This is a genomic window from Nocardioides okcheonensis (assembly GCF_020991065.1).
Classification (GTDB): domain Bacteria; phylum Actinomycetota; class Actinomycetes; order Propionibacteriales; family Nocardioidaceae; genus Nocardioides; species Nocardioides okcheonensis.
The window spans coordinates 2,995,736-3,050,577 of record NZ_CP087710.1 but is presented as its reverse complement, the minus strand read 5'-3'; the positions used below and the strand labels follow the sequence as shown (position 1 = coordinate 3,050,577).

The 54,842-nt window shown below is 71.8% G+C and carries 57 protein-coding genes and 1 tRNA gene (1 of these 58 cut by a window edge); 26 read left to right on the top strand and 32 right to left on the bottom strand.

Going from position 1 to position 54,842, the window contains the following annotated elements:
• A protein-coding gene (locus tag LN652_RS14855; protein ID WP_230441386.1) for a WD40 repeat domain-containing protein crosses the window boundary here: on the top strand, positions 1-1,243 show its 3' portion. Its footprint begins 44 nt before the window's first position; only the last 1,243 of its 1,287 coding nucleotides appear in the window; the start codon falls outside the window, past its left edge; its stop codon occupies positions 1,241-1,243.
• A gap of 53 nt (positions 1,244-1,296) precedes the next feature.
• Here the strand turns inward: LN652_RS14855 and LN652_RS14850 are convergent, their stop codons facing one another.
• A complete protein-coding gene (locus LN652_RS14850; RefSeq protein ID WP_230441385.1) occupies positions 1,297-1,905 on the bottom strand; it encodes a class I SAM-dependent methyltransferase in 609 nt (202 codons plus the stop codon).
• 52 nt (positions 1,906-1,957) lie between these two features.
• Between LN652_RS14850 and LN652_RS14845 the strand changes: the two genes are divergently transcribed.
• A complete protein-coding gene (locus tag LN652_RS14845; RefSeq protein WP_230441384.1) occupies positions 1,958-2,608 on the top strand; it encodes a TetR/AcrR family transcriptional regulator in 651 nt (216 codons plus the stop codon).
• A 12-nt stretch (positions 2,609-2,620) separates the two neighbouring features.
• Here LN652_RS14845 and LN652_RS14840 read toward each other — a convergent pair whose 3' ends face one another.
• The 3 genes from LN652_RS14840 to LN652_RS14830 are packed head-to-tail and all read right to left on the bottom strand — an operon-like array spanning position 2,621 to position 4,557.
• Positions 2,621-3,151: a TIGR03086 family metal-binding protein gene (locus LN652_RS14840; protein ID WP_230441383.1), complete on the bottom strand. Its 531-nt coding sequence runs from the start codon at positions 3,149-3,151 to the stop codon at positions 2,621-2,623.
• Positions 3,152-3,160: 9 nt separating this feature from the next.
• Positions 3,161-3,865: a helix-turn-helix transcriptional regulator gene (locus LN652_RS14835; RefSeq protein WP_230441382.1), complete on the bottom strand. Its 705-nt coding sequence runs from the start codon at positions 3,863-3,865 to the stop codon at positions 3,161-3,163.
• Positions 3,763-4,557 (bottom strand): hypothetical protein, encoded by a 795-nt coding sequence (locus tag LN652_RS14830; protein ID WP_230441381.1) that lies wholly within the window; start codon positions 4,555-4,557, stop codon positions 3,763-3,765. Before LN652_RS14830 ends, LN652_RS14835 begins: the two co-directional genes overlap by 103 nt.
• 109 nt (positions 4,558-4,666) lie before the next feature.
• On the opposite strand from LN652_RS14830, the gene LN652_RS14825 reads away from it, so the two are divergent.
• Entirely contained in the window at positions 4,667-5,263 is a 597-nt protein-coding gene (locus tag LN652_RS14825) for a hypothetical protein (protein ID WP_230441380.1), read from the top strand.
• Here the strand turns inward: LN652_RS14825 and LN652_RS14820 are convergent.
• Genes LN652_RS14820 through LN652_RS14805 form a run of 4 tightly spaced genes read right to left on the bottom strand, consistent with a single transcriptional unit; the run spans position 5,245 to position 7,555 of the window.
• Complete coding sequence (locus tag LN652_RS14820; RefSeq protein WP_230441379.1) at positions 5,245-6,054, bottom strand: MBL fold metallo-hydrolase; 810 nt, start codon at positions 6,052-6,054, stop codon at positions 5,245-5,247. The genes LN652_RS14825 and LN652_RS14820 overlap by 19 nt on opposite strands.
• Positions 6,051-6,926 carry an NUDIX hydrolase gene (locus tag LN652_RS14815; protein WP_230441378.1) on the bottom strand — a complete coding sequence of 292 codons (876 nt, stop codon included), beginning with the start codon at positions 6,924-6,926 and terminating at the stop codon, positions 6,051-6,053. Before LN652_RS14815 ends, LN652_RS14820 begins: the two co-directional genes overlap by 4 nt.
• Before the next feature lie 16 nt (positions 6,927-6,942).
• The gene (locus tag LN652_RS14810; protein WP_211733907.1) at positions 6,943-7,398 is read right to left on the bottom strand and encodes a RidA family protein; all 456 of its coding nucleotides are present in this window, start codon (positions 7,396-7,398) and stop codon (positions 6,943-6,945) included.
• 1 nt (position 7,399) lies between these two features.
• Entirely contained in the window at positions 7,400-7,555 is a 156-nt protein-coding gene (locus LN652_RS14805; RefSeq protein ID WP_230441377.1) for a DUF4177 domain-containing protein, read from the bottom strand.
• An 81-nt stretch (positions 7,556-7,636) separates the two neighbouring features.
• On the opposite strand from LN652_RS14805, the gene LN652_RS14800 reads away from it, so the two are divergent.
• The 4 genes from LN652_RS14800 to LN652_RS14785 all read left to right on the top strand — a co-directional run bounded on the left by LN652_RS14800 (position 7,637) and on the right by LN652_RS14785 (position 11,261).
• The gene (locus LN652_RS14800) at positions 7,637-8,806 is read left to right on the top strand and encodes a sensor histidine kinase (protein ID WP_230441376.1); all 1,170 of its coding nucleotides are present in this window, start codon (positions 7,637-7,639) and stop codon (positions 8,804-8,806) included.
• Complete coding sequence (locus tag LN652_RS14795) at positions 8,803-9,480, top strand: response regulator (RefSeq protein WP_268932187.1); 678 nt, start codon at positions 8,803-8,805, stop codon at positions 9,478-9,480. Before LN652_RS14800 ends, LN652_RS14795 begins: the two co-directional genes overlap by 4 nt.
• 366 nt (positions 9,481-9,846) lie before the next feature.
• Entirely contained in the window at positions 9,847-10,836 is a 990-nt protein-coding gene (locus LN652_RS14790; RefSeq protein WP_230441375.1) for a tyrosine-type recombinase/integrase, read from the top strand.
• A gap of 59 nt (positions 10,837-10,895) precedes the next feature.
• Positions 10,896-11,261, top strand: a complete 366-nt coding sequence (locus LN652_RS14785) for a hypothetical protein (protein WP_230441374.1) — start codon at positions 10,896-10,898, stop codon at positions 11,259-11,261.
• A 689-nt stretch (positions 11,262-11,950) separates the two neighbouring features.
• Here the strand turns inward: LN652_RS14785 and LN652_RS14780 are convergent.
• The gene (locus LN652_RS14780; RefSeq protein ID WP_230441373.1) at positions 11,951-12,331 is read right to left on the bottom strand and encodes a hypothetical protein; all 381 of its coding nucleotides are present in this window, start codon (positions 12,329-12,331) and stop codon (positions 11,951-11,953) included.
• A gap of 120 nt (positions 12,332-12,451) precedes the next feature.
• Between LN652_RS14780 and LN652_RS14775 the strand changes: the two genes are divergently transcribed.
• The 5 genes from LN652_RS14775 (at position 12,452) to LN652_RS14755 (ending at position 18,285) form a co-directional block, all read left to right on the top strand.
• Positions 12,452-12,925, top strand: coding sequence for a hypothetical protein (locus LN652_RS14775; RefSeq protein ID WP_230441372.1), 474 nt, complete (start codon positions 12,452-12,454; stop codon positions 12,923-12,925).
• 249 nt (positions 12,926-13,174) lie between these two features.
• Positions 13,175-14,395: an IS30 family transposase gene (locus tag LN652_RS14770; protein ID WP_230441371.1), complete on the top strand. Its 1,221-nt coding sequence runs from the start codon at positions 13,175-13,177 to the stop codon at positions 14,393-14,395.
• Positions 14,396-14,663: 268 nt separating this feature from the next.
• Entirely contained in the window at positions 14,664-15,410 is a 747-nt protein-coding gene (locus tag LN652_RS14765) for an ABC transporter ATP-binding protein (RefSeq protein ID WP_230441370.1), read from the top strand.
• On the top strand, positions 15,410-17,824 hold the full coding sequence (locus tag LN652_RS14760) for an FtsX-like permease family protein (protein ID WP_230441369.1): 2,415 nt from the start codon (positions 15,410-15,412) through the stop codon (positions 17,822-17,824). The genes LN652_RS14765 and LN652_RS14760 overlap by 1 nt, the downstream gene beginning before the upstream one ends.
• Before the next feature lie 65 nt (positions 17,825-17,889).
• Positions 17,890-18,285, top strand: a complete 396-nt coding sequence (locus LN652_RS14755) for a low affinity iron permease family protein (RefSeq protein WP_230441368.1) — start codon at positions 17,890-17,892, stop codon at positions 18,283-18,285.
• Positions 18,286-18,310: 25 nt separating this feature from the next.
• Here LN652_RS14755 and LN652_RS14750 read toward each other — a convergent pair whose 3' ends face one another.
• Positions 18,311-19,369 (bottom strand): LLM class flavin-dependent oxidoreductase, encoded by a 1,059-nt coding sequence (locus LN652_RS14750; protein ID WP_230441367.1) that lies wholly within the window; start codon positions 19,367-19,369, stop codon positions 18,311-18,313.
• An 85-nt stretch (positions 19,370-19,454) separates the two neighbouring features.
• On the opposite strand from LN652_RS14750, the gene LN652_RS14745 reads away from it, so the two are divergent.
• Positions 19,455-20,816 (top strand): MFS transporter, encoded by a 1,362-nt coding sequence (locus tag LN652_RS14745; protein ID WP_230441366.1) that lies wholly within the window; start codon positions 19,455-19,457, stop codon positions 20,814-20,816.
• A 6-nt stretch (positions 20,817-20,822) separates the two neighbouring features.
• Here the strand turns inward: LN652_RS14745 and LN652_RS14740 are convergent, their stop codons facing one another.
• The 7 genes from LN652_RS14740 to LN652_RS14710 all read right to left on the bottom strand — a co-directional run bounded on the left by LN652_RS14740 (position 20,823) and on the right by LN652_RS14710 (position 28,284).
• Positions 20,823-21,911 carry an alkene reductase gene (locus tag LN652_RS14740; protein WP_230441365.1) on the bottom strand — a complete coding sequence of 363 codons (1,089 nt, stop codon included), beginning with the start codon at positions 21,909-21,911 and terminating at the stop codon, positions 20,823-20,825.
• A 140-nt stretch (positions 21,912-22,051) separates the two neighbouring features.
• Positions 22,052-23,098 (bottom strand): aldo/keto reductase, encoded by a 1,047-nt coding sequence (locus LN652_RS14735; protein ID WP_230441364.1) that lies wholly within the window; start codon positions 23,096-23,098, stop codon positions 22,052-22,054.
• On the bottom strand, positions 23,095-24,438 hold the full coding sequence (locus LN652_RS14730; RefSeq protein ID WP_230441363.1) for an LLM class flavin-dependent oxidoreductase: 1,344 nt from the start codon (positions 24,436-24,438) through the stop codon (positions 23,095-23,097). Before LN652_RS14730 ends, LN652_RS14735 begins: the two co-directional genes overlap by 4 nt.
• Positions 24,435-25,232, bottom strand: coding sequence for an ABC transporter ATP-binding protein (locus LN652_RS14725; RefSeq protein ID WP_230441362.1), 798 nt, complete (start codon positions 25,230-25,232; stop codon positions 24,435-24,437). The genes LN652_RS14730 and LN652_RS14725 overlap by 4 nt, the downstream gene beginning before the upstream one ends.
• On the bottom strand, positions 25,208-26,041 hold the full coding sequence (locus tag LN652_RS14720; RefSeq protein ID WP_230441361.1) for an ABC transporter permease: 834 nt from the start codon (positions 26,039-26,041) through the stop codon (positions 25,208-25,210). Before LN652_RS14720 ends, LN652_RS14725 begins: the two co-directional genes overlap by 25 nt.
• Entirely contained in the window at positions 26,038-27,117 is a 1,080-nt protein-coding gene (locus tag LN652_RS14715) for an ABC transporter substrate-binding protein (protein ID WP_230441360.1), read from the bottom strand. Before LN652_RS14715 ends, LN652_RS14720 begins: the two co-directional genes overlap by 4 nt.
• Positions 27,118-27,222: 105 nt before the next feature.
• Positions 27,223-28,284, bottom strand: a complete 1,062-nt coding sequence (locus LN652_RS14710) for an LLM class flavin-dependent oxidoreductase (protein ID WP_230441359.1) — start codon at positions 28,282-28,284, stop codon at positions 27,223-27,225.
• Between the two features lie 140 nt (positions 28,285-28,424).
• Between LN652_RS14710 and LN652_RS14705 the strand changes: the two genes are divergently transcribed.
• Both LN652_RS14705 and LN652_RS14700 read left to right on the top strand, forming a co-directional pair.
• Complete coding sequence (locus LN652_RS14705; RefSeq protein ID WP_230441358.1) at positions 28,425-29,051, top strand: hypothetical protein; 627 nt, start codon at positions 28,425-28,427, stop codon at positions 29,049-29,051.
• A gap of 164 nt (positions 29,052-29,215) precedes the next feature.
• On the top strand, positions 29,216-30,730 hold the full coding sequence (locus LN652_RS14700) for an ATP-binding cassette domain-containing protein (protein WP_230441357.1): 1,515 nt from the start codon (positions 29,216-29,218) through the stop codon (positions 30,728-30,730).
• Positions 30,731-30,735: 5 nt separating this feature from the next.
• Here LN652_RS14700 and LN652_RS14695 read toward each other — a convergent pair whose 3' ends face one another.
• Positions 30,736-30,981 carry a hypothetical protein gene (locus tag LN652_RS14695; RefSeq protein WP_230441356.1) on the bottom strand — a complete coding sequence of 82 codons (246 nt, stop codon included), beginning with the start codon at positions 30,979-30,981 and terminating at the stop codon, positions 30,736-30,738.
• A 125-nt stretch (positions 30,982-31,106) separates the two neighbouring features.
• Between LN652_RS14695 and LN652_RS14690 the strand changes: the two genes are divergently transcribed.
• Complete coding sequence (locus tag LN652_RS14690; protein ID WP_230441355.1) at positions 31,107-32,591, top strand: hypothetical protein; 1,485 nt, start codon at positions 31,107-31,109, stop codon at positions 32,589-32,591.
• Positions 32,592-32,779: 188 nt separating this feature from the next.
• On the opposite strand, the gene LN652_RS14685 is transcribed toward LN652_RS14690, so the two are convergent.
• From LN652_RS14685 to LN652_RS14670, 4 genes are all read right to left on the bottom strand, one after another.
• A complete protein-coding gene (locus tag LN652_RS14685) occupies positions 32,780-33,772 on the bottom strand; it encodes a hypothetical protein (protein ID WP_230441354.1) in 993 nt (330 codons plus the stop codon).
• 93 nt (positions 33,773-33,865) lie between these two features.
• Complete coding sequence (locus LN652_RS14680; RefSeq protein ID WP_230441353.1) at positions 33,866-34,546, bottom strand: DCL family protein; 681 nt, start codon at positions 34,544-34,546, stop codon at positions 33,866-33,868.
• A 146-nt stretch (positions 34,547-34,692) separates the two neighbouring features.
• Positions 34,693-37,254 carry a DEAD/DEAH box helicase gene (locus tag LN652_RS14675; RefSeq protein ID WP_230441352.1) on the bottom strand — a complete coding sequence of 854 codons (2,562 nt, stop codon included), beginning with the start codon at positions 37,252-37,254 and terminating at the stop codon, positions 34,693-34,695.
• Positions 37,251-38,222 carry a HamA C-terminal domain-containing protein gene (locus LN652_RS14670; RefSeq protein WP_230441351.1) on the bottom strand — a complete coding sequence of 324 codons (972 nt, stop codon included), beginning with the start codon at positions 38,220-38,222 and terminating at the stop codon, positions 37,251-37,253. Before LN652_RS14670 ends, LN652_RS14675 begins: the two co-directional genes overlap by 4 nt.
• Before the next feature lie 389 nt (positions 38,223-38,611).
• Between LN652_RS14670 and LN652_RS14665 the strand changes: the two genes are divergently transcribed.
• On the top strand, positions 38,612-39,505 hold the full coding sequence (locus tag LN652_RS14665; RefSeq protein ID WP_230441350.1) for a hypothetical protein: 894 nt from the start codon (positions 38,612-38,614) through the stop codon (positions 39,503-39,505).
• 109 nt (positions 39,506-39,614) lie between these two features.
• Here the strand turns inward: LN652_RS14665 and LN652_RS14660 are convergent, their stop codons facing one another.
• Positions 39,615-40,283 carry a 3-oxoacid CoA-transferase subunit B gene (locus LN652_RS14660; protein WP_230441349.1) on the bottom strand — a complete coding sequence of 223 codons (669 nt, stop codon included), beginning with the start codon at positions 40,281-40,283 and terminating at the stop codon, positions 39,615-39,617.
• 1 nt (position 40,284) lies between these two features.
• Positions 40,285-41,124 carry a CoA transferase subunit A gene (locus LN652_RS14655; RefSeq protein WP_230441348.1) on the bottom strand — a complete coding sequence of 280 codons (840 nt, stop codon included), beginning with the start codon at positions 41,122-41,124 and terminating at the stop codon, positions 40,285-40,287.
• 100 nt (positions 41,125-41,224) lie between these two features.
• Here LN652_RS14655 and LN652_RS14650 point away from each other — a divergent pair, with 100 nt between their 5' ends.
• The gene (locus LN652_RS14650) at positions 41,225-42,229 is read left to right on the top strand and encodes an ArsA-related P-loop ATPase (RefSeq protein WP_230441347.1); all 1,005 of its coding nucleotides are present in this window, start codon (positions 41,225-41,227) and stop codon (positions 42,227-42,229) included.
• Positions 42,226-43,380 (top strand): ArsA family ATPase, encoded by a 1,155-nt coding sequence (locus LN652_RS14645; protein ID WP_230441346.1) that lies wholly within the window; start codon positions 42,226-42,228, stop codon positions 43,378-43,380. Before LN652_RS14650 ends, LN652_RS14645 begins: the two co-directional genes overlap by 4 nt.
• Positions 43,381-43,451: 71 nt before the next feature.
• Here LN652_RS14645 and LN652_RS14640 read toward each other — a convergent pair whose 3' ends face one another.
• Positions 43,452-43,739 (bottom strand): WhiB family transcriptional regulator, encoded by a 288-nt coding sequence (locus LN652_RS14640; protein ID WP_230444752.1) that lies wholly within the window; start codon positions 43,737-43,739, stop codon positions 43,452-43,454.
• 193 nt (positions 43,740-43,932) lie between these two features.
• Between LN652_RS14640 and LN652_RS14635 the strand changes: the two genes are divergently transcribed.
• Positions 43,933-46,272: a transglycosylase domain-containing protein gene (locus tag LN652_RS14635; protein ID WP_230441345.1), complete on the top strand. Its 2,340-nt coding sequence runs from the start codon at positions 43,933-43,935 to the stop codon at positions 46,270-46,272.
• Positions 46,273-46,297: 25 nt separating this feature from the next.
• Here LN652_RS14635 and LN652_RS14630 read toward each other — a convergent pair whose 3' ends face one another.
• Positions 46,298-46,756: a GatB/YqeY domain-containing protein gene (locus LN652_RS14630; protein WP_230441344.1), complete on the bottom strand. Its 459-nt coding sequence runs from the start codon at positions 46,754-46,756 to the stop codon at positions 46,298-46,300.
• Positions 46,757-46,781: 25 nt separating this feature from the next.
• Between LN652_RS14630 and LN652_RS14625 the strand changes: the two genes are divergently transcribed.
• The 6 genes from LN652_RS14625 to LN652_RS14600 all read left to right on the top strand — a co-directional run bounded on the left by LN652_RS14625 (position 46,782) and on the right by LN652_RS14600 (position 50,568).
• Positions 46,782-47,720: a metallophosphoesterase gene (locus tag LN652_RS14625; RefSeq protein WP_230441343.1), complete on the top strand. Its 939-nt coding sequence runs from the start codon at positions 46,782-46,784 to the stop codon at positions 47,718-47,720.
• 18 nt (positions 47,721-47,738) lie between these two features.
• Positions 47,739-48,362: a dihydrofolate reductase family protein gene (locus LN652_RS14620; RefSeq protein ID WP_230441342.1), complete on the top strand. Its 624-nt coding sequence runs from the start codon at positions 47,739-47,741 to the stop codon at positions 48,360-48,362.
• Positions 48,363-48,440: 78 nt separating this feature from the next.
• Positions 48,441-48,514 (top strand) — tRNA-Pro (locus LN652_RS14615).
• A gap of 64 nt (positions 48,515-48,578) precedes the next feature.
• The gene (locus tag LN652_RS14610) at positions 48,579-49,436 is read left to right on the top strand and encodes a serine hydrolase domain-containing protein (RefSeq protein WP_230441341.1); all 858 of its coding nucleotides are present in this window, start codon (positions 48,579-48,581) and stop codon (positions 49,434-49,436) included.
• A complete protein-coding gene (locus LN652_RS14605) occupies positions 49,433-49,960 on the top strand; it encodes a hypothetical protein (RefSeq protein ID WP_230441340.1) in 528 nt (175 codons plus the stop codon). Before LN652_RS14610 ends, LN652_RS14605 begins: the two co-directional genes overlap by 4 nt.
• Before the next feature lie 44 nt (positions 49,961-50,004).
• Positions 50,005-50,568, top strand: a complete 564-nt coding sequence (locus tag LN652_RS14600) for a hypothetical protein (protein WP_230441339.1) — start codon at positions 50,005-50,007, stop codon at positions 50,566-50,568.
• Positions 50,569-50,641: 73 nt separating this feature from the next.
• Here LN652_RS14600 and LN652_RS14595 read toward each other — a convergent pair whose 3' ends face one another.
• The 6 genes from LN652_RS14595 to LN652_RS21950 form a co-directional block, all read right to left on the bottom strand.
• Complete coding sequence (locus LN652_RS14595; protein WP_230441338.1) at positions 50,642-51,685, bottom strand: aspartate-semialdehyde dehydrogenase; 1,044 nt, start codon at positions 51,683-51,685, stop codon at positions 50,642-50,644.
• The gene (locus LN652_RS14590) at positions 51,685-52,965 is read right to left on the bottom strand and encodes an aspartate kinase (RefSeq protein ID WP_230441337.1); all 1,281 of its coding nucleotides are present in this window, start codon (positions 52,963-52,965) and stop codon (positions 51,685-51,687) included. The genes LN652_RS14595 and LN652_RS14590 overlap by 1 nt, the downstream gene beginning before the upstream one ends.
• A 79-nt stretch (positions 52,966-53,044) precedes the next feature.
• Entirely contained in the window at positions 53,045-53,626 is a 582-nt protein-coding gene (locus tag LN652_RS14585; protein WP_230441336.1) for a DUF5063 domain-containing protein, read from the bottom strand.
• Positions 53,623-54,219 carry a recombination mediator RecR gene (gene recR, locus LN652_RS14580; RefSeq protein ID WP_230441335.1) on the bottom strand — a complete coding sequence of 199 codons (597 nt, stop codon included), beginning with the start codon at positions 54,217-54,219 and terminating at the stop codon, positions 53,623-53,625. Before recR ends, LN652_RS14585 begins: the two co-directional genes overlap by 4 nt.
• 7 nt (positions 54,220-54,226) lie before the next feature.
• Positions 54,227-54,613 (bottom strand): YbaB/EbfC family nucleoid-associated protein, encoded by a 387-nt coding sequence (locus LN652_RS14575; RefSeq protein ID WP_230441334.1) that lies wholly within the window; start codon positions 54,611-54,613, stop codon positions 54,227-54,229.
• Between the two features lie 39 nt (positions 54,614-54,652).
• Entirely contained in the window at positions 54,653-54,778 is a 126-nt protein-coding gene (locus LN652_RS21950) for a hypothetical protein (protein WP_268932186.1), read from the bottom strand.
• Positions 54,779-54,842 lie beyond the last annotated feature (64 nt).

The window sequence follows — 54,842 nt, the reverse complement described above, 5'->3', positions numbered from 1 at the left end:
CGCCGACGCAGGCGTGCCGCTCCCCGTCGACGACGACCTCTGGGGTCGCGCGCAGTCCGCGCGCCGTCGCGGCCAGGCTCTCGCCGTGGCCGCGGTGCTCGTCCTGGTCGTCTCCGTCGGCGGAGCCGCCGCGCTGTGGTCGCTGCCGGAACGGGAGGCGCGTACGGCGTCGTCGGAGGTCGTGGCGGGCGGGGCGATTCCCCGGGTCATCGCCGACGCGCCGGACGACATCGAGCCCACCGCGGACCTCGCGGTCGGACGAGCCTCCGCGGCCTTCGTCTCGGGGGACGGCGACCCGGTCGTCGTCACCGCCGACGACGGGGTGCCCCACGTGCTCGACCTGCCCTCGTTCGGCCCCGACCGCGCGGCGTTTGCCCTCTCCCCCGACGGCCGTCGGCTGGCCTACCAGCAGGGTGCCGAGTCCGGGACGCGACTGGCGGTGCTTGATCTCGAGTCAGGTCGGACCACCCCACTGATAGTCGAAGGGTCGACCACGCTCGAGATCGATGGCCTGTCCTGGTCCCCAGGCGGCAACTGGGTCGGGTGGGTGGCCTCAGCCGTGGCCGACACTCCCGCCTGGACCGGCGTCCACCGGGTCGACGGCGGCGAAGGTAGCCGCGCGATCCTGGCCGGCAACGCCAGCAGCATCGCTGTGGCCGACGACGGCGCCAGCGCGGTGGGCAGCGTCCAGGGGGACGTGAGGCTCATCCCGCTCCACGCAGAGGTCGGGCAGATCCGGCGAGCCGCGCCGGGCCTCGCCGCCGGGGCCTTCTCCCCGGACGGCAGCCTGCTGGCGCTGGGATCGGGCCCCGGCCGGGGGTCGTCCACCCTCGACGCCGCCAGTCGCGAGGTGCTGCGGCACCCCTTCCCCGACGGCACCCTGGGCGAATCGGTCGTCCGTCCGCTCGGGTGGGTCGACGACCGGATCCAGCTGCTGCTCGTGCAGCCGGTCGACGGCTCGGGCGCCGAGCTCGTCGTGACCACGCCCGAGGTCGACGACCAGAGCATCTGGCGGCGCCGCGTGGGGTCCGTCGAGACATCGGGCGTCGCCAACTCCCTCAGCGTCGCCGTCGACCTCGTCCCCGACCTCGACGGCACCTCGTCGCAGGAGCTCACCCACGACTTCGGCGCCACCACGCCGGAGCGCGACGTCTCGTGGCTGATCGGCCTCGGCGTGGCCGGCGCGATCGCGGCCCTGATGGCGCTGCGGTGGCTCTGGCGCCGCCTCCGGACGCCGCTGTAGTCCAGTGAGGGATGGTCGTCGCCGGGGCCGATCGTCAGCCATCCCTCACTGGACTACGCCGCCACCCGCCGCCGCAACCGGTAGAACTGCGGGGCCGTCGAGCGCAGCGGCGCCGGCATCCCGCTGACGTCGGCGGCCTCGCGGTCGACGAGCTCCCACCCGGCCAGGCACCCCGTGACCTGGTCGGCGCTCGCGCCGCGCGGCAGCGGCCCGCGCCCTCGGGTGAAGGCGAGCAGCAGGAGGGTCGCGGTGGGCGAGGCCAGCCGCGTCACGCCGTCGGCGTACGCCGTGCGCGCGGCGTCGTCGAGGCCGTGGAAGCAGCCGATGTCGAGGAACAGCTCGACGCCCGGCTCCACCCCCGCCTCGTCTAGCCGGGTGACGTCGCCCAGCACGAAGCGGGCCCGGTCGGCCCCCGGTCGCGACCGGGCCCGCTCGAGCGCGCGCGGCACGTCGTCGACGCCGAGCGCGTCCCACCCGCGCCGGGCCAGCTCGACGGTGTGGGCGCCCGACCCGCACCCGAGGTCGACGGCGCGGCCCGGCGGTGCGCCCCGCTCGTCCTGCTCCCGGTCGAGCAGCCCGACGAGCTGCTCGCTCCCTCCCTGCGCGGCGCCCTCCCAGGGCGTCAGGCCGATCCGGTAGGCCATCCGGTACCCCAGCGACATGCCGCCTCCAAATTCGATCAAGTGTTACTAGACCGAATACAGTGGACTCCTCATGGCACCTCCCGTCAAGCCCCGCCCGTACGACGCCTCGAGCCGCCGCGCCCGCGCCGAGGACAACCGGCGTGCCGTGCTGCGGTCCGCGCACGCCCTCTTCCTCGAGCACGGCTACGCCCGGACCTCGGTCGCCGCGGTGGCCGCGGGCGCCGGGGTGAGCGCCGACCTGGTCTACAAGGCGTTCGGCTCCAAGCGGCAGCTGGTCGTCGAGGTGATGAACCTCGCCGCGTCCGGTGAGGTGGACGGCCCTCCGGTGCTCGAGCAGCACGGGCCGCAGGCGGTGCGCGCGGAGACCGACCAGCGCCGCCAGCTGCGGATGTTCGCCGACGACATCGCGGGCCGGACGGCGCGGGTCCGTCCCGTCGACGACGTGGTCCGCTCGGCCGGGGAGGTCGACGCCGGGCTCGCCGCCCAGCGTGTCGAGATGCAGCAGACCCGGCTGGCCAACCTGCGCGTCCTCGTCGACTGGCTCCTGGCCAACGGACCGCTGCGCGACGGGCTCGACCCCGACGACGCGGCGGCGACCGTGTGGACGCTCACCGGCCCCGACCAGCACCGGCTGCTCGTCGACGACCTCGGCTGGAGCGACGCCCACTACCGGGCGTGGCTGGCGAGCACCCTCGAGGCGGCGCTGCTGCCGCCGGGGTGAGCGGCGGCGGGCTCAGCCGCGCGGCGTACGCCCCGAGAAGGCGGCGAGCCGCTCGTAGGCCGGGGCGTCGTCCGCGACGGGCACCTCGGCCCCGAAGGCGCCGCCGCGCCTGTCGTCGGTCAGGCCGCCCCGCATCGCGGCCAGCCCGGTCTCGGCCAGCGAGTCGTCGAGCGCGAGGTCGGCGCCCGTGCCACGCGCGAGGTCCCAGGAGTGGACGGCGTACTCGGCGACCTGGAAGCCGACGACGCCCTGCTGGTCCTCCGGGAGCCGGCGCATCGTCGCGAGCAGCTCGTCGGCGCCGGCCCTGAAGGTCGACGCCCACTCCCCGTCCGCCACGTCGGGGATCGCGCTCCAGTCGACCTCCTCGCCCCGCGCCATCCGCGCCCACGTGGCCGGGCCCGACGCGACGTGCCCGGCGAGCTGCCGCACCGTCCAGTCGGAGCAGGGGGTGGGGCGGTCGGCGTTGTCGTCACCGACGGCGTCGAGGGCGCGGGCGGCCTGGTCGAGCGCCCGGGCGAGCTGGTCCACCGGAGAATCCGTCATGGGGACACCTCACTCCTGTGGCGGCGCCGGCGCAAGCCCCGTGTCGCCGGCTCGCAGGTAGGCCAGCACGGCGAGCACCCGGCGGTTGGTGTCGGGCTGCTGGTGGAGCCGGAGCTTGGCGAAGACCGAGCCGACGACCGGCTCCACGGTCTTCACCGACAGGTGCAGCCGCTCGCAGATCGCGGCGTTGGACAGTCCGGCGGCCATCAGCTCGAGGACCTCCTGCTCGCGCGGGGTGAGGCCGTCGAGGTGCCCGGCGCGGCGCTCCCGCTCGACGAGCTCGCCGAGCGTGACGTGGCGCAGGACGAGCCCGGCCTGCGCGGCGAGGTCGTCGAGCAGCCGCGCGTCCGTCGCCGACAGCGGCCCGCTGCGGTCCACGGTCAGCGCACCCGTCCGATCCCCGTCGAGGTCGATCCGCCATGACCACGGCGGCAGCGCGCCGACCGCGAGCGGGGCAGGGTCGTCGTCGGACGGCGGCCACACGCCGACGGCCCGCACCGCGTCGCTCGTGCCGAGCCAGACCGCGGCCGGCGCGGCGAGCGCCTCGGAGGTGGCGCGCGCGAGGTCGGTGGGGAGGTCGGCCGCTCCCGCCTCGCGGCGCGACAGCCAGCTCAGCGCGGCGTACGTCGCGCGTGCCGGCCGTGCACCACGGCGAGGCCGGCCACGACCGGGACCAGCGTCGCCGCCAGCAGCCCCGGGGTCGGCGTGCGCCACCCGACGAGCCCGACCGCCAGCACCAGCGCGGCGCCGGCGGCGGCGACCAGCAGCCACGCGAGCTGGCGGCGCTCCCAGCCCGTCGACGTCCGCCAGCGCAGGGCGATCGACACCGGCCAGAGCACCTGCATCGCGAGGTAGGCCGGGTGGGCCAGCGCCGACCACACCGACCCGACGGCGGCCGGGGTGGCGCCGGCGAACGGGTGCGGGACGGTGACCCCCGCCGCGGCGTACTCCACCGGCCAGAGCAGCGACAGCGCGGCGCACGCCACCGCCACGGCGGCCACGACCGCCACGAGCGGTCGCCACCGCGGGCCGGGCAGCCGCCCGTCGGGGAAGCACACGACCGCCAGCGTCACGACCGCGACGCCGAGCGCGATCGGCCACACGCCGAGCCAGGCCGCCCACTGCACGCCGGCGCGGTCCGGGTCGCCGGCGTGGCCGACCTGACGCCCCCAGAACAGCACGCCCTGGACGGCCCCCGCCGCGAGCAGCAGCACCCCCTCGCGGTGCCCCGGCCGGTGGCGCAGGACGTGGGCGCCGACCAGCACGAAGGCCAGCGCGAGCAGGCCGTTGTGCAGGTTGGTGAGCCACACGCCCTGCGCCATCCCCCACGTGACGAGCAGGACCGTCCCGCTCACCACCAGCAGGGGCGCGAGTCCCTGCGGTGCCCGGGGTCGCCCGCCTGTCATGGCGACATCGTGGCACCGCGGGCCGCCGGACGGCACAGGGTTGTCCCTGGACCTGCCTTCCAGGGTTGTCCCCGTACCGCCCGGACGGGCCCGCGAGCAGCGTGGGGCCATGACCACGACCACCACCGCCAGCACCGCACCCGGCCTCGACGCGGGCCCCACCCCGACCAGCCGCCTGCTCGACGGCTCGCTCGCCGTGGCGCCGCTCGTCTACCTGGCCGCCGACACGACGTACGCCGTGCGCGGCTGGGACGACGCCTCCGCCGGCGTCCTCCACGTCCTCGGGGCGCTCGGCTACGCCCTCGTCGTCCTCGCCGTGGCCGCGTGGCTGCCGCGGACCTCGCGCCTGGCCGCGTGGATCGTCCTCACCGGCGTCCTCGGTGCGGGCGGCAACCTCGCCTACGGCTTCGACACCATCCACATGTCCCTCGGTGACGTGCCGCTCGTCGACCAGCCGGGTGCCGCCAACCTCATCAAGCCGCTCGGGCTGTTCTTCCCGCTGTCGCTGGTGCTGGTCGCCGTCGCGCTCGAACGCCTGGGCCACCGCTGGCAGGGGGCGCTCGTGCTGATGGCGACGCTCGCCTGGCCGGTCGCGCACATCGGCGACGTCGCCGCCGTGGCGGTGCCGGTCAACGTCGCGCTGGTGGTCGCGCTCGGGAGCCTGCTGTGGGGCCGCCGGGCGACGGGTCAGAGATCCTCGAGGTAGGCCAGCTGCGCCCGCACCGAGAGCTCGGCGGCGCCCCAGAGCACCGGGTCGACGTCGGCGTAGACGACCTCGACCACCGCGCGCGGCAGGTCGTCGGACCCGACCGGGCCGCCGTCGCGGAGGTCGCACACCGCCTGCCGGACCTGCTCGAGGCGCTGCTCGCGGTGGGCGAGGTAGACCTCGAGGGCGCCGAGCGCGTCGTCGATCACCGGCCCGTGGCCGGGCCAGACGGTCGTGATCCCCTCGGCGCCGCAGAGCGCGTGCAGCCGCTGCAGCGAGGAGAGGTAGGCCCCGAGCCGGCCGTCGGGGTGCGCGACGACCGTGGTGCCGCGGCCGAGCACGGTGTCGCCGGTGAGCACCGCGCGGTCCTGCGGCACGACGAAGGACAGCGAGTCGGCCGTGTGGCCTGGGGTGGCGACGACGTGCACCTCGAGGCCGCCGACGCTGACCACGTCGCCCTCGCCGAGGCCCTCCCCGCCGAGGCGGTGGGCCGGGTCGAGGGCGCGTACGCCGCAGCCGTGGCGCTCGGCGTACTCCCGCGCGGCCTCGCTGTGGTCGGCGTGGTGGTGGGTCAGCAGCACGACCGAGACGTCGCCGGCGGCGGCGTCGATCGCGTCGAGGTGGGCGGCGATCGACGGGCCGGGGTCGACGACGACCGAGCGCGTCGAGCCGGGGTCGCGCAGCACCCACGTGTTGGTGCCGTCGAGGGTCATCATGTTCGCGTTGGGCGCCAGCACGCACGTGCCGGTCGCGCCGAACGAGCCCCCGGCCCAGCCCCCGTCACCGCTCATCGCCGCGCCATCAGGTCGGTGTAGAACGGCGGCGTGGAGAGGATGAACTCCTCGCCGTCGGCGACCACCTCGGGCATGAACATCTCGACCGTACGCCCCTGCGCGGCGGCCAGCACCGCGTCGGGACCGGGGTGCTGGGCGACGTCGAGGCAGGTCAGCCAGGTCGGCGGCAGCATCAGGATCTCCTCCCGCTCGACCTGAGCGACGGCCTCGGCGGCCGGCAGCCACGCCACCGACGACGACTCGCTCGACACGTCACGGGTGACCTGGCCCTCGGGCAGGGCCGCGACGAAGAACCAGGTGCGGTAGCGGCGCGGCTCGAAGACCGGCGTCAGCCAGCCCGACCACGCGCCGAGCAGGTCGGTGCGCAGCACCAGGGAGCGGCGCTCGAGGAACGCGGTCAGCGACAGCTCGCGCGACTCGAGCGCGACCCGGTCCGCCTCCCAGTCGTCGCCGGTCGTGTCGGCGACCACCTCGTCGGGCCCGGCACCAGCGAGCAGGACGCCCGACTCCTCGAAGGTCTCGCGGACGGCCGCGCAGACCAGCGCCCGCGCCCTCGGCTCGTCGACGCCGAGCCGCGCCGCCCACGCGGCCGGCGACGGCCCGGCCCACAGGCCGCGGTCGACGAGCTCGTCCCCGGTCACCGCCGAGGCGTAGTCGCGCGGGTCCACGCCGCCGCCGGGGAACACGCACATGCCCCCGGCGAACGCCATCGAGGTCTGCCGGCGCAGCAGGTAGACGTCCGGCCCGGCCGCGCCGGGGCGCAGCAGGACGACCGTGGCCGCGTCGCGAGGCTCGGCCGGGGACGCCGAGCCCTCGGCGTAGGCCCTGGCCTGGGCGACGAGCCTGTCGGGCAGCGGGAGCCGCTCCATGCTGGCCACCGCCGGCTCAGACCTCGACGATGATCTCGACCTCGACGGGCACGTCGAGCGGGAGCACCGGCACGCCGACGGCGGAGCGCGCGTGCTTGCCGGCCTCGCCGAACACCTCGCCGAGCAGCTCCGAGGCGCCGTTGGCGACCTTCGGCTGGCCGGTGAAGTCGGGCGTGGAGGCGACGAAGACGACGACCTTGACCACGCGCTTGACGTCGTCGAGCGAGCCGATCTCGGCCTTGACCGCGGCGAGCGCGTTGAGCGCGCACTGGCGGGCGCACTCGTAGCCCTGCTCCTCGGTCACCTCGCCGCCGACCTTGCCGACGGCGATCATCTCGCCGTCGCGCGCGGGCAGCTGGCCGGCGGTGAAGACGAGGTTCCCGGTGCGGGCGGTGGGCTGGTAGGCGGCGACCGGCGGGACCACCTCGGGGACGGTGATGCCCAGCTCGGCCAGGCGTGCCTCCGCACCCATCTCAGGCTCCCTGGGGGCGCTTGAGGAAGGCGATCAGGCCGCCCTGCGCGTTGGTCTGGATGGTGACCAGCTCCCAGCCGTCCTGGCCGAAGTTGTTGAGCATCAGCGCCTCGTTGTGGAGCGGAATCGGCGCCACCTGGTATTCCCACTTGTTCATGGCTCGCACCCTACTCGGGGACGACGGGCGTCCTCCCCGGGGCGGACGCACCGCCGCCGCCGGCCGTCTACCGTTCGCACCATGCCGACGAGCAGGGCGCCGAGCGTGGACCAGCGACCGTGGCGGCTCGGGCCGCGCGCACGGACCTGGCTCGACCGCCTCCTGGTGCTCGCGCTGCTGCTGCTCGCGGCCGGCCACTTCCTGTCCGGGCAGCCCGCCTCGATGGTCCTCGCGGCGCTCGAGGTGCTCCCGCTCCTGTGGCGCCGCAGCCGCCCGTTCACCGTCTTCCTCGCCGTCGCCGCGCTCAGCGCGCTCCAGGCCGTCGTGGTCGAGACGCCGACCACGGGTCAGCTGGCCTTCCCCGTCGCGGTCTACTCCGCCGCCCGCTGGGCGCCGCGCTGGCAGGGCGCCACCGCGCTCCTCGTCGGCTACGCCGGGGCGGTCGTCGCCTCGAGCCGGTGGCTGACGGGCTTCGGCTCGGACCTCACGCCCGGCACCCTCGTCCCGTACGTCATCAGCATCGGCGCGATCGTCACCGCCGCGTGGGCGCTCGGGGCGGCCGCGCAGGAGCGCGAGCGCTACGTCTCCTCGCTGGTCGCCCGCGCCGAGCAGGCCGAGCGGATGGCCGAGCGCGAGATCGAGCTGGCCGCCCGCGACGAGCGCTCGCGGATCGCGCGCGAGATGCACGACGTGGTCGCCCACGGCCTGTCCGTGATCGTCGTGCAGGCCGACGGCGCGCGCTACGCCGCCGCCCGGGAGCCGGGGGTCGCCGTCGAGACGCTGGGCACCATCGCCGAGACCGGCCGCGAGTCCCTGACCGAGATGCGCAGGCTGCTGGGGCTGCTCCGCGAGGGCGACACGGGCCTGGCGCCGCAGCCCACGCTGGGCGACGTGCGCCACCTCGTCGAGGAGGCCCGGGCGTCCGGGACGCGCGTCGAGGCCGACCTGCCCGACGACCTGCCGGACGTGCCCGACGGGGTCGGGCTCGCGGCCTACCGGATCGTGCAGGAGGCGCTGACCAACGTCCGCAAGCACGCCGGGCGCGACGCCCGGGTGAGCGTCCGGCTGGCGGTGGGGCGCGACCTCGAGGTCGAGGTCCGCGACGACGGCCACGGCGCGGCGAGCAGCTCCGACGGCCGCGGGCTGGGCCTGGTCGGCATGCGCGAGCGCGCGCACGCCCACGGTGGCACGCTCGAGGCCGGCCCCGCGACCGGTGGCGGGTTCGCGGTGTCTGCGAGGCTGCCGCTGTGAGCGACTCCGCGACCGGGCCGATCCGCGTCTTCCTCGTCGACGACCAGCAGATGGTGCGCGCGGGCTTCCGGATGCTGGTCGACAGCCAGGACGACATGGTGGTCGTCGGCGAGGCCGGCGACGGCGGCGAGGCGCTCGAGCGGCTCGCCGTCACCACCGCCGACGTGGTGCTGATGGACGTTCGGATGCCGCGCCTCGACGGCGTCGAGACCACGCGCCGGCTGCTCGCGACAGACGACCCGCCGCGGGTGATCGTGCTGACCACCTTCGACCTCGACGAGTACGCCTTCGCCGCGATCCGCGCCGGCGCCTCGGCGTTCCTGCTCAAGGACGCCGCACCGCCCGACCTGCTGGGCGCGATCCGCGCCGTCCGCGCCGGCGACGCCGTGGTCGCGCCGAGCACCACCCGTCGGCTGCTCGACCACTTCGCCGCGCTCCCCGACCCCGCCGCGTCCGCTCCCCGCGACGACCGGCTCGCCGGGCTCACCGACCGCGAGGTCGAGGTGCTGACGCTGATCAGCCGCGGGCTGTCGAACACCGAGATCGCGGCCGACCTCGTCGTCGCCGAGACGACCGTCAAGACCCACGTGGGCCGGATCCTCGCCAAGACCGGCGCCCGCGACCGGGTCCAGCTCGTCGTGCTGGGCTACGAGTCCGGCCTCGTCACGCCCTAGCCGTGTTCCTTCACGACGTTGCTGACACCGTCACGCACCCATCGCGGCATGAGCGGACGTTGCGCAAACCCCAGCGTTCATCGCCGAGGCTTCTTCCTCGACGGTCGTTCAGTGGGTTCTTGCCGCCTCATCAGTCGCACGCGATCAACTCCGTCGCGACCGCACACAACGTCGATCCGGAAGTCTTCGTCGCGGTGTTCCCGCAGGTCGGGGTGCTTGTCGCGCAGGTACCTACCCCAGTCTCGGTGCCGCGCATCTGGCCCGTCGAGCCATTCGATCTCGACCCATTCGTCGCGCTCCATCCCGACAGCATCGCAGCACGGCCCGGTGAAAAGCACCGAGCCCAAGCCTTCCGCTCATCGGCAGATGAGTGCACACAAGCAACGCATCAAGCGTGTGCCCGATGCGTTTGACGGTCAGTTGTCTCAGGTGCGTCGTAGTGCGATGGACACCAATACCCTCCCAGCTCTGACGAACGTCGATGACCCGATGCTGCGCCTCGCCGTGGCCGCCCACCTCGCGCGCTACAAGGGACAGAGTCGTGCCCACACCGCCTCCGACCTCAACGCCTATCTGCGCTGGTGCCTCGAACGAGACGTCATGCCGCTCCAAGCCAAGCGCGCCCACGTCGAGCTCTACCTGCGATGGCTCCAGGAGATTCGGCACCTTCGTCCCTCGACGGTGTCGCGCCGGCTGTCGGTGCTCGCGACGTTCTACCGGACTTGCGTCATCGACCAGATCCTCGACCACTCACCCGCAGAGTTCGTGCGCCGCCCACACGTCCCCCACGAGTCACCAACCCTCGGTCTGAGCCACCTCCAGTTCGAGGCCATCCTCACCGCCGGGCGCGACTCCACCAACCCCAACGACTTTGCCCTCGTCGCGATGCTCGGGCTGCTCGGCCTCCGCGTGTTCGAGGCCACCGGCACGGACGTCCAAGCCCTCGGCGAAGCACGCGGTCACCGCGTGCTCAGAGTGCACGGCAAAGGTGACAAGACAGCCCTGGTGCCGCTACCGCCAGCAGTCGGGCGCGCCCTCGACCGAGCAATCGAAGACCGTGTCGCCGGCCCCATACTGCTCAACCGCCGCGGGCAACGCATGGACCGTCACGCCGCCACCCGACGACTCAGAGCACTCGCCCGGTCCGCGAACGTCACCACCGCCCGCATGCACCCACACATGCTCCGCCACACCTTCGTCACCACCATGCTCGACGCCGGCGTCGACCTCCGCGACGTCCAGGTCGCCGCCCGCCACGCCGACCCCCGCACCACCATGCGCTACGACCGAGCTCGCAACAACCTCGACCGCCACCCCAACTACATCCTGGCCGCCTTCATGGCCTCAGCCACCTGACGACATCCGCTCATGCCGATGTCCGGACGCGCGTCGACACCGCTGCAACACTGCCCCTCATGCGTGATGCAGCACCGACCCCTGACGAGGTGGCCTTCTTCAAGCGTCTCGCGGAACTCATCCCGGGGGCACAGGACTGGTACCACGCCGACGCTGACGGCTCGCTGTGGATGACTGTGTCGTACGACGACATCGTCGACGGCCAGATGTTGGCGACGTGGCGCGTCGATTTTGATGGAACCGAACTGGTCGCCGGGCGGAGTCCCGCCTACCTCAACTGGGATGACGGCATCCGAGGGCGCGAGACCGGGATGTCCATTGGGCCGCCCAGTGGGCTGATCGCTGAGGTGGACTCGATCGAACAAGCCGCCCGCGAGGCGGCCACATGGCTCGACCTCGTCACCGACGGCCGAGCGTCGCAGTAACGTCCGGATCTGCCGCAATGAGCTCGAGCTGATCGCGGCAGATCCGGGCGTTGGGAGTGCGTAGGGCAATCGTGGCCATCCCGGCAGGCAGGAGCAAAGGACGGGTTCCACCGCAAGGTGGGAGAAGCGCTGGGAGGCAATCCCGCCGGTGCGTCCATGCAACCCGGGAGAGATTGTTGCGTGCGCCTACCGGGAGCTTGCCTGTTCCGGCGCCACCCTTGCGCGAGCCGCTGCTCCGGTGGTGAGGGCGACCATTCCCAGAAGGATCCACGGAACGCTTGACGCGTCGAGGAACCGACCAAGAAGCAGCGCACTCCCCGTGGTTCCGACCACGAATGCGCCGGTAGACCCTGCCAGCCTACGCGCTCGGCGGCGCCTCGCAGGTCGCCTGGACTCCATGGCGCCCAGCGACGCACCGACCGCAGCACCCACCAGCGCGGAGCCGAGGAGAAGCCAACCGCTCACGGACGCGCCGCCGAACATCAACCAGGGCAGAGCGAGGTAGAAGCCGCCCATCAGACCAGCCCCGATGAGTAACCGCGTTGGTGAGATGGCGTCATGACGGACCTTCGTCTCCTCACCCACAACGGCTACCTCCCCTCACCCTCACCGCAGATGGCAGCACCGTACGCGGGCGTCCGGACATCGGCATGAGCTGGCGCACAGGTCGCGGCAGGTGCGTGCGCCCGTCACACAGCACTGGACCAGAGCGTCTGCCACTCGACGTCCCTGTCGAAGACAGACTCTGAGTACCGCAGACCAGCCTTTGCCGCGTGGGCAGAGCCTGCCCTGATGACGCCGTGGCCGGAATGACGGCCGAACGAGTCCGTGCTCACGAGGAAGAAGACACCCTGTCCCTCTGGCGTGACCCGCCGAAGGCCAAGCCGGAGTCCGGACCAACTCATCGTGGAGGTGGCAAGTCGGTACACGGGCTTGAACAGCAACTCGATGCACGGACCGCTGGCGTCGTCGTGGGGTACCCCTCGGAGATGCAGTTGGGCGTGACTGACGGTGTAGTCCCACGCCTGCCAGTTGTGGTCTGGCCATTCCCCCAGCCAGGAAGCGGTCATCCAGCCATGATGGCCCAGCCGTGGCACCAAGTAGGGAAACTCGGCATGTTCGGGCGACCTGATCGCGGCATAGGAGCGGTATCCGCGTGACGCGCCCCGTATCCGTGGAACCCTGTGGCCATGAAGCATCGAGCCCAGGTGGAAGTCCTCGATCTGGGCCTGAAGTGGGACGCCGGTGCGCCGTTGCCGATGCTCGTTGCGGGTGCTCGCAGCGCGATCGTGCTCTGCTACGAGTCTCTGGCAACGGGTGAGGGCGAGCACGTCATCGAGATCCGCTTCGAGGGCTGCTCGAACATCCGGATGGGGCATCCAAACGATGAGGTTCTGCACGGGCACCCGTTCTGGGGAAGGGGTCTCTCGTTCTACGAGGCCCACGTCGTCCACGACTCGCCATGGCTCGAAGAGCACCGTCGAATCAACTCAGTCCACGACTACCACTCTGACGCCACGTGGGACCGCCTCAACCACTACTTCCTCGCGTTCCATGACGAAGTGGTGGAGGCGCTGGCGAGGGACATCTCGGCGCGACGGGTCAGCGGCGACATGGCGGCAGAGTCCGCGCGGGTGGCCGCCGAGGTGGCCGCCGGGCGATAGTCACGTCGACGACCGCTCATCGGCATGAGCGGGCGTTCGGATCGCAGCAGGTCCGTACGTGAAGGGTCGCGTGCTGCCCGTTCGGGCACACGTGTCTGACTTGTCGCCCTTCGCCCAGCAGCTCGAGGGCAAGATCTCGGACACGTGTACGAGGCTGCTGCACCGGCGCCGCACGTGCGGCGGTTGTCGCCCTCGAAGGTGCCTTGGGTTCAGTGGGTGATCGCAACACCTGATTATCGAGGTGTTGGTATGCAGGCACGTGGAGGGCGGCCGAGACCGCCGGCCGAGACGGTTGCCCGGTTCTGGGCTGAGATTCGTCGAGGTTCGTCGCACGAAGATGCTGCGGTGGCTGTGAATGTGACGCGCAGGACGGGCAACAGGTGGTTCAACGAGCGTGGCGGCGTGATGCCCCCGATCGGCTCGGGTCGTCGCTCGAGGAGCTTGTCGTTCGCCGAGCGCGAGGAGATCGCGCTGCTACGCGTGCGCGGTGCGGGAGTGCGAGAGATCGCCCGAGAGCTCGATCGCTCGCCCTCGACGATCAGTCGCGAGCTGCGACGCGTCCAGCACCATGGCAAACGCCCCGCCCGACGTCGGCTGGAGTACCGGGCATCGACGGCACAGGCCGATGCCGATCGCCAGGCTCTGCGCCCGAAACAGGCGCGGCTGGCGACCAACGACCGGCTGCGCGACGAGGTGCAGTCCAGACTGGTCGATGACCACAGTCCCGAGCAGATCGCCCGACGACTGCGCGAGGACTTCCCCGACGATCCGGAGATGTGGGTGTCGCACGAGACGATCTACCAGTCGCTCTACGTCCAGAGCCGCGGTGCGCTCAAGCGCGAGCTGGCCAAGCACCTGCGCACCGGCAGGACCGTACGCAAGCCCCACCGCAAGAGTGACCAGCGGCGCGAACGGTTCGCCGAGATGGTGATGATCAGCGAACGCCCCGCCGAGGTCGAGGACCGCGCTGTGCCCGGGCACTGGGAAGGCGACCTGATCCTCGGCTCGGCCCAGTCGGGGTCGGCGGTGGGCACGCTGGTCGAACGGACAACCCGGTTCGTGATGCTGCTCCACCTGCCTGGTGGCCACAGCGCCGACATCGTGCAGGAAGCGATGGTCGCGAAGATGGCGACGCTGCCTGAGCAGCTGCGAGTCTCGCTGACCTGGGACCAGGGCAGCGAGATGGCCAACCACGTCCAGATCGCCGAGGCGACCGGACTCGACATCTACTTCTGCGACCCACACTCGCCCTGGCAGCGAGGCAGCAACGAGAACACCAACGGGCTGCTGCGTCAGTACCTGCCCAAGGGTGCCGACCTGAGTTTCTACGGCCCCGGGATGCTCGACAACATCGCCGCTCAACTGAACCGCCGACCACGCAAGACCCTGAAGTGGCGCACTCCTGCCGAAACCCTCGACGCGCTACTGTCCGGAGAGTCCGAACCGCCTGGTGTTGCGACCACCGCCTGAATCCGCCTGCCGATGCAGGGCCACATCCGCCGCACATGCGCTGAAGGGGGCTGCACCCGCCCTGGGGGAGCACAGCGGTCTCCCACTCTGCCGTCGACCGGACATCGGCCAGACCCGGACGTCGCCCGTGTCAACAACCTCATGAGGTGCGACACCTAGCCGTCCTCCCCCGGTCGTACGCCGTCGCGCCCAGTCACCCCACGGCCGTACGCCGGGTCCGTGCTGCGGGCCGACGCCCCGGGAGCCGCCGACGACGAGCGTTGTCCCCATGACCACGACACCTCTCCAGACCCGTACGGCCGCCTCCGCCCGCGGCCTCACCCGCACCTACGGCAGCGGCGACAGCGCCGTCCACGCGCTGCGCGGCGTCGACCTCGACGTCCCCGCCGGCCGGTTCACCGCGATCATGGGCCCGAGCGGGTCCGGCAAGTCGACCCTCATGCACTGCCTGGCCGGGCTCGACGCCGCCACCTCCGGCTCCGTCTCGGTGGCCGGGCGCGACCTGTCCGGCCTCGACGACACCGCGCTCACGCTGTTCCGCCGCGAGCACATCGGCTTCGTCTTCCAGGCCTTCAACCTGCTGCCGATGCTCACCGCGGGCCAGAACATCGTGCTCCCCCTCGAGCTCGCCGGGCGCGACGTCGACCGCGAGCGCTACGACGAGGTCGTCGGCGTGCTCGGCCTCGCGGACCGCCTCGGACACCTGCCCAGCCAGCTCTCGGGCGGCCAGCAGCAGCGCGTCGCCATCGCCCGCGCGCTGGTCACCCGGCCCGACATCGTCTTCGCCGACGAGCCGACCGGCAACCTCGACAGCGAGGCCAGCGCCGAGGTCCTCGGCCACCTGCGCCGCTCGGTGCGCGAGCTCGGGATGACCGTCGTGATGGTCACCCACGAGCTCGACGCGGCGGCCTACGCCGACGACGTCGTCGTCATCCACGACGGCTCCGTCACCGCCCACCTCACCGAGCCGGGCCAGGACGAGCTCGTCGCCGCGCTGCGTGGACGGGGCGCCTGATGCGCGCCGTTCTGCTGGCCTCGCTGCGCCACCACACCCGGCGCTACGTCGCCGCCGCGCTAGCCGTCGTCATCGGCGTCGCCTTCGTCGTGGTCACCGGGATGCTCACCGGAGCCACCCGTGCCGGCCTCACCGCCGACGTCGGTGCACCCGTCGCCGCGGTCGACCGCGTGGTGACCCTCGTCAACCAGCGGCAGGCGCAGCGGCTGCTCGACCGGGCCGCCGAGGACGGTGTGCCCGCGCTCGGGCTGGGCTACGCGATGGAGCAGGTCACCCGCGACGGCGTCCAGCTGACGGCGTCCGCGGACGTCGCCGAGGCGTCCCTCGACCCCGACCTGCAGTGGCAGGACCTCGAGGCGGGCCGCTTCCCGACCGCTCCCGGCGAGGCGCTGGCCGACGTCAACAAGGCCAAGAGCAGCGGCGTCGAGATCGGCGACGTGCTGCGCGTCGGCTCCGGCGCCGCGGCCACGGACGTCGAGGTCGTCGGCACCGTCGACAGCCCGCCGGCCCTCGGCGCCTCGCTCTACGTCCCGTGGCAGGACCTGCGCCGGCTGCGCGGCTCGCTGTGGATCGACGCCGTCGCCTGGGGCGGCACCGCCGCGCAGGCCGAGGCCGTCGCCCCCGACGCGAGCGTCGAGGACGCCGACGCGTGGGTGGCCGCGCGCCAGGCCGAGATCACCCGCGGGGTCGACGTGCTCTCGGTCATGGCGCTGATGTTCGTCGCGATCGCGCTGTTCGTCGGGGTGATGGTCATCGCCAACACGTTCGCGATCCTCTTCGCCCAGCGCCAGCGCGACTTCGCGCTGCTGCGCTGCGTCGGGGTGACCCGCCGCCAGCTGCGGCGCGCGGTCCGGCTCGAGGCGCTCGTCCTCGGCCTGGTCGCGTCGGCCGCCGGCGTGGTCGCCGGAGCGGTCGTCGGCGCCGGGCTGGTCGCCCTCGTCCGCCGCTGGTTCTCCGACATGGGGCCGGCCTCGCTCGACCCGCTGTGGACCGGGGGCGGCTTCGCGGTCGGGGTCGTGGTGACGCTGCTCGCCGCGTGGCTCCCGACGCGTGCCGCGACCCGGGTCGCCCCGCTGGCGGCGCTGCGCCCCGACACCGGCGTCGACGTCCGCTCGGCCGCCGGCCGCGTCCGGCTGGCGCTCGCGACGCTGTGCCTCGTGGGCGGCACGGGCCTGCTGGCCGTCGCGGTCGCCACCACCACCCTGCCCGTGATGCTCGCCGGCGGGACGGTCACCTTCCTCGGGGTGCTGCTGCTCGGGCCGGTGCTCGTGCCGCGGCTGATCCGGGTCGTGGGCCGCCTCGCCGGCGACGGGCCGGTCCGGCGGCTGGCGACCGGCAACGCGGTGCGCAACCCGCGGCGTACGGCGACCACGGCCGCGTCCCTCCTGGTCGGCGTCACCCTCACCACCGCCGTCCTGACCGGCCTCGCGTCGTCACGGGCCGGGCTCGACGGGGAGCTGGACCGCGACTACCCGCTCGACGCCACGGTGACGGCGGTCGACCAGCCGCTCGCGGCGGACCTGGCGGCGCGCGCCGAGGCGCTGCCGGACGTGGCGTCGGTGGACGCCCTCGACGGCACCACCGCCACCATCGGCGGCGTCGAGGTGCCGATCGTCGGCACGGCGGGCCGGGTGGGCGCCGTCCGCGGCCCCGACGACCTCAGCCCCCGCGACGGCGTGCTGCTGCTGCCCTACGACGTCATCGACGAGCTGCCGCGCCGGCTGGGCGACCGGGTGTGGGACGACCACGAGGTCGTGGTCACCGTCGCGGGGCGCGAGCGCACCCTCGACGTGCAGCCGGCCAACGGCTGGGGCCGCGCCGGCGTCGTCTCGGCCACCACGCTGGCGGCGCTCGCCCCCGAGACGCAGGTGACCGCGCTGTGGGTGCGCGCCGCCGACGGGGCCGACGCCGAGGACCTCCGCGGCGACCTGGCGGCGCTGGCCGGGGCGTCGGGCGCCGGGCTCGATGGCGGCTACTCCCAGCGGGCGTGGGGCGTCCTGCAGGTCGACGTCCTCACCGGCGCGGTGGTCGGCCTGCTGGCGATCGCGATCGTCATCGCGCTGGTCGGCATCGCCAACACGCTCGGCCTGTCCGTGCTCGAGCGCGGCCGGGAGAACGCCCTGCTGCGGGCGATGGGGCTGACCCGCCGGCAGCTGCGCCGGGCGATGGCGACCGAGGGCCTGCTGCTCTCGGCCGTCGCGACCGCGATGGGCGTGGCGCTCGGGCTGGTCTTCGCGTGGGTCGGCGTGCAGGTGCTGATCGCCGGCGTCGTGGACGACGCCGCGCTGACCGTGCCGGTGCTGCAGGTCGGGGGCGTCGCCCTCGTCGCCGCGCTCGCCGGGCTGGCCGCCTGCGTGCTGCCCGCCCGGAAGGCGGCCCGGGTCGCGCCGGCCGCGGGGCTCGCGCTCGACTGAGCCGGTGGCGCGGGAGTGGCGCGGGGGTGAGGACGCCGACACCCCCGCGCCGCTAGCCTCCCGTCATGGAGCGCAGCGAGGCGGCCGAGAGCCGGGAGAAGAAGGACGGCCTCGACCCGTTCGAGAAGTTCGTCGAGGTGTCCACCAACACCATCAGCCGGGCGCCGTTCTTCGCGGTCGTCGTGGCGGTCGTGGTGATCTGGGCGGCGAGCTTCCCGCTCTGGAAGAGCACCACCAAGTGGGAGCTCGCCATCCACACGTTCGGCGGCGTGCTGTCGCTGCTGCTGCTGGTCCTGCTGGAGAACGCCGGACGCCGCCACAACGAGGCGATGCAGGAGAAGCTCAACGTGCTGGCGGAGGCGCTGGCGGCGCTGATGGACTCGCGCGCCGCCGACGACCCCGACCTGCGCGAGGCCGCCGACAACCTCCGCGAGGCGGTCGGGCTCGAGGAGCGGCACTGACCGCCGCCCACCCGGGCCGCAGGGCTCAGGCGGCCAGCAGCCGCAGCGTCTCCTCGCGCGTCGGGGCGGCGGTGACGTCGGTGCCGGTCCAGGCGCCGGCGACCGGGTGCACCATCACCTCGTCGACGCCGTAGGTCGCGGCCAGGTCGGCCAGCTGCGTGCGGGCCTGCTCGGGCGAGCCGACGACCCAGCGGTTGCTCATCGCCCGGCCGAACCCGACCTGGTCGGGCGTCATCTCGACGGCCTCCGCCTCCTCGACGAGGCGCTGCGGGCGCAGCGGGCCGCCGGTGCGCAGCGCCAGCATCTGCTGCACGTTGGGCAGCGCGAGGCGGCGCGCCTCCTCCTCCGTCCCGGCCACGACCGCGTTGGCGGTGAGGAAGGTCCGCGGCTCCGGGTGCTCGGGCGAGGGCCGGTAGGTGGAGCGGTAGAGCTCGATCGCCTCCGCGGTGCCCTGGCCGGCGAAGTGGTGCGCGAAGACGTAGGGCAGGCCCTTCTCGGCGGCGAGGCGGGCGGAGTAGTCCGACGAGCCGAGCAGCCACATGGTGGCCAGGCTCCGCGCGCTCGGGGTCGCGTGCAGCGGCTGGCGGCGCGGACCGACCTGCACCTCGACGCCCTCGGGCGACATCAGCGTGCGGATGTCGTCGACGTACTCGGGGAAGCGGGCGACGGCGTCGTCGGCCGACTCGGCGCTGCCGCCGCGCAGGACGTAGCGGGTCAGCGGGTCGGTGCCGGGCGCGCGGCCGATGCCGAGGTCGATGCGGCCCGGGAAGGCGGCCTCGAGGAGCGCGAACTGCTCGGCGACGACCAGCGGCGCGTGGTTGGGCAGCATCACGCCGCCGGAGCCGACGCGGATCCGCTCGGTGGCGGAGGCCAGCATCGCGATCAGGACCGGCGGGTTCGTCGCCGCCACGGCCGGCATGTTGTGGTGCTCGGCGACCCAGTAGCGGCGGTAGCCGAGCTCGTCGGCGACCTGCGCGAGGCGGCGCGACGCGGCGATGGCGTCACCGGTGGCCTGGTCGCTGCGGACCGGGACGAGGTCGAGGACCGAGAGGGCGAGCGGGGAGGACGAAGCAGCGGAAGTCACTGTCTGCACAGCGCCCGGCCCCCGCGGGATATTCCGTGCGCCCTCGGTTGACCTCAGGTGCACCTGAGGTCCTACCGTCGGGGCAGTGACCACCACCACGACGCCGCGCGAGCGGATCCTCTCCCCCGCCTACGCCGCGACCACCGTGGCGATGTTCGGCCTGATCGCCTTCGTCGCCTTCGAGGCGATGGCGGTCGCGACCGTCATGCCGACGGTCGCGCGCGACCTCGACGGCCTGGGCCTCTACGCCCTCGCGTTCGCCGCGCCGCTGGCCAGCGGGGTGGTCGGGATGGTCGCCGCAGGGACGTGGAGCGACCGCAGCGGTCCCGTCGTCCCGCTGCTCGCCTCGCTGGCGCTCTTCAGCACGGGGCTGCTGGTGTGCGGGCTGGCGCCGTCGATGGAGGCGCTGCTCGTCGGCCGGGTGCTGCAGGGCCTTGGCGGCGGGGCGCTGACGGTGGGGCTCTACGTCGTGGTGGGTCTGGTCTACCCCGCGCCGCTGCGGCCGGCGGTGTTCGCCTCGTTCGCCGCCGCCTGGGTGCTGCCGGCGCTGTTCGGGCCGGGCCTGGCTGCGTTCGTCGCCACCACGTGGAGCTGGCGATGGGTCTTCCTCGGGGCGGTGGCGCTGGTCGTCGTCGCGCTGGCGCTGCTCGCACCCGCGCTCCGCGGCCTCGACACTCCGGAGGAAGGCGACGCGACGCCGCGCAGCCGGCTCTGGTGGGCCGTCGTCGGCGCGGTCGCGGTGCTCGTCCTCGAGCTGCTGGGCTCGGCCACCGGTCTCACGGCACTGGGGGCGCTCGCCGCGCTCGCGCTGGTGTGGGTCGCGCTCGGCCGGCTGCTCCCGCGCGGCAGCAGGCGCCTGCAGCGCGGGCTGCCGGCGGTGATCGCGACGCGCGGCCTGCTCAGCGCCGTGTTCTTCTGCGCCGAGGCCTACATCGTCTACGTCCTGCAGGACCACTGGGACCTCACCGCCGGGCGCGCGGGCATCGCGCTGACCTGCGTGGGCGTCGTGTGGGCGGCCTCGAGCCAGCTCCAGTCGCGGTTCGGGGAGCGGGTCTCGCACACCCGCGCGATGCTCGTGGGCACCTCGCTCGTGCTCGTCGGCGTGGGCGCGCTCGCCCTCACCGTCCTGGCCCTGGACGCCGGGTCACGTCCGTCGGCGGTGCTGCCGGCGGCGGCGTACGTCCTGGCCGGCGCCGGGATGGGGTTCGCCTACCCGCGCACCGGCGTGGCGATGCTGGAGGCCTCCACCGACCGCGACCGCGGCTTCAACTCCTCGGCGCTGTCGATCGCCGACTCGCTCGGTGCGGCGATCGCGCTCTCGGCGGCGGGCGCGGTCTTCGCGACCTCCGACCGGGCCGGGCTCGACCCGTTCCTCGCGGTGTTCGCCGCCGCCGCGACCCTCAGCGTGCTCGGGGTCGCGGCGGCGGCGCGGACGCGTACGTCCTGACCGGCCTCAGGAGGCCTGGTCGAGGGTGGGGTAGTCGGTGTAGCCCTCGGCGCCGCCACCGTAGAAGGTGTCGGGGTTCGGCTCGTTGAGCTCGGCCCCCTCGCGCCAGCGCTCGGCGAGGTCGGGGTTGGCCAGGAACGGGCGGCCCACGACCACGGCGTCGGCGAGACCGGTCTCGAGCAGCTTCTCGACCGACTCGAGCGAGGTGACGTCACCGAAGCCGTCGTTGAGCAGCACGACGCCGTCGAAGCGCTCGCGCAGGTCGCGCACCAGCGTCTCGAGCGGCTCGAGCGGGCTGGCGAGCAGGCTCAGGTAGGCCAGGCCGAGCGGCGACACCGCGTCGACGACGGCGCGGTAGGTGGCGGTGAGGTCGGCGTTGATCTCCTCGCCGATGCCGTTGAACTGGTGGGCGGGGCTCAGCCGCAGCCCGACCCGCTCGGCGCCGATCGCCTCGGCGACGGCCGTGACGACCTCGATGACGAAGCGGGCCCGGTTCTCCGGCGAGCCGCCGTAGACGTCGTCGCGCTGGTTGACCGTCGGGTCGAGGAACTGGTGGCCGAGGTAGCCGTTGGCCGCGTGGACCTCGACGCCGTCGAGCCCGGCCGCGACCGCGTTGCGGGCGGCGGTGACGTAGTCGGCGACCAGGCCGGCGACCTCGTCGGTCTCCACGGCGCGCGGGACGTCGTGCGGCTTGCCGCCGTCGGCGGTGACCATCTCGCCGGGCGCCTGCACGGCGCTGGGGGCGACGGTCTCGACGCCGTCCTTGTTGTCGGCGTGGGCGATCCGGCCCGCGTGCATGAGCTGGGCGACGATCACGCCGTCGCGGGCGTGGACGGCGTCGGCGACCTGGCGCCAGCCGGCGACCTGCTCGTCGGTGTAGAGCCCCGGCACGTCCAGGTAGCCCTGGCCGACGTGGCTGGGGGCGATGCCCTCGGTGATGATCAGCCCGGCGCCCGCGCGCTGCGCGTAGTACTCGGCGTTGAGACCGGTCGGGGCGTTGCCCTCACCCGCGCGGTTGCGGGTCAGCGGCGCCATCACGAAGCGCTGCGGCAGCTTCCAGGGACCGACGGCGAGGGACTCGAATGCACGGCTCATGGGACGTGGTGCCTCCATCTGGTTGAGGTCTGTACGACCTGTTCAGCGACGTGGAGCCACGCGATGTTCCCCGACGAGAGCCACGTCACAGCGGCGCCCACCCTCCCGGGTGGGCGCCGCCGTGAGGTGCTGCGACGGGGTCAGCGGCGCCGCAGCGAGGCGTCGACGAGCGCGGGCGGGGCGTAGCCCTTGTCCGCCTCGTTGATCGTCGTGCCGGGCGGCACGATCTCGTCGATCCGGTCGAGCACGTCGGCCGGCAGCACGACCTTCTCCACCCCGAGCTGCGACTCGAGCTGCTCGAGGGTGCGCGGGCCGATGATGGCCGACGACACCGCCGGGTGGGCGAGCACGAAGCCGAGCGCGAGGTGGATCAGCGACAGCCCGGCCTCGTCGGCGAGGTCCTGCAGCTGGTGCACCGCCTCGAGCTTGAGCTTGTTCTCCGGGGCGTCGGGGTCGTGCCGCGCGGGCTGGCGCTGCAGGCGGCTCGAGGTCGCCGACGGGGACTCGCCGCGGCGGTAGCGACCCGACAGCCAGCCTCCCGCGAGCGGGCTCCACGGCAGCACGCCGAGGCCGTGCTTCTGGGCGGTCGGCAGGATGTCGCGCTCCACCTCGCGGGCGAGGATCGAGTAGGGCGGCTGCTCGGTCACCGGCCGCTCGCGCTGCCGCTTCTCGGCCACCCACTGCGCCTCGACGACCTGCGAGGGCAGGAAGGTCGAGGTGCCGATGTAGCGGATCTTGCCCTGGCGCACGAGGTCGGTCAGCGCGCCGAGGGTCTCGTCGACGTCGACCTCCGGGCGCGGCCGGTGGACCTGGTAGAGGTCGATGTGGTCGACCTGGAGCCGGCGCAGCGAGTGCTCGACCTCGCGGATGATCCAGCGCCGCGAGTTGCCGGCCTGGTTGGGGTCGTCGTCGTGCATGTTGCCGTGGAACTTGGTCGCGAGGAAGACGTCGTCGCGGCTGCCCTTGCGGGCCTGCAGCGCCTTGCCGACGATCTCCTCCGACTCGCCGCGGGCGTAGACGTCGGCGGTGTCGATGACGTTGATCCCGGCGTCGAGGGCGCGGTGGATGATCGCGATCGAGGCGTCGTGGTCGGGATTGCCCCACGCGCCGAACATCATCGCGCCGAGGGTCAGCGGGCTGACCTGGACGCCGGTGCGGCCGAGCGGACGGTAGTGCTCGAAGCTCATGCGGTCTTCTCCTGGACAGGGGTCGGGGCGTACTGGCTGGCCGGGCGGTCGAGCCCGAGGTGGTCGCGCAGGGTGCTTCCTGTGTACTCCTCGCGGAACAACCCGCGGCTGCGCAGGATCGGCACGACCTCGTCGATGAAGACGTCGATGCCTCCGGGCAGCCACGGCGGCATCACGTTGAAGCCGTCGGCGGCGCCCTGCTCGGCCCACTCCTGGATCGTGTCGGCGATGTCGACCGGGGTGCCGGCCACCACGCGGTGGCCGCGGCCGCCGGCGAGCTTGTGGCACAGCTGGCGGATCGTCGGGTTCTCCCGCGCGACGATGTCGAGCACGAGCTGGGAGCGGCTGTGGAACGCGCGGTCGCCGACGGGCGCCACGACCTCGGTCGGGAACGGCCCGTCGATGTCGTAGGACGCGAGGTCGACGCCGACGAGGTTGCTCAGCTGGCGCAGCGAGTACGCCGGCTGGGTGAGGTCGTTGAACGACTCCTCGAGCGCACGGGCCTCGGCGGCGGTCGACCCGATGAACGGGCTGATGCCGGGCAGCACCTTGAGCTGGTCGGGGTTGCGTCCCTGGGCCCGGGCCCGCGCCTTGATGTCGGCGTAGAACTCCTGGGCGTTCTCCAGGGTCTGGTGGGCGGTGAAGATCGCCTCCGCCCAGCGGGCCGCGAAGGCCCGCCCGTCCGGCGAGGAGCCGGCCTGGACGTAGACCGGACGGCCCTGCGGCGAGCGCGGCGCGTTGAGCGGGCCGGCCACCGAGAAGTGCTCGCCCTCGTGGTCGATGCGGTGGATCTTGTCGGTGTCGGCGTAGATCCCGCTCTCGCGGTCGGCGAGGACGGCGTCGTCCTCCCAGCTGTCCCAGAGCTTGGTGACGACGTCGAGGAACTCCTCGGCGCGCTCGTAGCGCTGGGCGTGGGCCGGGTGGGCGTCGAGGCCGAAGTTGTGCGCGGCCCCGGCCGAGGAGGTGGTGACGATGTTCCACCCGACCCGGCCGTTGCTGAGGTGGTCGAGCGAGGCGAACTGCCGGGCCAGGTTGTAGGGCTCGTTGTAGGTCGTCGACGACGTCCCGATCACGCCGATCCGCTCGGTGGCCGCGGCGATCGCGGTCATCTTGGTGATCGGCTCCAGCCCGCCGCGCGCGGCGTACCTGATGTTCTCCGCCAGCGCCGGCCCGTCGGCGAAGAAGACCGCGTCGAACTTCGCGTCCTCCGCGCGCCGCGCGAGCTCCTGGTAGTAGGTGATGTCGGTGATCCGCTCGGGCTGCGACTCCGGTCGCCGCCAGGCGGCCTCGTGGTGGCCGTCGGGGTAGATGAAGAGGTTCAGGTGGATCTGACGGGTCACGAGGCCGCCCTCTCGCCGAGGCGTACGTCGGAGTGCCGGCCGGGTGCCGCGTCGTGGTCGTCCTCGACGCCGAGCTCGGTCAGCAGCTGCGCGCGCAGCCGGGCGAACGCCGGGTCGGCCTGCGAGCGGCGGGCGCCGAGGTCGATCCGTGCGTCGTGGCGCACCACGCCGCCGTCGAGCACGATGACCCGGTCGGCCAGCACGATCGCCTCGTCGACGTCGTGGGTGACCAGCAGCACGGCGGGCTGGTGGACCTCGCAGAGGTTGCGCAGCAGGGTGTGCATCCGGATCCGGGTCAGGGCGTCGAGCGCCCCGAACGGCTCGTCGGCGAGCAGCAGCTCGGGGTCGCGGACCAGCGAGCGGGCCAGCGACGCGCGCTGCTGCTCACCGCCCGAGAGCTCGTGCGGCCAGGCCTTCTCCCGCCCGGCCAGGCCCACCTCGGCGAGTGCCTGCGAGCCGCGCTCGGCGGCGTCGGCGGAGCGCAGGCCGAGGGTGACGTTGTCGAGGACCCGCTTCCACGGCAGGAGGCGCGAGTCCTGGAAGACGACCGACACCTTCTCCGGGACGAGGACCCGGCCGTGGCCGGCGACCCCGCGGTCGAGGCCGGCCAGCGCCCGCAGCAGGGTGGACTTGCCGGAGCCGCTGCGCCCGAGGAGCGCGACGAACTCGCCGGGGGCGATGTCGAGGTCGAGGCCGTTGAGCACGCCACCCGCCTCGTTGAAGCTGCGGTGCAGGCCCTCGACCCGGACCGCGGGCCCGGTCTGCGGGGTCAGCTCGCCAGTGTGCGACGCCATGACAGTGCCTTCCTCTCGATGAGACGGACGACCGCGTCGGCGGTGACGCCGAGCAGTGCGTAGACGACTAGGCCGACGACGATGATGTCGGTCTGCCCGTAGTTGGACGCGAGCGTGATCATGTGGCCGATCCCGCTCGTGGCGTTGATGACCTCCACGACGACGAGCGCGAGCAGCGACGAGGTCACCGCGAAGCGCAGGCCGAGCAGGAAGCCGGGCATGGCGCCGGGCAGCACCACGTGGCGGATGAACTCGGCGCGGCTGACGTCGAGGGTCTCGGCCAGCTCGGCGTAGCGCCCCTCGATGGTGCGCAGGCCGTTGTGGGTGTGGATGTAGATCGGCACGAAGACGGCCAGCGCGATGGTGATGACCTTCATCGGCTCGCCGATGCCGAGCCACAGGATCAGCAGCGGGATCAGCGCCAGCGTGGGGATCGAGCGCTTGACCTGGATCGGCCCGTCGATGAGCGACTCGCCGATCCGCGAGAGGCCCGAGATGAGCGCCAGGACGGTGCCGACCGCGACGCCGAGGCCGAGGCCCAGCGCGGCGCGGATGCCGGAGGTGACCAGGCTCTCCTGAAGCCGGCCGTTCTCGATGAGGGTCTCGGCCGTCGCGACGACGGTCCACGGCGCGCTGAGGTTGCGCTCGTCGAGCAGCCCGGTGGCCGACCCGACGACCCAGGCGGCGAGCAGGACGGCGATGCCGATCAGGCCGCTGAACCGGATCGGGTCGCCGGGGCCGAGCCGGCGCCGCACGGGACGTACGTCATCGGCGGCGACGACGGGGCGGGAGGCGGTCAGCGTGGTCACGAGCCCGCCTCCTTCCCGTCGAGCGCGGCGGCGATGGCCTTCTCGTAGCGCCGGTCGTAGAGCGTCTCCACGTCGACCGGGTCGTGGCCCTGCTCCTCGGCGAGGGTGTCGGCGGTCTCCTGGTGGCGCGCGATGAAGTCGTCCCAGCTCGTCGGGACGGTGAACTCGCCGAGCGCCTCGACGACGTAGTCCGCGTCCTCCTCCGAGAGGCCCTCGTGGTCGACGTAGTAGGCCTGGGCGAACTCGTCGGGGTGGCTGGAGATCCACTCCTGGGCCTCGGCCCAGACGGCGACGTAGTCCTTGATCGCGGCCGCCTTGTCGGCGTCCTCGAGGACCTCGGTCGGGGTGTAGAGCGTCCAGGCGTCGTCGCGCACGCCCGGCGCGATCGTGGTGGCGCCGTCGCGCTCGTACTTCGCGAGGTAGGTCTTCACCAGCGACTGGCCGAGCGGGGCGACGTCGACCTGCTTGCCGGCGAGCGCCACGGAGAACGCGTCGTCGACGCTCTGCATCTCGACGAGCTCGACGTCGTCCTGGGTGAGGCCGGCCTCGCGCAGCACGTTGAGCACGAGCGCGCCCTGGGCCTGGCCGGGGCTGTAGGCGATCTTCTTGCCCTTCAGGTCCTCGATCGAGGAGACGTCGACGCCGGGCGCGACACCGAGCTCGTAGGTCGGGTGCTCCATCGGGTCGACGGTCTCGCGGGCGGCGACGACGCGGACGTCGGTGCCGGTCCAGTGTGCGAAGAGCGGCGGGATGTCGGCGACCGAGCCGATGTCGATGGCGTCGGCGCGGAAGGCCTCGAGCGTCTTGGGGCCGCCGGTGATGTTGGCCCACTCGACCTCGACGTCGAGGTCGTCGATCAGGCCGGAGGTCTCCAGCGCGACCTGGGTGGCCGGGTCGCCGACCCGGAGGACGGTGCCGTCGGCCGGGGCGTCGGGCAGGGCCGCGGTCAGCTCGAGGCGCGGGCCGGCGTCCTGGCCGCCGCAACCGGAGAGCGCGGCGAGGCCGACGGTGGCCAGCAGGACGGTGCGGGTCAGGGGGCTGCGGAACGCCAGGGGGCGGGGCCCTCGTCGTGACATCAGGGAAGCTCCTTCATGGGGTGGGACATCCAAACTAAACTGAGTTAGTTGACTTACTCGCCTTTTGGACGGCAGGGACTTCCTGCCACCGGGACCTGCCACCCCTCAGGCGGAGCGGAGCAGCGGGAGCAGCGAGTCGCCGACGCGGACGATCTCGCGCTCGTACGGCGTGTCGCTGAGCACGAAGTGGGTGACGCCGAGGTCGGCGTAGCGGCGCAGCGCCTTGGCCACGTCGTCGGGCGAGCCGACCAGCCAGGTCGTGCCGGCGCCGCCGCCACCGACCCGGCCGGGAGCGGTGTAGAGGCAGTCGTCGAGGACGTCGCCCTGCTCCGCGAGGTCGAGCAGCCGCTGCTGGCCGACGGCGACCCGGCGGTCGGGGTCGACGAACCACTCGTCGCGCCCGGCGGCCATCGCGGCGACCTTGGCCTCGGCGTCGACCCAGGCCTCCTCGGTCGTGTCGCGCACCAGGGTGGTGATCCGCAGGCCGAACTCGAGCGGCGGGAGGTCGCGGCCGACCTCCTCGCTGAGGGTGCGGAGGTGGTCGATGCGGGCGGCGACGCCGTCGAGCGGCTCGCCCCAGAAGAGCTGGACGTCGGCCTCGGCGGCGGCGGTGCGCTGCGCGGCCTCCGAGGCGCCGCCGAAGTAGAGCTTGGGGTGCGGGCGGCCCTCCCGGGCGACGGGCTTGTGCTCCAGCGTCGCGCCGTGCGCGTGGTAGTGCTCGCCCTCGAAGGTGATGTCGTCCTCGGTCCAGTAGCGCCGGACCAGCCGCATGAACTCGCGGGTCCGGGCGTAGCGCTGCGCCTGGTCGCCCTCGTCGTCGCCGTACTGCGGCTGGTGGTCCGGGCCGCTCACCACGTTGACCTTCACCCGCCCGCCGCTGAGCTGGTCGAGCGTGGCCGCGGAGGAGGCGAAGTGCGCCGGCGTCCAGTAGCCCGGACGGATGGCGATCAGCGGGTTGAAGGTCGTGGTGGCGGCGGTGAGGGCGGTCGCGACCGTGAAGGTGTCGGGCCGCTTCCAGCCGGTGCCGATGAGGGCGCCGCCCCAGCCGTGGTCCTCGACGAGCCGGGCGAGGCCGGTCAGCCGCTCGAGGCTGTTGTGCCCCTCGGTGGTCGTGTCCGACCGGTGGCCCGGGGCGACCTGGTTGGGGATGTACCAGAGGAATTCCATGCGACGCGGGCGCTTCATGCTTATCTGTAGTGGGTTACTACACATAACACACGGGACGCCCGCTCCCCACGACCCGTCCGCGTGGCGTCGCGGGTCCGACGGTCTTCCCGACCGACCTCGCGGCGGTGTTCGATGGGCCCATGGCAGCCAGCCCCTCGGTCGTCGGCGCCCTCGCCACGACGCTCGCCTCCCTCTCCGCGGACTTCGACGCGGACGAGCTGGCCTACCTCGCGCTCACCGGCACGGCCGGCCAGCCCGTCCGCGACCGGCTCGCGTGGCGGCTCCAGCAGGAGCTCGGCGAGGCCCACGTCGTCGCCCGCGGGTGGCGCCGGGCCGACATCGCCGTCCTGGCCGGTGAGACGCCGGTCCTGCAGGTCGAGGCGAAGGCGATGTACGCCTTCGACCTGCTGGGCGCCACGTCGCGGACCGGGCACCTGGCCGAGCTGGTGGCCAACGGGCTCAAGATGTCGGCGCTGGCCCCCGAGGGCTCGGCCTGCCTCCTCGCGCTGGTCACCCACGTCGACGGCGCCGTCCCGGAGCACCTGCGCGAGCACGTCGTGAAGCACGCAGCCGGGATCCGGGCCGCCCTCGACCGGGAGGGCTCCGCCGAGGCCGTGGCCGCGCGGGCCCGCAAGACGTGGGAGGCGGAGATCGCGCGCCTGGGCTGGCCGTCCGCCCGCTTCACCCTCGGCGGCGGGTCGATGTGGGGGCTCGGCGTCGAGGTCGACGCCTACCTCGTGGGACCGCTGCCGCCGGGCGAGGCCTGAAAAACCCGTCGAGCCGCGACGCCGCCCTCGTCTACCGTGGCGCCGTGCCCACCGCGACGCTCAAGCTCCGCACCCGCTGACGAGCCGCGCCGGACCTCCGTCCGCGCCCGGCCCGTCGCCCTCGCCTGCCCTGACAGCGAACAGCGAACCTTGCGGAGCCACGCGTGCACACCTCTCCTTCCTCCCCTTCTTCCACCCTGCCCACCTCGTCCCCCCACCTCCGCGCCGTCGGCGTCGGCGCGACCCGCGGCGGTCGCCGGGTGCTGACCGGCGTCGACCTGACCGTCTCGCCGCAGACCCGGCTCGCCGTGGTCGGCGACAACGGGCGCGGCAAGACCACGCTGCTGAGGGTCCTCGCCGGCGGCCTCGAGCCCGACGAGGGCCGCGTCGAGCGCGCGGGCAGCGTCGGCGTCGCGCACCAGTCGATGGACGCCGGCCCCGGCGCGACCGTCGGGTCGCTGGTCGCGGACGCGACGGCGTACGCCCGTGAGGCGCTGGCGGCCTTCGACGCCGCCACCGCGGCGCTCACCCGGGGCGAGCCCGGCGCGGAGCAGGCGTACGCCGATGCGCTCGAGGTCGCGACCCGGCTCGACGCGTGGGACGCCGAGCGCCGCGTCGACCTCGCCCTCGCCGGGCTCGACGCGTGCACCGACCGCGACCGACCGCTGGCGACGCTGTCGGTCGGCCAGCGCTACCGGGTGCGCCTCGCGACCGTGCTCGGCGGCGGCGACGACCTGCTCCTGCTCGACGAGCCGACCAACCACCTCGACGCCGGCGGGCTGGGCTTCCTGGGCGAGGCGCTCTCCCGGCGGGCGGGCGGCTACGTCGTCGTGTCGCACGACCGGGCGCTGCTGCGGGCGGTCACCACCGACTTCCTCGACCTCGACCCGACCCCCGACGGGCGGCCGCGGCTGCACGGCGGCGGCTACGACGCGTGGCAGGAGGCCCGGCGCCGCGAGCTCGAGCGCTGGCGCCAGCTCCACGCCGAGCAGGTCGCCGAGCGCGACCGCCTCGCGCGCGCCGCCGACGACGCCCGCTCCCGGCTCACCACGGGCTGGCGGCCCGACAAGGGGACCGGCAAGCACCAGCGCCAGTCGCGCGCGGCCGGCGTGGTGCAGGCGGTCCGCCGCCAGGAGGAGCGGCTCGCCGACCACCGGATCGACACGCCTCCCCCGCCGCCGACCTGGCACTGGCCCGAGCCCGGCACCCGGGCGGGCCAGCCGCTCCTGCGCGCCGACGGCGTACGCGTCTCGGGACGGCTGGACGGGCCGGTCTCGCTGGGTCTCTCCGGGGGCGACCGGCTGTTGGTCACGGGGCCGAACGGTGCGGGGAAGAGCACGCTGCTCTCCGTGCTGGCGCAGGTGCTCGAGCCCGGCGCAGGGCGGGTGCGCCACCTCTCGGGCGCCGACGTCGGCCTGCTCGGGCAGGAGGATGTCGGCGAGGGGCTGCACGGCTCACCCGGCCAGCTGCGCCGCCGGGTGCTCGCCGCGCTGCTGCACCGCCGCCCGGACGTGCTGCTGCTCGACGAGCCGACCAACCACCTCTCGGCCGCGCTCGTCGACGAGCTCACCGCGGCGCTGCGGCGTACGCCCGCCGCGGTGGTCGTCGCCACCCACGACCGGCAGCTGCTTGCCGACCTCGAGGACTGGCCGCGGCTCGAGCTCGGGGGGGCGGGGTGACGTCGCTAGCGGCGGCGGCCGAGGCGGAAGCCGACTCCCGTTGCCAAGGCCACCAGGCCGACGACCGCGACCGCGAGGCCCGCCACCTGCGCCCGCGAGACGACCCACACGGACCCACCGCTCAGGATGTCGTCGGTCGACGGGGCGTAGGCGAACCAGCCGTAGTCGGTCTGCCCGGGCGAGGAGGACAGGGCGACCGCGAGGCCGACGCCGACGAGGACCGCTCCCAGGACCCACCACAGATGACGCACGGTGGGAGTATCACCGATCCGTCCCCTGTGGGCTTCGGTCTGACTGGTTCATCTGTTCGAATCGGGTGTCCACAGATGTCGTTCGTGCAGGTCAGAGTGTCGGTGGGGTTCTCTAGAATGGGGGCATGACCGGAGCTCTCATCGACCTCGACGCCGCGGCCCTGCTGGCCGCGGCGACCGAGGCGCAGCGGGAGAGCCGGCTGGCCGATGTGCGCGGGCTGGAGGTGCTGTCGGCGTGGGCGGGGCTCCACTCGAGCGACCCGACCGAGGGCCCGGACGGCCACGTCGCGCGCCGCACGGGCAACGTGCTGCGCCAGGTCGGCGGCGACGGCACGCCCGGCGTGCAGGACTTCTGCCTCGGCGAGATCGCGTGGGCGCGCGGGGCGAGCGCGACGTCGACGCAGAACGCGCTGGCCGACGTGCTCGACCTCGAGCACCGGCTGCCGCTGACGTGGGCGGTGTGCCGGCGCGGCGAGTGCGAGGTGTGGGTGGCCCGCAAGGTCGCGCGGATGTCGCGCCACCTCGCGCGCGACCGGGTCGGCCTGGTCGACCGGGCCGTCTCGCGGATGATCGCCAGCGAGGGCGCCGGGCGGGTGCTCGCGGTCGCGGAGGCGAAGGTGATCGAGGCCGACACCGAGCTCCACGAGGAGCGCCGCGAGGCCGAGCGCCGTCGGCGGTACGTCGGTCTGGGCCGCACGGACGAGTACGGCCTGCGCACCCTGATCGCCCGCCTCGAGGCCGGCGGCGCCGCGGCCGTCGACGCCGTCGTCCACCGCGTCGCCGAGATCATCGCGCCGCGCCACCCCGAGGCCCACCCCGACGAGCTCCGCGCGATCGCCTTCGGCTGGCTGGCGCGGCCGGCGGAGCTGTTCGCGCTGCTGCTGGAGCACACGGAGGACGGGGCTGCTGCGGATGCCGAGCCCGCGCCGATGGCTGGCGCCGCCGAGTCCGACGGCGAGCCCGAGCCGGACGAGCCGTCCGCACGCGCGATGTCGCGAACCCTCGCCTTCCCGGCCGACCTCCTCGAGGCGCTGCGCTCCCTCGACCTCCGGCCGCTGGCGCCGAAGGCGGTCCTCCACGTCCACCTCCACGAGGCCGCGCTCCACGCCAAGGACGGCGTGGTGCGGGTCGAGGGCCTCGGCCCGGTCACCCTGACCCAGCTGGCCGAGCTCCTCCGCCGCCACGACCTCAAGGTCCAGCCGGTCAAGGACCTCTCCGGCCGCGTCCGCTACACGGCCTACGAGCACCCCGAGTCACTGCGCGACCAGGTCCACCTCGTCAACGTCGGCGACTACTGGCCCTTCGCCACCTCGACCAGCCGCAGCGTCGACCTGGACCACCCCACTCCCTACGACCACGGCGACGAGGGCCGAGATCCCCCGCCGGACCAGACCGGCTCCCACAACTCCGGCCCCCTCGGCCGCCGCCACCACCGCTGGAAGACCCACGCGGGCTTCCGATCGCGCCAGTGCGGCGAGGGACGCTACGTCTGGCTCAGCCCGAGCGGGCTGAGCTTCCTCGTCGACCACACCGGAACCCACCCGATCCACCCGGAGGAGGCGCGGATGATCTTCGAGGCGCCGCCGGGCGTGGACATCTACGTGGCGTAGGTGGCGGTGGGGCAAAGGCGGCGGAATGGGCTAGGCAGCCGCTGGGCGATCAGAGCTCGAGCCGGCGTACGGCCGACCCGTTCCGCGGCGGAAGGACGCAGATGAGTTGAGCATCCTCGCCAGAGCTCCTGCTCGGAAGGGAAACGATCCCATCGATGAAGACGATCGATGGACGCGTCCAGAACCACCTATCGTTGCTTGTCTTGGTCGGCTTCAAGCGCTGTTGCCGCCCGGATTGTTGCTTCGACGATACCTGCTGCCCGCTCGACGTCCGCACGTACCGCGCTTGCGTAGTCTCCGCCCGTCAGGCGCTCTTGAAACTTCAAGTTGAGGGCAAGTCGGCGGTCGATCGGAGGATGATCATCGTCGCCGCGATCTGATTGCGGATCACCCAGTCTGAGCGTATTGAGCGCAAGGTGCGCGCCCAAGCAAGCTTCGAAGGCGGACTGGCTGCGTGCGTCGAACGGATCCTGGCCGCGCAGCAACAGAGTCGCGAGCGCGTCCGCCTCAAGTTCTTGACCCCCGGTCTCGCTGAAGGCGTCCGCCAGGTCGCCCAACAGCACTTCAAGTTCGTCATCCACAACTCGTGGGATGCCGTCCACGTGCCCGAGCAGGCGGTGGGCTCCCTCGTGTGCTAGGCACCAGACGTCTGCGAGCAAAGACAGCGCGACTGAATGGCTGGTCAAGTCCTCACCTTCGTAGCCGTAGTCGCCGACATAAACCTCGCCAGTCTCGCGCCACAACTCCGCCACATAGGCCATGCGGCGGGCATCGTCGGCAACCCTGAAAGGCGTTGCGCTGGGATCCCTCACACGTTCGAAGAAGGTAGCGAATTGGACGGTTGCATCCGAGAAGCCCACATGGAAGTCAATAATCGCTCCAGCAAAGTGGTGAGGTGATGCCCAGGTTGACGCCTGGGACTCCCAATCTTGACGCTTCACTATGAACGTCCCCGATAGCGCGTTCGCGAGGTGCGGAGGCGCGAGAGCAAGCACCTTCTTCCACAGGTCGTCGAGCAGTGGGTCGTTGGAATGCTCGAATGCGTTCTCCCAGCTCGGCGACTTGTCGGAGATGCCCCGCCAGTGCTCCTCCTGATGTAGCTTCTGATAGCTCGGCGGGACGTCGGGCTGGCCTAGCAGGCCCGATGCCCAGAACTGTCGGGCACCGTCGTCGTCAGGCATGCTTCCTCATCAGGGTCCAAGGCCTCTACTTAACGGCATCCTGCTCGTCGACGCTGAACCAGCAGCGCTTGCGTGAGTCTTAGTCCTCTCACTTCAGGACCGGGAGCCGCGGCCCCCTTCATCCTTCATCACAAGGATCGGATTGGCATAGTGGTCCCAGTGTTCGAGCCATGAAGCCAAGACTCTGGGGTCAGTAATCCGGCCGCCAACAGCGATCTGCCCGAAGCCAGAGTTAGTCTCGACTTTGCTCCACCCTCCCAGGGTCGCGACGAAGTCTTCGACGATCTCATTCCAGCGCGGATCCCGATAGATGACGTCGGCCTCGGCCTTGGTGGGGATCAGTGCTCCCGTCAGGGCACAACGCACCGTGCCGGCGGCGAACGCAGCATCCCGCAGGGCCACTCGCCTGTCGTTGACAGCTAGCCGGAGAGCATCCTTGAAACTGGTTCTCATCCCGGGCTTCTTAATGGCAGTCTGATAGCTCCAGTCAACAACGCTGTCGTCGATGCGCCGGATCCAGATCCCCCGGGAGGCCGCCGAGACATAGCCGTAATCGCCCGCGTCGGTCCTATCGATGAAGAACTCGGAGATCCCAACGCCGATCTTCTCCGTAGCATCGGGATGCCGGTCAGCGAGTTCTCGCAACATCGTGTCGTGAACCGGATCTGACACGCTGTCACCTATCTCGTAGCGGTAAAGGATGCCCCTGAAGTACTCAAGAGCGGCCTTCTGGGTAGGGAAAGTTATGCTAGGCAGGCTTATTGGCTTGACCATAGGTTTGCTCCTTCTCGTGAGTAATGACCGCGAGACGGCATGCACGTCGGCCTGTAGGTATCACAAGGGTGCGTCAGGTCTTGCGACCAGCAAGCCCGCGGGCCCGCGGGTTAGTGCGGCCCCCTGGGTCTCCCAACCGCTAAGAGTCACAAAAGCCCGCGCCGCCCCTCGGCGTCGAGCCGGTTTCGAACCTCCCGCCTCACAAGCGTGGGAAGAGCCAACGCGTCGACGTCTTGTCGCTGTAGCCAATCTAACGCCTGGTGCGGCGCGAGGTCGTCCTCGATGATCAGCTCCGATACGGCAATCGTCGTCGTGCGCGAGAGGCCCAACGCCATCAAGGCGACTTCAGTCGGTCGAGAGACCCCCAGCTCCAGCATCATGCTCACATCGAAGGTCTCGTCCTCCACCAGCGGGGAGCCGACCTGTTCCGCGTGGAAACGGAGCAGGTCCTGGTAGCAGGCTAGGTATTTGGGCGCCTGGAAGCGGGCGATCTGTTCGACGTCCGACATCACGCCACGAATCACGCCCGGGATGTTCGAGTTTTTCACCTGCCTCGCATAGGTGAGGCGATTGCTAATCAGCCTCGATAATGGCATGCCTCTCATCCACTGCGTGATCAGGATTGAGAGCTGAAATTGCCGACCCTCGGGGCCCCAGTCCCCGCCCAGCTCGCGGTTTACCTTCGCAATCGCTCGAACGTAGCTCTCTGCCGCATCTGGACTTTCCGGGGGCGGAAGTACGAGGTCGACAGGATCTGGATAGTCGGCAAAGGACGTCAGGAGCCGCTGCATCGACAAAGGACTGATCCCGGCATGCCGCTCGATCAACTCCGGAGGATACGTGATCGCTTGGAGTGCGTCAGCAATCGAAGCCTCTAAAGCTTCGGCCTCATCAGCGTCTACCGCAACACCGACGATTGACGACACCGCGTCCCCGCGCGCCACCCGCGAGGCCAGAAGGCTTAGAACTGGCTCAAGTATCGGCGCCTCACGGCTCATCTCGACTGGCGTGTCGGCCTCGATGTATGCAGCAAGACCGCTCAGCTCCTTGAACACCTTGTCACTTGCGCGAGCAATCGGCTGACGCACTCTGGACGTCGGCGGACTGGGCCACTGCTGCGTGTCGTTCGTGTCGACACACACGATATTGCCTTGAAACTCCTTTCCCCAGCGTCCCGCACGACCTGCAAGATTCCAGAAATCGGCAGCCGACATCACGTTGCCGCGGCCCTTTCGCGGACCCCGCACGAACAAGTTCTTGCATGGAAGGTTCACCCCTTCCAACAGGGTGCTCGTGCACACCAGGTAACGAAGCTTCTCCTCTTTGAAGAGGCGCTCAATCTCACTCTTCAGGAGCAACGGCATGTTGCCGTAGTGGAACGCGACCCCACGTTGCAGGGCCTCCTCAAGCGCGTACTGAGGGTGAACGGCAGTTATCGCGAGCTCCCGGAGAGCAGCTATGTCCTCGTCCTGGGACATGTCTGCATCGTCCCCGAGCGCCTCGTAGATCTGCTTAGCAGCCTTTTCCGCGTCCGCCGCTCCATTGACATAGACGACATTGCCTGACCGCAGGCCGCCGAGGGTGACCGCAATGAGGGGCAAACGCTTGCTGGCCGGTGTTGGCCGGGCAGGGAGCTCGAAGGTCCCGCAGCTGTCCAACTCTCCGTTGACCGAGAGGCTGAGTGTCCACTCGCGCGGCTTGTACGGCACCTGATTCGCGACGAGAAGATTCTGATTGACCGTAACCGCCTGGCTGTCCAATGCAGTGGCACGCGCGTCTCCCGGAGCTCCCGCCAGCAGTATCTCCGGGTTCGAAGTCATGGGACTCGCGAAAATCACCTGAGCTTCGGGCGCCCGGCGAGCGGTCTCGTCCAAAACTTGCTGAAGGAGGACACCACGCGAGCCGTCATCGAACTTCTGCGCTTCGTCAATGAACACGAGGCTTGGCGCAAACGAAGGAACCCGCTGCTGAAGCAGATGCAGTCGCTCCTGCGTCAGCACAAACACCTCCTTTGAGTCCTGGCCGATCTCTGAATCCCACGGCATCGTGTGCACTCGGACCGAGGTCCCAAAGTCAGCGATCAGGTCGAGGCTAACCTCCTCGATTAGTGCGCGAGTCGGGACTACGTACACCGCCTTAAACTCATCTGCACGCGAGGCCTGATCCTCAATCCAACGCTTCACAATGAATGACTTACCGGCTGAAGTCGGAGCCGAGATACTTAGCCACCGCGAGTTTGTCGCCGCCGACCAAAATTGACGCTGAAAGGCATTCGCCTCCACCTCGCCGTTCGCCTTCGTAGGAATCGTCAGCTCAAGCCTTCGCCGAATAACGTCCTGCTGCAGGGGGCCAGGCGTCTCCGCCCAGGCGTCCGCTTCGACTATCCCGCGCTTCGCGGCGAGGTTGAGCGACTGGCGATTGCCGAGCCTTTCCAGGATTACCACTGCAGCCCCACGGAGCGCTTCATCGGTATCGCTGGCTAGGCAGCTGTGGGCGACCCGCAGGGCGGCTTCCTGGCCGCTGTGATGAGGGGCTGCGGTCAAGGCACTGCTGCAGAGCAGAGCGAAAGACCAATCGACCTCTTCTCCGTTGACGAATGGACGAATCGCCGGAAGATCCGCCGCAACGGCGTCTCTCGCGAGCTTGGCCAGCGTGTTGCGGAACTTGGTCGAACCAAGAACGACTGCTTCGAGGGACTCGGCCGTCACTTCAGTTCCAGCCGCTGGCGAAGAGCGTCTCGGAAAGATTCAACGGACGGGACAGGCACACAGAAGACCTCCATCTCGAATGAAACGAGCTCATGGTTCGTCACGCGTTCCTTGATCCTTTCGTGCCACGCGTCGATCGCCTCCTGGGCAGCCGCACTCACGGCTTCGCCGCTCTCATCAAACGGATTGGGGTAGTCGCCGAGGTCGAAACCGACAAGGCAGCCCGCCCGAACCTCGACCTTCGCCGACTCCTCGGTTTCATCGCCGAAGTACCGGATCAGCGCCGCCGTGACCTCCTCGGCCCCGGCGTCGAGGTTGTCGCGGATCAGGTACAGGTCGCGCTTGGCTGCCCCGTCCATGCCCTCGGCCAAGAAGGGAGCGATGCTCTCGAAACAGGAGTCGATAGCTGACTTCGGGGTGGCGTGCAGTTTGGATTCTCCCCAGTACAAGGCCAGATTCCCGTTCGGCAAGACCTTGCCGTGGATGCCATCGCTTCCGTGAACGTGCATCTGACTGCTGGTCTTGAGCGGCATCTTGCACAGAATCTGGGGGATGCGCAGCACCACCTCCAGCAGCGTGTAGAGGAGCAGCTCCCCGCCCTCACCTGACTTGCTCAGCTTCGTGAAGAGGCTACGGGCCTCGTCCGACAGTCGGGTGAAGCCCGCGGCGGACCCCGTCTCTAGCATCTCGGTCAAGGCATCGTTGATGCGGCTTCGAGGGATGCAGTAGTCCACCGCCTTCTGGGCCAGGCGGTCGGCCAGCTTCTCGATGCGAGGCCTACCGTTCCCGTCCTTCACAACGAAGTGGGTGCGGCAGGTCGTACGGGTGCCCTCGTGAACTACCGGCTCACCTACTGCGACGAGGAGGCCAGCCAGGTTCTCGGGGCGTCCTCGGGCCATCGCGTCTACTGCATCGACAAGCCACTCATCGACGCCCTGTTCGCGAAGCCGTTCAGGAATCTCTGACACGGCAGGTCCCCCGAGCGTGACCGAAACGGGCGCGCGAGCAGGTCCGCCCTGCGCGCTCTGTCAACACAGACGGGAGTTTATGGTCGCTTGCAGCTGAAGTTCGGCATTTCGGGTGAATGCGGCCGGGAGCGGTCTACCTTCGCTGTGGCCTCAGAGACGGCGTGAATACCGCACCTCGAGTTCGTCGGAACGCAAAGTACTCTCTGGGCTCGCGGTCATCGAGCAGCTCGGCACCGCGCGGTTGCGTCATTCTGGGCGGATTGCAGTAGGTGCGCGCGCCCGCCCTCCAGCCTCACTCCGCCACCCCTCAGGGTGAACTTCCGCCGACACACCCCACGCCCATCGACGAGCACCAAAGCCAGCCGCGCGAGCCGAGGCACCATTCCCCCGTGCCCCCGCCCGAGCTCTCCGCCCTCCGCAAGCGCCTGGAGCTCGGCCGCCTGCTGCTCGGGTCGGTCCTGGAGTGGCTCATCAAGGCGTACGGTGCGGGTGCAGCGCTGAGCGTCGCGCTCAGCGACTCCGAGACCGCGAGCGGCAAGGCCGGCGACGCGATCCGGGCCGTGCCCAACCTCGCCGACAAGTACCACCAGGCCCGCTACGTCCTCGACCACCGCGAGGAGATCCAGGCGGCAGTCACCTACCTCAACGAGCACACGCTCCCCGAGGCCGAGCTCCAGCGTCAGGCCGACGAGAGCCTGCAGACGCTCGGCTCGATCGAGACGACGTACGACGAGGTCGGCCGGGCGCGCGACGTGCTGGAGTTCGACGGCATCCAGGGCACTTTCAACAACGTGCGCGAGGCGATCGGCCACGTCGGCAACGCCTACGACGCCCGCCCCGACCTCGACTCCATCCGCCGGCTGGCCGAGGTGGCCGAGCAGGTCGAGCCGTTCAAGGAGCAGGTCGACGTCCTGATCCCGGTCTACTACGGCAACTTCTTCACGCTCACCGACAACTTCGCGTCAGACGAGATCGCCTCGACCCTCACCGTGATGGCGCTGGCGATCGCCGTCTCCGTCCTGCTCGGGCGGATCGTCGGCTTCTGGGTACGCCGCGGCCGCCCGGGCATCATCGCCCGCTTCCTGCAGCACCTCGGCGCGCGCACCTTCCCGAAGTGGTACGCGCGCCATCTGCCGTACGCCATCGGCGCACCGCTCTACGACCACGCCCGGGTGCACGTCCAGGACGCGATCCTCGACGACCCGCACGGGACGCTCGACGAGGAGTCGTACCGGCGTCTCGAGGAGCACTTCACCGGCGACGGGGTACGCCGCCCGGACTGACCGCGACGGTCCTTCGCACCCGGCTCTCGTGGTTCGCACCCGAGATCTCGGGTGCAAAGCACGGAAGTCCCCGGATATCCGGGGACTTCCGCAGCAGAGAACGAACGACTCAGTGCAGCTCGGGACCCGTCTTCTCCCGCACCTCGTCCTCGGTGACACCGGGCGCGAGCTCGACCAGCTTGAGCACCCGGTCGCCGAGCGTGCCCGACGGCGCGACCTCGCCGGTGGTCGGGTCGATCACGTCGATGACCGCGAGGTCGGTGATGATCCGCTGCACGACGCGCTTGCCGGTGTAGGGCAGGTCGCACTCGTCGAGGATCTTCAGCGAGCCGTCCTTGGCGGTGTGCTCCATCAGCACGATCACGCGCTTGGCGCCGTGGACCAGGTCCATCGCGCCGCCCATGCCCTTGACCATCTTGCCGGGGATCATCCAGTTGGCGATGTCGCCGTTGACCGAGACCTGCATCGCGCCGAGGATCGCGGCGTCGATCTTGCCGCCGCGGATCATCCCAAACGACTGCGCGGAGTCGAAGAACGACGCGCCCTTGCGCAGGGTCACCGTCTCCTTGCCCGCGTTGATCAGGTCGGGGTCCTCCTCGCCCTCGAAGGGGTACGCCCCCACGCCGAGGATTCCGTTCTCGCTCTGCAGCACCAGCTCCACGTCGTCCGCGACGTAGTTCGGCACGAGCGTCGGCAGCCCGATGCCGAGGTTGACGTACGACCCGTCCTTGAGCTCCGAGGCCGCCCGCGCGGCCATCTCCTCACGCGTCCAGCTCATGTCAGCCTCCCAGTCCGTGCGTCGCCGCGTCGTCCACCAGCGCGTCCTCCGACGAGTCCGAGCCCGAGTCGGGCCGCGGCCGCGTGGTGACCTTCTCGATCCGCTTGTCCGCGGCCTGCTCGGGCGTCAGCTCGACGACCCGCTGCACGAAGACGCCGGGCGTGTGGACCTCGTTGGGGTCCAGCTCGCCGGGCTCGACGAGGTGCTCGACCTCGGCGATCGTGACCCGGCCGCACATCGCGGCCAGCGGGTTGAAGTTGCGCGCGGAGTCGCGGAAGACGAGGTTGCCGTGGCGGTCGCCCTTCCAGGCCCGCACCAGCCCGAAGTCGGCGACGATCGCCTCCTCGAGGACGTACTCCCTCTCGCCCTCGGCCGTCGCGAAGACCTTGGTCTCCTTCGGCGGCGAGGAGACGATGACGTTGCCCTCGGTGTCGTACTTCCACGGCAGGCCGCCCTCGGCGACCTGGGTGCCGACGCCGGTCGCGGTGTAGAAGCCGGGGATGCCCGAGCCGCCGGCCCGCATCCGCTCGGCCAGCGTGCCCTGCGGGGTCAGCTCGACCTCGAGCTCGCCGGAGAGGTACTGCCGCGCGAACTCCTTGTTCTCCCCCACGTAGGAGGAGATCATCCGCCGCAGGCGCTTGGCGAACAGCAGCCGCCCCAGCCCCCACTCGTCCACGCCGCAGTTGTTCGACACCGCCTGCAGGTCGGTGGTGCCGGCCTCCAGCAGCGCGTCGATGAGGACCGACGGGATGCCGCACAGTCCGAAGCCTCCGACGGCGATCGTGGCGCCGTCCGGGATGTCGGCGACAGCCTCGGCCGCCGAGGTGACCACTTTGTCCATGCCGCAGACCCTAACGGTCGTGTGACTGGCGCCACTGTGTGCCCCGGGGCCACAGTTCGGGGCCCCGGATGTGCGTGGAGCCACCCCCTACGCTGGGCCCGTGAGCGACTGGCCGAAGGTGCGCCTCCACGTGGTGACCGGCAAGGGCGGGACCGGCAAGTCGACCGTGGCCGCCGCCCTCGCGATGGCGCTCGCCACCTCGGGCCGCAACGTGCTGCTGTGCGAGGTCGAGGGCCGCCAGGGCATCGCCCGGATGTTCGACGTCGACCCGCTGCCCTACGAGGAGCGCCGGATCTCCAAGGGCGCCCCCGACGACACCGGCCGCGCCGGCCAGGTCCACGCGCTCCACATCGACCCGGAGTCGGCGCTGCTGGAGTACCTCGCGATGTACTACCGGCTCGGCCGCGCCGGGAAGGCGCTCGACCGCTTCGGCGTCATCGACTTCGCCACCACCATCGCCCCCGGCGTGCGCGACGTGCTGCTCACCGGCAAGGTCTACGAGGCGGTGCAGCGCCCGCGCGGCACCCGCGGCAAGGACCAGATCACCTACGACACGGTGGTGCTCGACGCGCCCCCGACCGGGCGGATCTGCCAGTTCCTCGGCGTCAACTCCGAGCTCGCCGGCCTCGCGAAGGTCGGCCCGGTCAAGAGCCAGGCCGACAAGGTGATGGAGCTGCTGCGCTCCCCGCGCACGGCCGTCCACCTTGTCACGCTGCTCGAGGAGATGCCGGTGCAGGAGACCTCCGACGGCATCGCCGAGCTGCGCGACGCCGGCCTCCCGGTCGGCGGCCTCGTCGTCAACCTGGTCCGACCCCGCGACCTCAGCCCCGGCGCGCTCGCCCAGGTCCGCGAGGACCGGGTCGACCCGACCGAGGTGGCCTCCGACCTCTCCCGCGCGAAGGTCGACGTCGACGCCGAGCTCGTCGAGTCCCTGGTCGACGAGGCCCGCGACCACGCCGTACGCCGCCGGCTCGAGGACGAGCAGCGCGCGCTGGTCGCCGAGGAGGGCCTGCCCACCTACGAGCTGCCGCGGATCGCCGGCGGCATCGACCGCGGCGCGCTCGTCGAGCTCGCCCAGCTGCTCCGGAAGCAGGGCATGGCATGACGCGCTCCGCCACGACCCCCCTCCTCGACGTCGACGCGCTCGTCGACGACCGCGGCACCGGCATCATCGTGTGCTGCGGCTCCGGCGGCGTCGGCAAGACCACGACGTCCGCGGCGCTCGCGCTTCGCGCCGCCGAGCGTGGCCGCAAGGTCGTCGTGCTCACCATCGACCCGGCCCGCCGGCTGGCCCAGGCGATGGGCATCGAGCAGCTCGACAACACGCCGCGCCCCGTCGCCGGCGTACGCCCGAAGCGGGGCCGGTCGGGCGGCTCGCTCGACGCGATGATGCTCGACATGAAGCGCACCTTCGACGAGGTGGTCGAGAGCCAGGCCAGCCCGGAGAAGGCGCGCCAGATCCTGGACAACCCGTTCTACGTCGCGCTGTCGAGCTCGTTCGCCGGGACGCAGGAGTACATGGCGATGGAGAAGCTCGGCCAGCTCCACCGCCAGGCGCAGGCCGACGGGACCTACGACCTGATCGTCGTCGACACCCCGCCGTCGCGCTCCGCGCTCGACTTCCTCGACGCCCCCGAGCGGCTCTCGAGCTTCCTCGACGGGCGCTTCATCCGGCTGCTGCTCGCGCCGGCCAAGGGACCGGCACGGCTGATGACGGCCGGGCTGTCGGTGGTGACCAACGCGCTGACCAAGGTGCTCGGCGCGCAGGTGCTGCGCGACATGCAGACCTTCGTGGCCGCGTTCGACACGCTCTTCGGCGGGTTCCGCCAGCGGGCCGACCAGACTTTCGCGCTGCTCCAGGCCGACGGCGCCGCGTTCGTGGTGGTCGCCGCGCCGGAGCCCGACGCGCTCCGCGAGGCGGCGTACTTCGTGGACCGGCTCACCGACGACGCCATGCCCCTCGCGGGGCTGGTGGTCAACCGGGTCACGCCCGACACCCGCACGACGCTGTCGGCCGAGGAGGCCATCGCCGCGGCCGACCGGCTCGCGGCCGCCGACGCGGCGTCGCTGTCGGCGGGGCTGCTGCGCCTGCACGCCGACCGCGTCCGGATCATCGAGCGCGAGCGACACCTGCGCGAGCGCTTCGCCGCCTCGCACCCGGCGGTGCCGACGGCGGTCGTCCCGGCCCTGGCCGGCGACGTCCACGACCTCGACAGCCTGCGGACGATCGGCGAGCGGCTCGCCCGGCAGGGCTAGCCCAGCCAGACGGAGACCAGACGGAGACCAGACGGAGCCCGGTCAGGGCCCGGTCAGGGCCCAGTCGTGGCTCAGGCGTTGACGGAGGGGCTCTCGACCTTGGTACGCGCGGTCTCGAGGATGCTGCGCCACGACGAGCCCGGGCGGCGGCGGAGCAGCGCGCGGCGCTCCCGCTCGGTCATGCCGCCCCAGACACCCCACTCGATCTGGTTGTCCAGCGCCTCGGCGAGGCACTCGGTGCGCACGGGGCACCCGGCGCAGACCTGCTTGGCCTTGTTCTGCTCCGCGCCTCGCACGAAGAGAGCGTCGGGCGTGTCACCCTTGCATGCGGCACGCGATGCCCAGTCCTCGACCCACATATCAGTTCCCCACATCTTCTGTGAGCCGACTGGCCGCCCCCATAGCGGCCATCCCTGACTCTTGAAGAAAAGTAAACGAATCCTCCGGGGTCGCGTCAGGGTCAAGTGGCTCAATTCGCATAGTCCGATCGGACTAGGCGGCCACACGCGTCGGATTCAGGTGGTATGGGCGCGGCCACGTACTCTGGGGCCCATGCCTTCGTCTCCTGCGCGCCGTCCCGGACGTCCCGAGACCGGCCGGATCGCCTCCCACCTCGCGGTGATGGCGGCCGTCGCGGTCGTCATGGGCGTCCTCACCGCCTGCCTCGCCATCCCCTTCGCGGGGCTGGTCGGAGTGGCGGCCAAGGACGTGTCCAAGGGCATGGTCAACCTGCCCGAGTCGCTCGAGGCGAAGGACCTGTCGCAGAAGACCACCATCGTCGACGCCAACGGCGAGGTCATCGCCTCGCTCTACGACCAGAACCGGATCAACGTCCCGCTGAGCTCGATCTCCCGGCCGATGGTGAAGGCGATCGTCGCGATCGAGGACTACCGCTTCTACGAGCACGGCGCGCTCGACCTCAAGGGCACGCTGCGCGCGTTCATCACCAACCAGGCCAACGGCGGCTCGGTCCAGGGCGGCTCGTCGATCACCCAGCAGATGGTGAAGCAGACCCTGCTCTACCAGGCGGAGACCGAGGAGGAGCGCAAGGCCGCGACCGAGGAGACCTACGCGCGCAAGATCCGCGAGCTGCGCTACGCCATCGCGTTCGAGAAGAACCACTCCAAGGACTGGATCCTCGAGCGCTACCTCAACATCGCCTACTTCGGCGACGGCGCCTTCGGCGTCCAGTCCGCCGCGCGCCACTTCTTCTCCAAGAACGCCAAGGACCTCAACCTGCTCGAGTCGGCCACCCTCGCCGGCCTGGTGAAGAACCCGGTCGGCTACGACCCGGTCGACAACCCCGAGCGCGCCGAGAGCCGTCGCAACGTCGTCCTCGACCGGCTCGCCCAGCTCGGCGTGCTGACCGAGAAGAAGGCCGAGCGGCTCAAGAAGCGGCCGATCGCGAAGACCCTGAAGATCGAGACGTCGCCCAACGGCTGCCAGCAGTCGCAGGCACCGTTCTTCTGCGACTACGTCGTCAACTGGCTGCTGAAGGACCCGGTCCTCGGCGACACGGTCAAGGAGCGCCGCCGCACGCTCAACAACGGCGGCCTCACCATCAAGACCACGATCGACCTCGACATGCAGAAGGCCGCCGACGAGTCGGTCTCCAGCCACGTCTACCCCACCGACCAGGCGATCGGCGGCCTGGCGATGGTCGAGCCCGGCACCGGTGACGTCCGGGCGCTGGCCCAGTCGCGCCCGATGGGCAAGGACAAGGCGGCCGGCCAGACCTACCTCAACTACGTGGTCCCCAAGGAGTACGGCGACGCCAACGGCTTCCAGGCCGGCTCGACGTTCAAGGCGTTCGTGCTCGCCTCGGCGATCAACCAGGGCATCCCGCTGAGCACCAGCATCAACTCGCCGCAGACCATGCACTTCGACGACTCCGACTTCGAGACCTGCGACGGCCCCTACGCCGGTGACGGCAACGGCTGGGACCCGCAGAACTCCACCGGCTTCGGCACCTACAACCTCTACACCGGCACCCAGAACTCGGTGAACACCTTCTTCGCCCAGCTCGAGACCCGCACCGGCATGTGCGAGCCGCTGGCGCTGGCCGACGCCATGGGCGTCGACGTGCCGCAGGCCCAGCAGGTGCCGTCGTGGATCCTCGGCGTCTCCGACGTCGACCCGCTGACCATGGCCCAGGCCTACGCCACCTTCGCCGCGCGCGGCCTCCACTGCGACCCGCGGCCGGTGACCGAGGTGCTCGACTCGGACGGCCAGCCGCTCAAGCAGTTCACCTCGCAGTGCGAGCAGGTCATGCCGGGCGCCACGGCGGACGCGGTCAACGACATCCTGCGCGGGGTCATGGAGGGCGGCTTCGGCTCGGCGCTCCAGATCGACAAGCCCTCGGCCGGCAAGACCGGCACGACCAACGACGGCCGGTCGGTGTGGTTCGTCGGCTACACGCCGAACCTCGCGGCCGCCGCGATGATCGCCGGCGCCAACGGCGAGGGCCAGTGGCTCGAGCTCGAGGGACAGGTCATCGGAGGACAGCCCATCTACTCCGCGTCCGGATCCGGCTTCGCCGGGCCGGTCTGGGGCGACGCGATGGCCGCGGTCTCCTCCAAGATCCCCTACGAGGACTTCCAGGCCCCGCCCGGCGACGAGATCGCCGGCGTGCTGACCAGCGTGCCCGACGTGTCGGGCCAGAGCGTCGAGGCCGCGACCGCGACGCTGGAGGGCTCCGGCTTCGTCGTCGCCAACGGCGGCGAGGTCAGCTCGGAGACGGGGCAGGGCCTGGTGGCCTACACCTCGCCCGAGCCCGGCACCTCGCTGAGCAGCGGCGACACCGTCACCCTCTACACCTCCACCGGCTCCGTCCCGCCCGCCAACAACGGCGGCGGCAAGGGACGCGGCAAGGGACGCGGCGGCCGGGGCTGACGCCCCGGGCGCCGGCCCGGCCCGTTCAGCCGAGCTGCTTGCGGACCTCCGCGGCGACGGTGCCGCCGTCGGCGCGACCCTTGACCTGCGGGGTCACCACGCCCATCACCTTGCCCATCGCGCGCATCCCCTCACCGGCGGCGCCGGTCTGCTCGATCGCGGCCGTCACGAGGTCGGCGATCTCCGCCTCGCTGAGCTGGGCGGGGAGGTAGTCGGCGATCACCTCGCCCTCGGCGGCCTCCTTGGCCGCCATCTCGGCGCGGCCGCCGTCGGTGAAGGCGACGGCGGCCTCGCGGCGCCGCTTCGCCTCGGTCGACAGCACGCCGATGATGTCGTCGTCGGAGAGCTCGCGGGCCTCCTTGCCGGCGACCTCGGCGTTGGTGATGGCGGTCAGCACCATCCGCAGCGTCGAGGAGCGCAGCTCGTCACGCGCCTTGATGGCGGTGGTGAGGTCGGCGCGGAGACGGTCCTTGAGAGCACTCATGGGCCCATTGTGGCAGCCTTGCCGCATGCCCCTCCTCCCAGTTCTGCGCCGCACGGCGACCCTGGGGGCGGCCGCCGGCGCCGGCCTCGCGGCGTACGCCGCCTGGGAGGCCCGGCAGTACACGCTGCGCCGGGTGACGGTGCCGCTGCTCCCCGCCGGGCACGCCCCGCTGAAGGTGCTCCACCTCAGCGACATCCACATGGCGCCCGACCAGCGCGCCAAGCAGGAGTGGCTGCGCGGGCTGGCGGCGCTGGAGCCCGACCTGGTGGTCGACACCGGCGACAACCTGTCCCACATGCGCTCGGTGCCGGTCGTGGTCGACGCGCTCGGCGGCCTGCTCGACGTCCCGGGCGTCTTCGTCCTCGGCTCCAACGACTACTACTCCCCCGGCCTGCGCAACCCGCTGCGCTACCTGCTGCCCGACACCGGTCGCCGCAACACGTCGACGCCCCAGCTGCCGTGGCCCGAGCTCAAGGAGCGCTTCGGCCGCGCGGGCTGGCTCGACCTCACCAACGGCTTCGGCTCGCTGACCGTCGGCGGCACCCGGATCGCGTTCGTCGGCGTCGACGACCCGCACCTGGAGTACGACGACCTGCCGCGCGTCGCCGGCCCGGCCGACCCGACGGCCGACCTGCGGCTCGCGGTGACGCACGCGCCGTACCTCCGGGTGCTCGACCAGTTCGCCGCCGACGGCTGGGACGCGGTCATCGCCGGCCACACCCACGGCGGGCAGGTCTGCGTGCCGACCCTCGACGGTCGCGGTCGGGCCCTCACCACCAACTGCGACATCGAGCCCGCGCGGGCCCGCGGCCTGCACCGCCACCCGGCCGACTCCGCGCCGGGCGACCCCGGCTCGGCGTGGCTGCACGTGTCCGCCGGCCTCGGCACCAACCCGTACGTCCGCTTCCGGGTCGCCTGCCGGCCCGAGGCGACGCTGCTGACCCTCACCGCCCGCACCGACTGACCCACCTCGAGGAGACCCGTGCCCCGCGTCCGCGTCACCAACTTCGCCCTCTCCCTCGACGGCTTCGGCGCGGGCGAGCCGCAGTCCCTCGAGGCGCCCTTCGGCCACGCCGGCACGAAGCTCCACGACTGGCGCTTCGCCACCTGGCAGCCCGGAGCGCCGGACGGCGTCGACGCGCTCTTCGGCCGCCAGTACGACGTCGGCTTCGGCGCCGAGATCATGGGCGCGAACAAGTTCGGCCCGCCCGGCTGGCAGGACGACCCCGACTGGCGCGGCTGGTGGGGCGACGAGCCGCCGTTCCACACCCCGACCTACGTCCTCACCCACCGTCCGCGCGAGCCGATCGAGATGGCCGGCGGCACCACGTTCCACTTCCTCAGCACGTCGCTCCCCGACGCGCTGGCCATCGCGCAGGAGGCGGCCGGCGACCTCGACGTCCGCATCGGCGGCGGCGCCACGACCGTGCGCGACTTCGTCGCCGCCGGGCTCGTCGACCACCTCCACCTCGCGCTCGTCCCGATCGTGCTCGGACGCGGCACCCGGCTCTGGGACGGGCTCGAGGCGCTCGAGGACACGTACGCGATCGAGGCCGTGTCCGCGCCCAGCGGAGTGGTCCACCTGAGCCTGTCGCGCCGGGCCTGAGGGGCGATTTCGGGGCGGCCTGACCGCTCCGGTATGCTCGCTCGCGTTGCCCATGATCGACCTGTCGACCATGGGCGGCGGGCTGTGGCGCAGCTTGGTAGCGCGCCTCGTTCGGGACGAGGAGGCCGCAGGTTCAAATCCTGTCAGCCCGACACACCGGATCGCCGGACCTGCTCAGCAGGTCCGGCGTTCTGCTTCTCCAGCAAGGGGGCGGAGATGACTCGGACACCGGACGTGATCCTGATCGGCGGTTCCGACCGCGGCGAGCCCGAGGTGCAGGTGTCCGGGCGACACCGCCCCGACGCGTTCGTCGAGATCGGGTCGGTGACCAAGACCTTCACCGCGGCCCTGCTGCACCACCTGGTCGCTGCCGGCGTGGTCGCGATGGACGACCCGGTCAGCGCCCACCTCGACGTGGGTCCGGGCCCAGTGCCCACGCTGCGCCACCTCGTCGAGCACACCTCCGGGCTCCCGCGGCTGCCACCGGGCGTCCGCTGGTGGCGGCGCGACCCCTACGCCCGGATCGACGAGGCCGCGTTCGCCCACCTGGTGCAGGCGCTGCCGGACCACGTGCGCTCCACCCCGGGAGCGGCGGAGGAGTACTCCAACTTCGGCTACGCCGTCCTCGGGGCCGCGCTGGCCGCGGCGGCCGGCGAGCCCTGGGTCGAGGCGGTGCGCTCCCGGGTGGTCGAGCCGCTCGACCTGCCCGACGCGGTCCTGCTCGCGCACGACGTACCGGCGCCGCGTCGTCTGGTCGCCCTCGACCGGTTGGGCCGGCCGCGGGCCACGTGGAACCTCGGGCCGTTCGCCCCCGCCGGCGGGCTGTGGACCACCCCGCGGGCGCTCGGCGAGCTCGCACGCCAGGTCCTGCTCGGGGACGCGTGGGGCGCCCGTCCGCTCGGCTGGCAGCACATCGACGGCGTCGACTGGCACAACGGCGCCACCCGCGACTCCGCCGTGTTCGTGGGCGGCTCGCGGTCGACCGGGCGCTGGACCGTCTGCCACGGTCTCCGTCACCCGGCGCCCGAGATCGACGCGATGGGCCTGCGGTCTCTGCACGAGGAGCGAGCATGAGCGCGCTCACCCACCCGCTCTCCGTCGCGGACGGACGGCTGTGGCTCGGCGCGCCACCGGTGGCCGGCGGGCGCGGCATCGCGCTGACGACCGACGGCGTCGTGCTGCACGACCTCGACGTCGACCCGACGACGGTCCCCTGGTCGGAGGTGACCGGGCTGGAGGCCGTGGTCGAGGTGTCACGCTGGCGACGGCCGGCCGTCGCCAGCTGGACGTTCGGGCTGCTCGGTGCGGCCCTGGACGTCTTCACGCCCGGGGTCCCTGACGACGTCGGGCTGAGGATCGAGACCGCCGCCGGGACCGTCGAGCACGCCGCCAACGCCCACAACCGCGGCGGCTATCCCCGCGACCGGGTCGCGGCCCTCCATGCCCTCCTCGACCTCCTGGGCCACGACGCCGACGAACGGGGCACGCTCGCGGAGCCCGACGCGGTGCGCGACGCCTTCGACCGCGCCGCCGACGAGGCTGCGCAAGGGGGACGCCCCGAGACGGCGCTGCGCCCCCTGGCTGCCCGCGGCCGCTGACGACGCTCCCCGGCGCCGGCGCCCCCGGGTGGCACACTGCCCCCATGGCCGACCCCGAGAAGCCCGACGACGGACCCTCGCTGGAGATGCCGTCCTTCTCGCTGCGGCGGCCGCGGCGTACGGCCGGGTCTGCGTCGGAGCCCGCGCCCGAGCCAGCGCCTGCGCCCGAGCCCGAGCGCGTAGGCCGCCCGCGTGCCGTCGCGCTCCCCGGCGTCGCCGCTGCCCTGCTGGTCGGGCTCGCCGTCGGCCTCGCCGCGGTCCTGCTCGGCCGGCTGCTCGGTGCGGGCTGCGAGGCGGTGCGCGGGACGTCGGCGTGCGGCGGCGCGATCGGTCTGCCCGCGCTGATCGCCGTGCTCGTCGTGCTCGCCTGGCTCGGCAGCCTGCTGCTGCGCGCGTTGGGCGTGGCGGACGGCGGCTCCACCAGCGTCCTCGCCGTCGGCGTCGCCGCGGTGGTGGTGCTGGTCGCGCTGCTCGACGTCCTCGACGGGCCGTGGGCGGCGTTGGCGCTGCCGCTGCTCGGCGCCGTCTCGTACGCCGCCGCGTGGTGGGTCACCGCGGTGCTGGCCTCCTCCGACCACGAGGCGGCTAGTCGGTCAGGCTCTCGCTGAACTTGTCAGGGCGTGCACGGCCTGACAAGTTCAGCGATCCCCGGTCAGCCGGGGATCGCTGAAGGGGCGCAGGTCAGCGCGAGGCGGCGACGATCTCCGCGATCTGGACCGTGTTGAGCGCGGCACCCTTGCGCAGGTTGTCGTTGCTGATGAACAGCGCGAGGCCACGGTCGTCCGGGACGCCCTCGTCGGCGCGAATCCGGCCGACGTAGGACGGGTCCTTGCCGGCCGCCTTGAGCGGGGTCGGCACGTCGTCGAGCTCGACCCCGGCAGCGCCGGTGAGGAGCTCGCGGGCGCGGGCCGGCGTCAGCGCGCGCTCGAACTCGGCGTTGACCGCGAGCGAGTGGCCGGTGAAGACCGGGACGCGCACGCAGATGCCCGAGACGAGCAGGTCGGGCAGGCCGAGGATCTTGCGCGACTCGTTGCGGAGCTTCTGCTCCTCGTCGGTCTCCTGGAGGCCGTCGTCGACGATGGAGCCGGCGAGCGGCAGCACGTTGTAGGCGATCGGCTCGACGTACTTCACCGGCTCGGGGAAGGTGATCGCCGAGCCGTCGTAGGCCAGCTCGCGGGCCTTGTCGCCGGCCGCGGTCACCCCGTCGGCGAGCTCGTCGACGCCCGCGACGCCGGAGCCGGAGACGGCCTGGTAGGTCGACACCACGAGCCGCTTCAGCCCGGCCTCGTCGTGCAGCGGCTTGAGCACCGGCATAGCGGCCATGGTCGTGCAGTTGGGGTTGGCGATGATCCCGCGCCCGGCCGCGATCACCCCGGCCATCGCGTCGGGGTTGACCTCCGAGACCACGAGCGGGATGTCGGGGTCCTTGCGGAAGGCGCTGGAGTTGTCGACGACGATCACGCCGGCGTCGACGAACCGCGGCACCAGCGCCCGCGAGGTGGTGGCGCCGGCGGAGAACAGCGCGATGTCGAGCCCGGTCGGGTCGGCGGTCTCGGCGTCCTCGACGGTGATCTCGCGGTCACCGAACGGGAGCACCGTGCCGGCGGAGCGGGACGAGGCGAAGAAGCGCACCTGGTCGGCGGGGAAGCCACGCTCGAGCAGGATCTGGCGCATCGCGACGCCGACCTGCCCGGTGGCGCCGACGATGCCGATGTTGACGCCCATCAGCGGCCGGTCCCGCCGTAGACGACGGCCTCGACCTCGTCGGCGTCGAGGTCGAACGCCGTGTGGGTGGCGCGCACCGCGTCGTCGACGGCGTTCTCGTCGACCACGACCGAGATCCGGATCTCGGAGGTGGAGATCATCCCGATGTTGACCCCGGCGGAGGCGAGGGCCCCGAAGAACTTCGAGGTGATGCCGGGGTGCGAGCGCATGCCCGCGCCGATCAGCGACACCTTGCCGATCTTGTCGTCGTAGAGCAGCTTGTCGTAGCCGACCTCGGCCTGGATCCGCGCCAGCGCGGTCATCGCGGTCTGCCCGTCGGTGCGCGGCAGCGTGAAGGAGATGTCGGTCAGGCTGGTCGCCGCCGCCGAGATGTTCTGCACGATCATGTCGAGGTTGATCTGCGCGTCGGCCAGCGCCTCGAAGATGCGCGCGGCCTCACCGACCTTGTCGGGCACGCCGACCACGGTGATCTTGGCCTCGCTGCGGTCGTGGGCGACGCCGGCGATGATGGGCTGTTCCATGGTGGTCTCTTCCTGACCGGGCTTGGGGTCGTTGCTGACCCAGGTGCCCTCGAGCTGGCTGAACGACGAGCGGACGTGGATCGGGATGTCGTAGCGACGGCCGTACTCCACGCAGCGCAGGTGCAGGATCTTGGCGCCGCACGCGGCGAGCTCGAGCATCTCCTCGTAGGAGACCCGGTCGAGCTTGCGGGCGCTCGGCACGATCCGCGGGTCGGCGGTGAAGACGCCGTCGACGTCGGTGTAGATCTCGCACACGTCTGCGTCGAGGGCGGCCGCCAGCGCCACCGCGGTGGTGTCGGAGCCGCCGCGCCCGAGCGTGGTGATCTCCTTGGTGTCCGCCGAGACGCCCTGGAAGCCGGCGACGATGACGATGTGGCCCTCGCCGATGGCCTGGGTGACCCGCCCGGGGGTCACGTCGATGATCTTGGCCTTGCCGTGCTGCGCGTCGGTGATCACGCCGGCCTGCGACCCGGTGAACGACCGCGCGGTGAAGCCGAGGTCGCTGATGGCCATCGCGACGAGCGCCATCGAGATCCGCTCGCCGGCGGACTGCAGCATGTCGAGCTCGCGGGCAGGCGGGAGCGGGGTCACGGCGGCGGCCAGGTCGAGCAGGTCGTCGGTCGTGTCGCCCATGGCGGACACGGCGACGACCACGTCGTGGCCGGACTTCTTCACCTCCACGATGCGCCGCGCGACGCGCTTGATGGCGTCGGCGTCGGCGAGCGAGGAGCCGCCGTACTTCTGCACGACAATGCCCACGGTTCTGTCCCTCGACAATCGGGTGAGGTCGGGTGATGGTCGCCCGCAGGCGCCGTTGCCGGCAGGTCCGGGGACGAGTCTACGGCCGCGGGTCGAGCTGCCCGTCGAGCATCTCATCCGCGACGGCGACCGCCTCCGCGTTGGCCTCGAAGTCGGTGTCGAAGCGGTCGTGGGCCACCACCGTGAGCAGCGCGTTGAGCGCGGCGCCGGCGAGGTTGCCCCAGCTGTTGACGTAGGAGAACTGCCACCACCACAGCGCCTCCTCGACGTTGCCGGCGCGGAAGTGGCGCAGGCCGTTCTCGAGGTCGATCGCGATCGAGGCCATGTCGTCGGACAGCCGGCTCTCGACCAGGTCGGGCACGTAGGGGTCGAAGACGAACGAGTACGCGTCGACGCCGCCGAGCATCTCGGCGAGCCGAAGCCGCAGCTCGTCGATGTCGGCCTCGGGGCCCACGTCGGGCTGGTACTCCTCGCGCGGCGAGAAGTCGTTCTGGGCGCCGAGCCGGGCACCGGCCAGCAGGACCTGGCTGATCTCCAGCAGCAGCAGCGAGACCGCCTGCGCACCGTTGCCCTCGCGCGCGATCGCCCGCAGCGCGAGCAGGAAGCTCTCGACGGAGTCGGCGATCTGCTCGCCGAAGCGGGACTCCTCGACCTCGGTCATTGTGCTGATCTCCTTCCGGCGAAAGCTCGTCCGAGGGTGACCTCGTCGGCGTACTCGAGGTCACCACCCACTGGCAGTCCACTCGCCAGGCGGGTCACGCGCAACCCCATGGGCGCCAACAGGCGTGTGAGGTAGGTCGCGGTGGCCTCGCCCTCGAGGTTGGGGTCGGTGGCGAGGATGACCTCGGTGACCTCGCCGCTGGCCAGCCGCGGCATCAGCTCCTTGACGTGGAGCTGGTCGGGACCGATGCCGTCGATCGGCGAGATCGCGCCGCCCAGGACGTGGTAGCGGCCGCGGAACTCGCGGGTGCGCTCGATCGCGACGACGTCCTTGTACTCCTCGACCACGCACAGCACGGTCGGATCGCGCCGCGCGTCACGGCAGATCCGGCACTGCTCGTCCTCGCTGACGTTGAAGCACACCGAGCAGAACTTCACCCGGGCCTTGACCTCGATCAGCACGTCCGCCAGCCGGCGCACGTCGGTGGGCTCCGCCTGGAGCAGGTGGAACGCGATGCGCTGCGCGCTCTTGGGACCCACGCCGGGCAGCCGGCCCAGCTCGTCGATCAGGTCCTGGACGACACCCTCGTACAACGGTGCCTCAGCCCAGGCTCGGCGGCGGGAAGCCGAGCCCGCCGGCCCCACCCCCGCCGAGGCCGTCGGTCAGCGGGCCGAGCGACTCGCCGGCGAGCGCCTCGGACTTGGCGCGGGCGTCGCGGTAGGCGGCGACGATGAGGTCGGACAGGTCGGACAGGTCGTCGGGGTCGGTGCCGTCGAACTCGCCCGTGCGGATCGAGACGCCGACGAGCTCGCCGACGCCGTTGGCGGTCACGGTGACGGCGCCACCCGCGACGGTGCCGTCGACGGTCTTCCGGGCGAGGTCGGCCTGGGCCTGCTCGAGCTGCTGCTGCATCTGCTGGGCCTGCTCGAGGAGGGCGTTCATGTCGAAGCCGCCGCCGCCGAGGGCGTCGAAGGGGTTCTGGGTCATCGGATCTCCCGGGTGAGGGTGGGTGGGCGGACGGGCGGGTCAGTCGTTGCGGATCTCCTCGATCAACCGCGCGCCGAGGGTCTGGCTCAGCAGCGACTCGGTGTCGAGGGCCGCGGACTCGGCGTCGGGGTCGTCGGGGTCGGCGTCGTCGTCGGGCGAGCGCACCGGCTCGACCGGGCCGCTCGCGCGCCGCCGGCGCGGGCGGCCTCGAGCGCCTCGCGCGCGGGTG

Excerpts from the sequence above, each read along its gene's own strand:
- LN652_RS14850 (WP_230441385.1), bottom strand. The coding sequence starts at position 1,905 with ATGTCGCTGGGGTACCGGATGGCCTACCGGATCGGCCTGACGCCCTGG.
- LN652_RS14845 (WP_230441384.1), top strand. The coding sequence starts at position 1,958 with ATGGCACCTCCCGTCAAGCCCCGCCCGTACGACGCCTCGAGCCGCCGC.
- LN652_RS14840 (WP_230441383.1), bottom strand. The coding sequence starts at position 3,151 with ATGACGGATTCTCCGGTGGACCAGCTCGCCCGGGCGCTCGACCAGGCC.
- LN652_RS14830 (WP_230441381.1), bottom strand. The coding sequence starts at position 4,557 with ATGACAGGCGGGCGACCCCGGGCACCGCAGGGACTCGCGCCCCTGCTG.
- LN652_RS14825 (WP_230441380.1), top strand. The coding sequence starts at position 4,667 with ATGACCACGACCACCACCGCCAGCACCGCACCCGGCCTCGACGCGGGC.
- LN652_RS14820 (WP_230441379.1), bottom strand. The coding sequence starts at position 6,054 with ATGAGCGGTGACGGGGGCTGGGCCGGGGGCTCGTTCGGCGCGACCGGC.
- LN652_RS14815 (WP_230441378.1), bottom strand. The coding sequence starts at position 6,926 with ATGGAGCGGCTCCCGCTGCCCGACAGGCTCGTCGCCCAGGCCAGGGCC.
- LN652_RS14810 (WP_211733907.1), bottom strand. The coding sequence starts at position 7,398 with ATGGGTGCGGAGGCACGCCTGGCCGAGCTGGGCATCACCGTCCCCGAG.
- LN652_RS14805 (WP_230441377.1), bottom strand. The coding sequence starts at position 7,555 with ATGAACAAGTGGGAATACCAGGTGGCGCCGATTCCGCTCCACAACGAG.
- LN652_RS14800 (WP_230441376.1), top strand. The coding sequence starts at position 7,637 with ATGCCGACGAGCAGGGCGCCGAGCGTGGACCAGCGACCGTGGCGGCTC.
- LN652_RS14790 (WP_230441375.1), top strand. The coding sequence starts at position 9,847 with ATGAGTGCACACAAGCAACGCATCAAGCGTGTGCCCGATGCGTTTGAC.
- LN652_RS14785 (WP_230441374.1), top strand. The coding sequence starts at position 10,896 with ATGCGTGATGCAGCACCGACCCCTGACGAGGTGGCCTTCTTCAAGCGT.
- LN652_RS14780 (WP_230441373.1), bottom strand. The coding sequence starts at position 12,331 with ATGACCGCTTCCTGGCTGGGGGAATGGCCAGACCACAACTGGCAGGCG.
- LN652_RS14775 (WP_230441372.1), top strand. The coding sequence starts at position 12,452 with ATGAAGCATCGAGCCCAGGTGGAAGTCCTCGATCTGGGCCTGAAGTGG.
- LN652_RS14770 (WP_230441371.1), top strand. The coding sequence starts at position 13,175 with ATGCAGGCACGTGGAGGGCGGCCGAGACCGCCGGCCGAGACGGTTGCC.
- LN652_RS14765 (WP_230441370.1), top strand. The coding sequence starts at position 14,664 with ATGACCACGACACCTCTCCAGACCCGTACGGCCGCCTCCGCCCGCGGC.
- LN652_RS14760 (WP_230441369.1), top strand. The coding sequence starts at position 15,410 with ATGCGCGCCGTTCTGCTGGCCTCGCTGCGCCACCACACCCGGCGCTAC.
- LN652_RS14755 (WP_230441368.1), top strand. The coding sequence starts at position 17,890 with ATGGAGCGCAGCGAGGCGGCCGAGAGCCGGGAGAAGAAGGACGGCCTC.
- LN652_RS14740 (WP_230441365.1), bottom strand. The coding sequence starts at position 21,911 with ATGAGCCGTGCATTCGAGTCCCTCGCCGTCGGTCCCTGGAAGCTGCCG.
- LN652_RS14735 (WP_230441364.1), bottom strand. The coding sequence starts at position 23,098 with ATGAGCTTCGAGCACTACCGTCCGCTCGGCCGCACCGGCGTCCAGGTC.
- LN652_RS14725 (WP_230441362.1), bottom strand. The coding sequence starts at position 25,232 with ATGGCGTCGCACACTGGCGAGCTGACCCCGCAGACCGGGCCCGCGGTC.
- LN652_RS14715 (WP_230441360.1), bottom strand. The coding sequence starts at position 27,117 with ATGTCACGACGAGGGCCCCGCCCCCTGGCGTTCCGCAGCCCCCTGACC.
- LN652_RS14710 (WP_230441359.1), bottom strand. The coding sequence starts at position 28,284 with ATGGAATTCCTCTGGTACATCCCCAACCAGGTCGCCCCGGGCCACCGG.
- LN652_RS14705 (WP_230441358.1), top strand. The coding sequence starts at position 28,425 with ATGGCAGCCAGCCCCTCGGTCGTCGGCGCCCTCGCCACGACGCTCGCC.
- LN652_RS14690 (WP_230441355.1), top strand. The coding sequence starts at position 31,107 with ATGACCGGAGCTCTCATCGACCTCGACGCCGCGGCCCTGCTGGCCGCG.
- LN652_RS14685 (WP_230441354.1), bottom strand. The coding sequence starts at position 33,772 with ATGCCTGACGACGACGGTGCCCGACAGTTCTGGGCATCGGGCCTGCTA.
- LN652_RS14680 (WP_230441353.1), bottom strand. The coding sequence starts at position 34,546 with ATGGTCAAGCCAATAAGCCTGCCTAGCATAACTTTCCCTACCCAGAAG.
- LN652_RS14660 (WP_230441349.1), bottom strand. The coding sequence starts at position 40,283 with ATGAGCTGGACGCGTGAGGAGATGGCCGCGCGGGCGGCCTCGGAGCTC.
- LN652_RS14655 (WP_230441348.1), bottom strand. The coding sequence starts at position 41,124 with ATGGACAAAGTGGTCACCTCGGCGGCCGAGGCTGTCGCCGACATCCCG.
- LN652_RS14645 (WP_230441346.1), top strand. The coding sequence starts at position 42,226 with ATGACGCGCTCCGCCACGACCCCCCTCCTCGACGTCGACGCGCTCGTC.
- LN652_RS14640 (WP_230444752.1), bottom strand. The coding sequence starts at position 43,739 with ATGTGGGTCGAGGACTGGGCATCGCGTGCCGCATGCAAGGGTGACACG.
- LN652_RS14635 (WP_230441345.1), top strand. The coding sequence starts at position 43,933 with ATGCCTTCGTCTCCTGCGCGCCGTCCCGGACGTCCCGAGACCGGCCGG.
- LN652_RS14630 (WP_230441344.1), bottom strand. The coding sequence starts at position 46,756 with ATGAGTGCTCTCAAGGACCGTCTCCGCGCCGACCTCACCACCGCCATC.
- LN652_RS14625 (WP_230441343.1), top strand. The coding sequence starts at position 46,782 with ATGCCCCTCCTCCCAGTTCTGCGCCGCACGGCGACCCTGGGGGCGGCC.
- LN652_RS14610 (WP_230441341.1), top strand. The coding sequence starts at position 48,579 with ATGACTCGGACACCGGACGTGATCCTGATCGGCGGTTCCGACCGCGGC.
- LN652_RS14605 (WP_230441340.1), top strand. The coding sequence starts at position 49,433 with ATGAGCGCGCTCACCCACCCGCTCTCCGTCGCGGACGGACGGCTGTGG.
- LN652_RS14600 (WP_230441339.1), top strand. The coding sequence starts at position 50,005 with ATGGCCGACCCCGAGAAGCCCGACGACGGACCCTCGCTGGAGATGCCG.
- LN652_RS14595 (WP_230441338.1), bottom strand. The coding sequence starts at position 51,685 with ATGGGCGTCAACATCGGCATCGTCGGCGCCACCGGGCAGGTCGGCGTC.
- LN652_RS14585 (WP_230441336.1), bottom strand. The coding sequence starts at position 53,626 with ATGACCGAGGTCGAGGAGTCCCGCTTCGGCGAGCAGATCGCCGACTCC.
- LN652_RS14575 (WP_230441334.1), bottom strand. The coding sequence starts at position 54,613 with ATGACCCAGAACCCCTTCGACGCCCTCGGCGGCGGCGGCTTCGACATG.